This window comes from Rhabdaerophilum calidifontis, assembly GCF_008641065.1.
GTDB lineage: Bacteria > Pseudomonadota > Alphaproteobacteria > Rhizobiales > Beijerinckiaceae > Rhabdaerophilum > Rhabdaerophilum calidifontis.
Genome location: NZ_VTRS01000002.1, coordinates 1 through 55,975 on the forward strand (window position 1 = coordinate 1; position 55,975 = coordinate 55,975).

The following is a 55,975-nucleotide window of genomic DNA, read 5'->3' on the forward strand; positions in this document are numbered from 1 at the left end:
GGCTCCGCCGCCGCAGGCCGCGCCGCGCCCGGCCCCGCCGCCGCAGGCCGCGCCGCGCCCGGCGCAGCCCGCCTGCACGCCCGAACTCAAGGCTCAGGGCAAGTGCCGCTGAGGGCAAGTGCCGCTGATCACAGCCTCGGCAGGCCGCTGTTGCAGAAAGGGCCGGGTTTTGCACCCGGCCCGTGCGGTTATCCGGGATGGTCCCTGCCGTCAGCGTTCGAGACGCGCGATCAGGCTCGACGTATCCCAGCGGTTGCCGCCCATTTTCTGCACTTCGGAATAGAACTGGTCGACAAGCGCGGTCACCGGCAGATGCGCGCCGTTCCGGCGCGCCTCGGCGAGGCAGATATCGAGGTCCTTGCGCATCCAGTCCACGGCGAAGCCGAAATCGAACCTGCCAGCATTCATCGTCTTGCCGCGGTTTTCCATCTGCCAGGAGCCGGCCGCGCCCTTGGAGATCACGTCGAGCACCGTCTCGATGTCGAGCCCGGCGCGCTTGCCGAAATGGATCGCCTCCGCGAGCCCCTGCACGAGGCCGGCGATGCAGATCTGGTTCATCATCTTGGCGAGCTGGCCGGAGCCGGAGGGGCCGATCCGCCGGCAGGCGCGGGCGAAGGCCATGATCACCGGCTCGGCCCGCGCATAGGGCGCGGGATCGCCGCCGCACATCACGGTCAGCACACCGTTCTCCGCTCCGGCCTGGCCGCCCGAGACCGGGGCGTCGATGAAGGCGAAGCCGCGCCGGGCCGCCTCTTCCGCCAGTTCGCGCGCCACCTCGGCGCTCGCGGTCGTGTTGTCGATGAAGACGCTGCCCGCCTTCATCGTGTGGAACGCGCCGTCGGGGCCGATGGTGACGGCGCGCAGGTCGTCGTCGTTGCCGACGCAGGCGAACACGAAATCCTTGCCCCGCGCGGCCTCCTGCGGCGTGGCCGCGAAGCTGCCGCCATGCTGCCCCGCCCAGCGCTCGGCCTTCGCCGCCGTCCGGTTATAGACGGTGACGGCATGGCCGCCCTTGTTCTTCAGATGCCCGGCCATGGGGTAGCCCATCACGCCGAGCCCGAGAAATGCGACATCCGCCATGGGAAACTCCTGATTGAGAAGGGTCAGCGCAGCGCGAGATGGCGGGTGAGCCGGGCCTCGAACAGATCCCAGAGCCGCCGGATGATCTCGACAAGAGCGAGATAGATCAGCGCCGCCACGAGGTAAATGGAGAGGTCGAAACTGCGCGCGAAGGCAAGGCGCGTTGCGCCCATCAGGTCGAACAGCGTCACGAGCGAGGCCAGCGCGCTGGCCTTGATCATCACGATCAGCTCGTTGCCGAGCGGCCGCAAGGCCACGATCATCGCCTGCGGCAGCTCGACCTTGAGGAACGTGGCGCGGGCATGCAGGCCGAGCGCCCGCGCCGCTTCCGCCTGCCCCGCCGGCAGCGACAGCAGCGCGCCGCGGAAGATCTCGGCCTGATAGGCTGCGGTGTTCAGCGTGAAGGCGAGAAGGCAGCAATAGAGCGGCTCGCGGAAGAACCACCACAGCCCGACATCCTGCCAGAACGGCCGCATGGCGCCGAGGCCGTAATAGATCAGGAAGAGCTGCACGAGCAGCGGCGTGCCGCGGAAGAAGGTCGTGTAGCCGGCGACGAGGAGGCGGGTGACGCGGCCGCCGCGCAGGCGCAGAAGCGCGAGCCCCAGCCCGAAGAACAGGCCGAGGCCGAACGAGATCGCGACAAGCTGGAGCGTCAGCCCCAGCCCGTCCGCCATGCGGCAGCCATAGCGTTCGAGCACGTCGAGGCCGATGGCGTGGCCGGGCCATGCGCACCAGCTCATCGCAGCGCCCCCCGCGGGCGATGGCCGCGATGGGTGCGCGCCTCAAGCCGGTCGAGCCCCCAGGCCGAGAGCACGGAGAAGGAGAGATAGATCAAGGCCGCCGCGCCGAAGAACAGGAAGGGCTCCTTGGTCACGACATTGGCGCGGGTGGCGATGAACATCGTATCCTGCAGGGTGATGACCGAGACGAGCGAGGTCTCCTTGAGCAGCACCATCCAGTTGTTGCCGAGGCCGGGCAGCGCCACGCGCAGCAATTGCGGCAGCACCACCAGCCGGAAGGCCTGGAACCGCGTCAGCCCCAGGGCCGCCGCCGCCTCGCGCTGGCCTTTCTGGATGGCGTTGAGCGCCCCCAGCCAGACCTCGGCCGAGAAGGCCGCGAGCACCACGCCGAGCGCCACCATACCGGCGATGAACGGCGAGAATTCCACCGATCCCGGCAGTCCTGTCCAGGACCAGAATTGCTGGACGAGGATCTGCATGCCGAAATAGATGACATAGAGCGTCAGGAGTTCCGGCACGCCGCGGAACACAGTGGTATAGAGCGTGGCGACCCCGCGCAGCAGCGGGTTGCGCGCGCGCTTGGCGAGCGCCACGAGCAGCCCGAGCGTGAGGCCGAACGGCAGCGTCGCGAGCGCGATCGAGATCGTCACGCCCGCGCCGGCGAGCAATTCGTCACCCCAGCCGTCGGGTCCGAAGGAAAGAAGGGCGAGATAGCGCTCCAACAGGCGGCGCTCCGGCGGGGCCATGGCGGGGATGCCGCCATGGCGGTGAAGGGGAGGGGCGGGCTTACTGGATCGCCTTCTTGCCGAGCCATTTCATGGCGTGCTTGTCGAGCGAGCCATCGGCCTTCGATTCCGCGATCGCCTTGTTGAGCATCGCCTTGAGCGCCTGGTCCTCCTTGCGGATCGCCATGCCGACGCCGGGGCCGTGGATCTGCGGATCGCGCTTCACCTCGGCGACGACCTTGCAGCAATCCTTGCCCTTGTCCTTCAGGAAGCTTTCGAGCGCCTCCATGTCGGCGATGATGTAATCGAGGCGGCCGTTGAGAAGGTCGAGATTGGCTTCCTCCTGCGTCGGATAGGGGCGCAGGGTCGAATTCTTGTAATAGGCTTCGAGGTAGTTCATGTGGATCGTCGAGCCCTGCGCGCCGAGCGTCTTTCCCTTGAGCGCGGCGGGCGAGATGTCGGTCGAGGTCACGGATTTGTTGGCGATCATCGCGATCGGCGTCGAGGTATAGACATCCGAGAAATCGACGCGCTTCTGCCGCTCCGGCGTCGCGTTCATGCCGGCGACGATCACGTCGTATTTCTTCGACAGCAGCGCCGGGATGATGCCGTCCCAATCCTGCACGACCCAGGTGCATTTGACCTTCATTCGGGCGCAGAGATCGTTCATGTAATCGATCTCGAAGCCCTCAAGCTCCTTCTTGGCATTGAGGTTGTTGTAGGGCGGGTAGGCGCCCTCGGTGCCGATGCGGATTTCCTTGATCTCCTGGGCGGAAGCGATGGCGACCATTGCCAGCGAGAAGGCCGAAGCCGCGAGCACGCGCAACGTTTTCATGGATTGATCTCCCTAATCCTCTGCCGTGCGGCGGTGATTTCCTTGGTCTCGCCGCGGGCCGGGGCTCAATCTGCCAAGGCTTTTCCGGCTTTGGCAATGCGCTTTGCCGGCCTGCAGCGTTTTTTTGCCGGCGGCGCCGATGGCGCTGCCATGCGTGGCGGCAGGGGCGGCACGAATCCGGGCAGGCTGCATTGACCGCGGGCGGCGGGCGCTCATATCACGTCCGGGGCGCGGCGAGAGGTGCCGCGCCCGTTTCGCGAGGTTCAGCCCGATGTCGGACAGGAATGCCATTCTCGCCGCCCTGCGGCAGGTGCGGATGCCAGGCGGCGAGGGGGATCTCGCCAGCTCCGGCGCACTCTCCGAGATCGTGATCCATCAGGGCAAGGCCTATTTCTCGATCTCGGTTCCGGCGGCGGAGGTCGCTCATTCCGAGCCGCTGCGCAAGGCGGCCGAGGCGGCGGCGCGTGCGGTGCCGGGCATTTCCGCCGCCATCGTCACGCTCACCGCCGAGAAGGCCCCGGCCCGGCCGGCCGCATCCCCGCCGCGCGCGGCGGCGCCGGGCGGGGCGGGTGCGGTGAAGCTCCAGGTCGAGGGCGTGCGGCATATCATCGCCGTGGCGAGCGGCAAGGGGGGCGTCGGCAAATCGACCACCGCGGCCAATCTCGCGCTGGCGCTCCAGGCGAAGGGGCTGCGGGTCGGCGTGCTCGACGCCGATATCTACGGCCCCTCGATGCCTAAACTGTTCGCGATCCGCGGCAAGCCGACGCTTGCCGGCGGTCGGGTGCTCAATCCGATGGATGGCTACGGGCTCAAGGTGATGTCGATCGGCTTCCTCGTCGAGGAGGAGGCGGCGATGATCTGGCGCGGGCCGATGGTGCAATCCGCCATCCAGCAGATGCTGCGCGAGGTCGCCTGGGGCGAACTCGACGTGCTCGTCGTCGACATGCCGCCCGGCACCGGCGACGCCCAGCTCACCATGGCGCAGCACGTGCCCCTCGCCGGGGCGGTGATCGTCTCGACGCCGCAGGATCTCGCGCTGATCGACGCGCGCCGGGGCGTCGCGATGTTCCGCAAGGTCGAGGTGCCGATCCTCGGCATCGTCGAGAACATGAGCTATTTCATCGCGCCGGATACTGGCAAGCGCTACGATATCTTCGGCCATGGCGGCGCCCGCGCCGAGGCGGAGCGGATCGGCGTGCCCTTCCTCGGCGAGGTGCCGCTGGCGATGGAGATCCGCGAACGCTCGGATTCCGGCCTGCCGGTCGTCGTCACCGAACCGGACGGCCCGCATGCCCGCGCCTATGCCGAGATCGCGGCGCGCGTCTGGGCGGTGCTGGAGGGCGGCGCGACCCGTCGCGCCGCGCCGCGCATCGTCATCGAGTAGGCTCGGCCTGGCTCCGGTCGCGCATGGAGGCGAGGGCGGCCGCGCGGCAGCCTTGCGAGAGTTCCGCGGCATTGGCGCGCAGGCAGGCGGCGATCCGCCCGCCGCCGGGCCTCACATCCGGGCAGAAACGCGCGACATCGCCCCGGCAGGCCTGCGCGAGGGCCATGGTGCCGGGATTGGCACCCGGCGCCGGCTGCGCGAAGACGCCGGTTGCGGCCACCAGCATCCCGACGCCGACACTGAGCGCGAGCGCGCGCGCGAGGCGCATGGTCATGGCGTGCCCCTCCCTCATTGCCAGGTCACCGAGCCGGTGCGGGTGACGCTGCGGCCCTGCGGGCCGGTCGTCACCCGCGTGCCCTGCCATTGGCCGGGCGCTGTCCGGGTTGCTGCGCCGGTGCGCGTGGCATTGCGGCCGCCGGGACCGGTCACGACGGCGCTGCGGCTGCAATGCCCGGCAGCGCAGGCGCCGGCTGCCGAATAGGTTGTGACACCGCCGCGCGGGCCGGTCACCGAGCCGGAGCGATTCCAGCTCCGCGCCTCGGCGGCCGTTGTCAGGATGAGAAGGCATGCCGCGAGGCTGGCGCCGAGGGCCGGTGCGAGGCGCTGGGAAGAACGACAGGAAGAATGGCGGGCAGGTTGCATCTGGGGGCTCCCGATCGGGGTTGGTCCGTGATGGATGCGGCCGGGTCGATGCCCGGACCGGCTGCAATGTCGCGGGCGCGACCTTGCCCCTGGCTTGCGCGCGCATGAGCGTTTCGTAAGGTCCATGCGGCGCGCAACGAAATGCGCCCGAGCCCTGCGTTTTGTGCATTCATGCTGTGCGAGAACCGCAAGCGTCGGCGCGGTTCCATTGATGGAAATCAGTTGCCAAAGCCCGGCCGATCCCTACAAATGCGGGCCGGGTTCTGGAATGCACGCTCTCGTGGCATCTTGAATCCCCGCGTTGAAAAGAGGGAGAAAACGCATGAAGCGTCGTCAGTTTCTGACCGCTGCCGGGGCTGGTCTCGCAGCTACCGCCGTCGCCAAGCCAGCCATCGCGCAGAGCGCGCCGGAGCTGAAATGGCGTCTGACCTCGAGCTTCCCGAAGTCGCTCGACACGATCTACGGCGCGGCCGACACGATCGCCAAGTATGTGTCGGAAATGACCGACAACAAGTTCCAGATCCAGGCCTTCGCGGCCGGTGAAATCGTCCCGGGCCTCCAGGCCGCCGATGCGGTCACCAACGGCACGGTCGAGGCCTGCCACACCGCTTCCTATTACTATGTCGGCAAGGATCCGACCTTCGCCTTCGGCACCGCGGTTCCCTTCGGCCTCAATGCCCGCCAGCAGAACGCCTGGTTCCATCAGGGCGGCGGCAACGACCTGCTGAACGAGTTCTATGGCGGCTACAACATCCACGCCATCGTCGCCGGCAATACCGGCTGCCAGATGGGCGGCTGGTTCCGCAAGGAGATCAAGACCCCGGCGGACGTCAACGGCCTGAAGATGCGCATCGGCGGCTTCGCCGGCCGCGTTCTTCAGAAGCTCGGCGGCGTGCCGCAGCAGATCGCCGGCGGTGACATCTACCCGGCGCTCGAGAAGGGCACGATCGACGCGGCGGAATGGGTCGGTCCGTTCGACGACCAGAAGCTCGGCTTCAACAAGGTCGCGCCGTTCTACTATTATCCCGGCTGGTGGGAAGGCGGCGCCGCGCTGCATTTCATGGTCAACAAGGCCAAGTGGGACGCGCTGCCGAAGAATTACAAGTCGATCCTCACCGCCGCCTGCGCCTATGCCGATACCGAGATGATGGCGAAATACGACGCCCGCAACCCGGGCGCGCTGAAGCAGCTCGTCGCAGCCGGCACCCAGCTTCGCCCCTACCCGCAGGAGGTCCTCGAAGCCTGCTTCAAGGCGGCGAACGAGCTCTATGCCGAGACCGCGGCGCAGAACGCGAAGTTCAAGAAGGTGCACGACGCCATGACGGCGTTCCGCAACGACGAATACCTCTGGTGGCAGGTCGCGGAATACACCTTCGACAATTTCATGATCCGCGCCCGCGCCCGCGGCTGAGCCCCGGCTCCGCGCGACAGCATCGAGCCCGGCCCTCGCGGCCGGGCTTTTTCGTCTCCCGTCCCGGCCGGACACGAAAGGCGCTTGCGCCGCCCCGCCATTCTGCTCTGATCGGGGCCGGAGCCGCGCCCAACAGCGGCCCGTGAGGGAGAGAGAAACCATGAAGCGCAGGGATTTCCTGGCCGCCGTTCCGGCTGCCGCCGCCGGCACGACCATCGCGATGCCGGCCATCGCCCAGAGCATGCCCGAGATCAAGTGGCGCCTGACTTCGAGCTTTCCGAAATCGCTCGATACGCTCTACGGCGTCTCGGAGGTCTTCGCGCGCCATGTCGCGGAGATGACCGACAACCGGTTCCAGATCCAGTGTTTCGCGCCGGGCGAGATCGTGCCGGCGCTTCAGGCGGCGGATGCGGTGACGAACGGCACGCTGGAAATGTGCCACACCGCCGCCTATTACTTCGTCGGCAAGGATCCCGCCTTCGCCTTCGGCACCGCGATTCCCTTCGGTCTCAACGCCCGCCAGCAGAGCGCCTGGTTCACCAATGGCGACGGGCAGAAGCTGTTCAACGATTTCGTCGCCAAATACAACATCCACTCGATCATGTGCGGCAATACCGGCGCGCAGATGGGCGGCTGGTTCCGCAAGGAGATCAAGTCGCTGGAGGACATGAAGGGCCTGAAGTTCCGCATCGGCGGCTTCGCCGGCCGCGTGGTGCAGCGCGTCGGCGGCGTGCCGCAGCAGATCGCGGGCGGCGACATCTACCCGGCGCTCGAGAAGGGCACGATCGACGGTGCCGAATGGGTCGGGCCCCATGACGACGAGAAGCTCGGCTTCGCGAAGGTGGCGCCGTTCTATTACTATCCCGGCTGGTGGGAAGGCGGCGCCGCGCTCTGCGTCATGGTTAACCGCGAGAAATGGACCGGCCTGCCGAAAGCCTATCAGGCGATCATCAACGCTGCCGCGCATGAGGCGGGCAATTGGTGCATGGGCCGCTACGATACCCAGAACCCGCTGGCGCTGAAGCGGCTGGTCGCGGCCGGCACCCAGCTCCGGCCGTTCCCGGCCGATGTCATGGAGGCGTGCTGGAAGGCCGCGCATGAGATCTATGCCGAGGAATCGGCAAGGAACCCGCATTTCAAGGCTTTGTGGGAATCGCAATCCGCCTTCCGCGGCGACAGCTATCTGTGGTGGCAGGTCGCGGAACTGACCTACGATACGTTCCAGATCCGCCAGCGCGCCCGGGGTTGAACGCACGGCGGAAATCGACGCCCGGATCAGGAAAGCCCGGCCATGATGGCCGGGCTTTCGTTTTGGGCTGGCGCGGATCAGGCACCGATGCAACCCGGGTGTTATTGCGGCTTGGGAGCCTCGAGACCGGGGGGCGGTCCCGGCGGGGGCGTGAGCCCCGGCAGCCCGCCGCCGCCGCCCGGCGGCGCAAGGCCCGGCAGGCCGCCCCCCGGCCCGTCCAGTCCGGGGATCGAGAGGTTCTTGAGCTGCTGCTCGATCGCCTTCGGATCGGCCTGCACCTGCGTGCCTTTGTAATGCATCACCATCTGCGGGAAGAGGATGACCAAGGCCACCATGATGCACTGGATGACCACGAACGGCACCGCGCCCCAATAGATCTGCGCGGTGGTGATCGGCGCCATCTCGCGGCCGGTGACCTTGTCGAGATACGGTGCCTTCGGCGCGACGGAGCGCAGATAGAACAGCGCGAAGCCGAAGGGGGGATGCATGAAGCTCGTCTGCATGTTGACGCCGAGGATGACACCGAACCAGATGAGGTCGATCCCGAGCTTCTCCGCCGCCGGCCCCAGCAGCGGCACGACGATGAAGGCAAGCTCGAAGAAATCGAGGAAGAAGGCGAGCAGGAATACCATCACGTTCACGACGATCAGGAAGCCGGCCTGCCCGCCGGGCAGCGAGATCAGCAGTTCCTCGACCCAGAGATGGCCGTTGACGCCGTAGAAGGTGAGCGAGAAGACGCGCGCGCCGACCAGAATGAACACGACGAAGGCCGAGAGCTTGGCGGTCGAATCGAGCGCCTGCGACACCAGGCTCATCGTCAGCCGCCGCTTGGCGAGGGCGATGATCATCGCGCCCGTGGCGCCCATCGCACCGCCTTCCGTCGGGGTCGCGAGGCCGATGAAGATCGTGCCGAGCACCAGGAAGATCAGCCCCAGCGGCGGCATCAGAACCATGATCACCTCGGTCGTCAGCCGCGAGAGCAGGTTGAGACGCAGCAGCTTGTTGGCGAGCGCGATGATGTAGCAGATGACCATGGCCGCGAAGGCGGAGAGGATCGCCTCCGAGCCCTTCTGCACATGGCCGACCGCCCATTTCTCGAGGAGGAACGTCAGAACCGCAGCGAAGACCAGCATCACGAACAGCGAGGCGACGCCGCCGCCGAGCGTGCGCGCCTCGGTCGGCAGTGCCGGCACATAGCTCGGGCGCAGAACCGAGACGAGGAAGATATAGCCTGCATAGAGCGCGGACAGAACGAGGCCGGGAATGAAGGCGCCCTCATACATGTCGCCGACCGAGCGGCCGAGCTGATCCGCCATCACGATCAGCACGAGGCTGGGCGGGATGATCTGCGCGAGCGTGCCCGAGGCGGCGATGACACCGGAGGCGACGCGGCGGTCATAGCCGTAGCGCAGCATGATCGGCAGCGAGATCAGCCCCATCGAGATCACCGAGGCCGCGACCACGCCGGTCGTCGCCGCGAGCAGCGCCCCGACGAACACCACCGCATAGGCGAGGCCGCCGCGAATCGGGCCGAAAAGCTGGCCGATCGTGTCGAGCAGGTCCTCGGCCATGCCCGAACGTTCGAGGATCAGCCCCATGAAGGTGAAGAAGGGGATCGCGAGCAGCACGTCGTTGTTCATCGTGCCGTAGACGCGCTCCGGCAGCGCCTGGAGGAAGTTCGGCACGAACAGCCCCATCTCGATGCCGATCACGGCGAAGAGCAGGCCGTTGGCAGCCAGCGCGAAGGCGACCGGGTAGCCGAGCAGCAGCAGCACCACCAGCATGAAGAACATGACCGGCGCCATGTAATGCTCGAGCCAGCCGAGGAAGCCGGGCTTGATCGGTTGCGGCGTCGCCGCGAGCACCGGATCGGCCCCGGCGATCAGGATGAGCGCGACCAGCGCGAGAAGGGCACCCGCAAGGAGGCCGCCCTGAACTTTGGAAAAGCGAGCGAACATGATCGAACCTCGAAACCGGGCGGGAACTTACGGGCGCTGGAGCGTTTCGGCCTGGACCTGCTGGAGCAGGCGCTCGGCCTCGGCCTCTGCCGCCCCGTGATGCCCCACATGGGCATGCGGGTCTTCGATCAGCCCCTTCATGATGGCGATGCGCTTGATCAATTCGGAGAATGCCTGCGCGATCAGCAGCACGAAACCGGCCGGGACGAGGAATTTCGCTGGCCATTGCACGAGCCCGCCGGCATTCATCGAGGATTCGTTCAATTCGAGGGAGCGCATGAAGAACGGCCAGCCGTGATAGATCATGATCCAGCAAAACGGCATCAGGAAGAAGATATGGCCGAAAATGTCGATCCCGTCGCGGATCGGCTTGCGCATCCCGCCGGTAACGATGTCGATGCGGATATGCTCGTTCTTCAGGAATGTGTAGGCCGCGCCGAGCATGAAGACGGCGCCGAACAGATACCATTGCAGTTCAAGCCAGGCGTTCGACGACGTGTTGAACAGTTTCCGGATCAGAGCATTGGCGGTCGAGACCAAAACCGCGGCCAGGATCAGCCACTTGATCAGGCTGCCGATGCGCTGGTTCACGGCGTCGATCGCGCCGCTAAGCTTCAGGAGATTCTGCACGCTGCCCTCCCTCCGGGCTTTTCTCACGACTTTATCGTCCGTCCTTCTGACGGGACGTTCCATTCTTGCTTCACGCGAGCCGAAGCCGCTTTGGCATGTTGCCCGAGGCCCGACAATATTCCAAGCCATCCCGGACGTGCATGATAGCCATGCCGATGCGGGATGGCTCTTTCCCGCACCGGCACGCAATCTGTCTGGAATGCGCCGAAAATCAAATCTTTATTTCAACTGTCCGCGGATTCTCTCGCGATGCAGCGTGTAAAGCCCGCTCGCCACGATCAGCGCGATGCCGCCGAGCGCCACCGGCGCGGGCCAATCCCCGAACACCAGGATGCCGAGCAGGACCGCCCAGACGATCACCACATAGCGGAACGGCGAGACGACCGACAATTCGACATCCCGGCAGGCCTCGATCACGGCGTAATTCCCCGCGAGCACGAAGGCTGCCGCAGCCGCGAGGATCAGCACCGGTTCCCAGGCGAGCGCGTGCCAGGCTCCGCCACCCGCCATCAGCGCAAGCCCGGCCGCGAGCGTGCCGAGCGTGCTCGTCACCGCAACGATGACACTGGGGATATCCGTGGGCACCCGCCGGGTCATCAGGTCGCGCAGGGCGACGCCCAGCACCGAGACGAGCGCCAGCCCGAGGGCGAGCGGCGGCGCGGCGTTGCCGCCTGGCCGCACCACCAGCAGCATGCCGAGAAAACCGACCGCCACCGCACTCCAGCGCCGCCAGCCCACGGCTTCCCCGAACAGCACCATCGACAACGCGGTGATCAGCAGCGGCGCCGCCAGCAGGATGGCGGTGATGTCGGCAAGCGGCATCATGCCGAGCGCGGTGATGAAGCTTGCCGCAACAACCGCCTCGATCAGGCCCCGTGTCGCGAGATCGGGGCGGAGGATGGCCTGGATGCGGCCGAGTTGCCCCGCCAGCGCCACCCAGCCGAAGAGCAGGACCAGCGCGAACACGCCGCGGACCACGATGATCTGCCCGGTATCCCAATGCTGTCGGACCAGCTTCACTAGCGTGTCGTTGATGACGAAGAACCCCATCGCCGCCATCATCGCGATGATGCCGCGCAAGTTCTTCTGGTTTTGGGATGGCTGGGACATGCGGCTCGGAAGGCCGCGAATCCGGCCTTGACGAGCTTAGCGTCAATCCGGTGCGGCGCACCAGCCTGCAAACATATTCGGAAAGACGAATTCGGCTGGCTTCCCCTCAAATTGATGCAACCATTAATAGTCCGTTAGCCAGAAAATGTCTTAATCCGTGCAGTATCGGGGTAATTATTGATGAAAAACAATCTCAGAGCGCTGTTCAGAGGCAGGGCCGCGCCGGCAGCGGCCCCTGCATCGCCGGAGCTGGGGGCGCCGGTCGAGGCGCCGGCGGCCGTTCCGGCCCAGGTGGATCTTGCCGAGACCCTGTCGATGTTCGAGCGCGACGTGACGCGCATCGTCGGCGGCCTCGCCGCGGAAATCCTCTCCGCGCGCGAGAAATCGCGGCTTGCGGTCGAGCATCTCGGCGGTGTGAAGGACGCGATCCGGACATTGGTCGAGACGAGTTCGATGATCGATACCGAGATCTCGGGCATCGCCAGTTCGGCCGACGAACTCACCGCTTCCGCCGATGCCATCGCCAGCACGGTCTCGCAGGTCCAGGACCGGTCGAGCGCCACGCTCAGCACCGCAGCAGCATCCGAAGCGGCGATGGAAGGGCTCGGCGCAGCAGTCAGCGAGATCGGCGGGCTGCTCAATGCCATTGCCGAGGTGGCCTCGCGCACCAATCTCCTCGCGCTCAACGCCACGATCGAGGCCGCGCGCGCGGGCGAGGCGGGGCGCGGCTTCGCGGTCGTGGCCGGGGAGGTCAAGGCGCTCTCCGTGACCACGGCCAGGACGGTGTCGGTGATCCGCGAGAAGATGGAGGCGCTCCAGCGCGCCAGCGACGATTCCATCGGCAATATGCGGCGCATCCGCGGCGAGATCGGCGCGTTGACCCCGATCTGCGACGAGATCGCGCAATCCGTCGAAACCCAGCGCGCGACGATCGGAGAACTGGCGCATCGCATGCAGGTCGCGCAGGGCGCGGTTTCGGAGGTCGCGGCCAACGTCAAGACCGTCAATGGCATGGCGGAGGATGCCGGCGCCGTTTCCGCCGAGGCGGAGGAGGTCAGCGCCCATGCCGCCAGCGAGGCGGGGGAGCTTGCGCGGCGGATGAATACCGTGCTGCGGACCATCCCGGCGGCCGATCGCCGCCGTGCCATCCGCTACCCGATCGATCTCGCCATGCGGGTCAGGGCCGGCGGGGAAACCATCGCCTGCCACACCTTCGACATCAGCGAGGGCGGCCTGCTGATCCGCAGCGCGCCGGGGATCCGGGAGAAACTCGCCATCGGGGGCCGTTTCGAAGCCGAGATCGCGCGCGTGGGCACGGTGCGGCTCCACGTGCTCCAGCATTCCGATCTCGGCGTGCATTGCGCGTTCGAGACCCTCGATTCCGCAATCCGCGCGGCGCTTCTCGCCACGATCGAGGGGTTCCGCGTCGCCAATCTGCCGCTGATCGAGCGCGCGCAAGGGTTTGCCGCCGAGATCGCCCGGGCGATCGAGGCCGAGATCGCGGCGGGCCGGCTTGATGAGGCGCAGGTCTTCGACGAGGATTACCGGCCGGTCCCCGAAACCGATCCGGTGCAGCTCACCACCCGTTATCTCCAACGATTCGAGGCGATCATCCCGCCCATCATCGCGCGGACCCTGCCGCTCGATCCCAAGATGGCGTTCTGCGTCGCGGTGGACCGCAACGGCTATATCCCGGTGCATGTGCCGAAGGTCAGCCAGCCGCAACGCAAGGGCGACCGCGCCTGGAACCACGCCAATTGCCGCAACCGGCGCATCTTCGACGATCGCGCGGGGCTGCTCGCGGCGCGGCTGACGACGCCCTTCCTGATCCAGAGCTATTATCGGGATCTCGGCGGCACGCGCGTCGCGATGAAGGAGATCGACGCGCCGATCACCATTCGCGGCCGCCATTGGGGCGGCGTGCGCATGGCCTATTCGATCTGAGGTTTCAGCCGCCGGTGACGCTCATGTGCCGGCCGAGCGCCGGCGCCCGCGTCGCGCGGTCGATCACGAAATCATGGCCGCGCGGCTTGCGGGCGATGGCGCGGTCGATTGCGGCGATCAGCGGCCCATCGCTCTCGGAGGCGCGCAGCGGCCGGCGGAGATCGGCTGCGTCCTCCTGGCCGAGACACATGAACAGCGTGCCCGTACAGGTCAGGCGCACGCGATTGCAGCTCTCGCAAAAATTGTGCGTCAGCGGCGTGATGAAGCCGATCCGCCCCCCGGTCTCGCGCGCGGTGACATAACGCGCCGGGCCGCCGGTGCGGTGCTCGCTCGCCTCGAGCGTGAAGGTCTCGGCGAGCCGCGCGCGGACGAGGCTGAGCGGCAGGTATTGATCGATGCGCGCCTGCTCGATCTCGCCGAGCGGCATCACCTCGATGAAGGTGATGTCCATGCCGCGCCCATGCGCCCAGCGGATCATCGGCACGAGTTCGTCCTCGTTGACGCCCTTGAGCGCCACCGCGTTGATCTTGACGGCGATCCCCGCCGCCTGTGCGGCGTCGATCCCCGCGAGCACCTTGTCGAGGGCGCCCCAGCGGGTGATGGCGCGGAATTTCCCGGCATCAAGCGTGTCGAGCGAGACATTGATGCGCCGCACGCCGCAGGATGCGAGATCGGCGGCGAAACGCGAAAGTTGCGAGCCGTTGGTGGTGAGTGTCAATTCCTCGAGCGCGCCGGTCTCGAGATGGCGCGAAAGGCCGCGGAAGAGCGTCAGGATGTCGCGGCGCACCAGCGGCTCGCCGCCGGTGATGCGCAGCTTGCGCACGCCGCGGCGAATGAAGGCCGAGCAGAGCCTGTCGAGTTCCTCGAGCGTGAGCAGATCCGCCTTCGGCAGGAAGCTCATGTTCTCGCTCATGCAATAGACGCAGCGGAAATCGCAGCGATCCGTCACCGAAACGCGGAGATAGCTGATCGCGCGGCCGAACGGATCGATCATCGGATCGGCGGGCAGAGCCATGATCATGACACTCGCTCTTGCGCCCCTTTGGGCTTGTTCTAAAGAAATCTGCGGAAGTCGGCTGAAAAAGCAAGGGGCTGGATCAAGGCGCAGGTCTCGGGCTTGCGGCTGAGCGGGTGCGCCCCATTCTCCGGCAGGATGGCGCCGCCGCGCCGAAGGAGTATCCGAATGTCCGGTTCCGAGCCCTGGCCCACCGAAATCCGCCTCGCCAAGGATCGCCGCAGCCTCGCCTTGACCTTTTCGGACGGGCTGTCGGCCGCACTTTCTGCCGAAATGCTGCGGGTCATGAGCCCTTCGGCGGAGGTGCAGGGCCACAGCCCGGCCGAGCGCAAGACCGTGCCGGGCAAGCGCGAGGTGATGATCCTCGCGGTCGAGCCGGTGGGAAACTACGCGATCCGGCTGCGCTTCGATGACATGCACGACACCGGCCTCTATGGCTGGCCGCTGCTCTATCGCTTTGCGCGGGAGCGGGACGCGTTGTTCGACGCCTATCTCGCCGAACTGGAGGCCAAGGGGCTGAGCCGCGACCGCATCCGCCGCGGGTGAGGTCGGTCCGGCAGGGCCGGACATCAGAAAGCCGGCCCGGGGCCGGCTTTGCAGGAAACACCGAGGAGGCAGGAAGCGTCAGCGCATCACGACGACGCGGGTGCCGATCTTCACGCGCTCGTAGAGATCGACGACATCCTCGTTCAGCATGCGGATGCAGCCCGAGGACACCGCCTGGCCGATCGTCTCCGGCTCGTTCGAGCCGTGGATGCGATAGAGCGTCTTGCCGAGATACATCGCGCGGGCGCCGAGCGGGTTGCCCTCGCCGCCGGGCATGAAGCGCGGCAGGTCGGGGCGGCGCTTGAGCATCTGCGCCGGCGGCGTCCAGGACGGCCATTCCGCCTTGCGGGTCACGGTCTGGGTGCCGGCCCAGGCAAAGCCCGGCCGGCCGACGCCGACGCCGTATTTGATCGCGCGCTTGTTCGGCAGCACGAAGTAGAGCCGCTTCTCGTTGGTGTCGACGACGATCGTGCCCGGCGCGAACTTGCCGGTGTAATCCACCTCCTCGCGCGGGATCGGTGTCGCGTAGACCCGGCCGTCGACCGTGGGCAGCGGCTGCCGCGTCACCGGGTCGATCACCTCATAGGCGGCAGCGGAGGACAAAGCTGCAAACCCTGCCACGACCACAGCGGCGAACGTCTTGAACGGACGCATCATCGAACCTCGTATGTTGCGAATCAGGCGCGAGCATTGTCGCGAAAAAGTCTTGATTGTTCCTATGCCTGCTCGCCCGAGGGCTTGGCAAGTGCGCCGCCGCACACAATCTCGTGCGCGCGCCGAGGCCGGTGCGGAGGCCGATTTCTGTTGCCGGTCCGCAACAGAGCCGATCGGCTCATCGCCTGTCGAACCGTATCCGCACGACAAGCGTCATCGTCAGCGCCGCGTAGAAAGTCTGCCCCCCCCCCGGCTTATTCCGATAGGAGGATCCGGCCCTGCGTGAACGGGCAGGGGCCGCGGCAGGCCTCGCCCGGCGCTGCGGCGAGGCCGCAGAGCCGATCGGCGGCAAGGCAATAGCTCTCGGCCAGCGCCATGATCGCCTGGCGCTCCGCCGCCGCCCGGCCCGCGATCAGCGGGGCGAGTGCGTGGATCACGAGCCATTCCTCGTCGCGCGTGCGCCAGAGCGCCCCGGTCGGGTGCCAGCGGAAGGGCGCCTCGGGTCCCCGCGCCAGCGTGCCGACGAGATCGTACAGCAGGCCGAAGACGCGATAGGCCTCCTCGAGCGGCAGCCGCGCGCGCAGCGCGGCGAGCGCCCGATCGGCCTGCTCGATGCTGCCCGTCATCCGCAATCCGGCGAGGCGGCGGCACTGGTCGAGCAGGATATCGGCGCCGATCTCGGAGCCGGCCGCGCGAGGCGGCGGCATCTCGTGGTGGATCATCTCGTGACGGCTCATGGATGCTCTCCTGACGGTTCAAGGCCGTGGGCAGAACAGGAATAATAAATCGAGGCGAAAGTAACTTTCAATATATTTGACAGAGAGACATAATAATAGAAATAGAATTATTCCATATCGGACCTTGCTGTGCCTGCTTTGTCTCGCCTGGTCGCTGCCCTCCGGATCCGCGCGACGCATTGTGCCGGAAGCGGCCGGCCTGGCATGCGCCGCCGGATCCCCGGAGGGCGGATTCCGCGCCTTGACGGCCGGGGGCGGATTGGCCTATCGGAGGGGTTCCGGGCGCGTAGCTCAGCGGGAGAGCATTCGCTTCACACGCGAAGGGTCACAGGTTCAATCCCTGTCGCGCCCACCACTCACTCCGGGACATTGTTTTTCTGAGCGGCCGGGCTTTTCCAGGGCACGCGTTGCAGCAACCTGCGCCGCTTTCGGTATCCCCGCCATGCTCCGTCGCAGGTATCCTCAGGCGGCGCGGATGGAATCGAGGAAGCCCGAGATGGCGCCCCGGAGGGCCTCGCCCTCCTGTCCGAGATGACGTGCGGACAAGAGCACCTCCGAGACCAGCGACGCGGAATTGCCGATCGCCACGCTGACATGCGAGATGTTCTTCGACACCTCGATCGTGCCGCGGGCCGCCTCGTCGACATTCCCGGCGATCATGCCGGTCGTCTCCATCTGCCGGCCGATCGCATCGCCGATCGTCTCGGAGAGCGCCGCGACCTCGCCGATCGTCCGCGCGATGGCCCGTATCGCCTCGATCGCGCCGGTGCTCGCGGCCTGGATCGCCGAAATCTGACCGGCGATCTCCTCGGTCGCACGGCCGGTCTGGGCGGCGAGTGCCTTCACCTCCTGGGCGACGACGGCGAAGCCGCGTCCCGCCTCGCCCGCCCGTGCCGCCTCGATCGTGGCGTTGAGCGCGAGCAGGTTGGTCTGGCCGGCGATATCGCTGATGACCTTGGCGACGGAACTGATCGATTCGGCCGCGCTGCCGAGCGCCTCGACATTGGCGTTCGTGCGCTGCGCGGCCTCTGCCGCCGCGCGCATGCGCTCGCTCGCCGAGGCGACCTGCGCCCCGACCGCGTTCATCGCCGTGGCGAGATCGCCGGTCGCCGAGGCGACCATGCGGACATTCTCGGTTGCTTCCTCGGATGCTGCGGCCACCGCTGTCGCCTGGCCGGTCGCATCGCCGGCCTCGCGGCTCATCGCCTCGGCTGCGCGCTGGAGCGCATCGACCGAGCTGGTGACGGTCTCGACCACGCGACCGACCTTGCCTTCGAACTCCTCGGCGAGCGTTGCCATGCTGGCCTTGCGCCGCATCTCGGCCTCGGCGCGCAGCCGCTCCTGTTCGGCGCGCAGCCGCTCCGTCTCGGCGAGGCTCGAACGGAAGGCCTGGACCGTTCCGGTCAGGCGGCCGACCTCGTCCTGCCGGTGCGTCTGCGGGACGGCGACATCGTGGTCGCCGTTCATGAGCGCCGTCATCACATCGCTGAGTCGGCTTATTGGAGTGACGATCCGGCGCTGCAGCACGATCCCGGCGCCGATCAGCGCCAGCGCGATGATGGTGCCGGTCGAGATGATCTTGACAAGCGCTTCCATCGCCGTGGCTTCCATCCGCTGGGTCACGTGCTGGATGCGCGCGTTCATGACCTTGAGCATGGCATCGGCGGTATCGGCGAAAGCCGTGATCGCGCCGGCCTGTTGCGCGGCGAGCGTGGCGCGCGCCTCGGCGCTTCCCGTGGCGGCGCCGTCGAGGCTTGCGGCGAGGGCGGCCCGGAACGCCGCCAGCCGCGCTTCGGTCGTCGCAATCGCGGCCCGGACATCCTGCGGGAACCCCACCGACATCTCCGCGAGCTTCTTCCATTCCTGCTCGGCCTTCGCGCGGGCGGCGATCGCCGCGCGGGTCTTCGCGAGATCGGACGGATCGGTCAACGCGCCGATGGCATCGAAATGGTTGCGCCATTGGGCGCCGAGCAGGTCATAGGCATAGTTCGGCGGCACCGCCGCCTCCCAGACTGCGTCCCGGGTATCGTTGAGGAGGCGGTTGGTCATGTCGAGCGCCATCCAGCCCGCGACCGCGCACATGCCGAGCACCAGCCCGAACGCGATGATCATGTCGACGGCGAAGGAACGTTGTCTGGAGAAGATCTTCATGGGAGCGTACCGATTCCGGCTTTATCCATCCGGTATCGCAGCGCCGCGTTAAGCCTTCGTTCTTTCCGGGCGATTTCGCATGGCAGCCGGGATCATTGCAGCCGGACCGTCACCCGGTCGCTCTGCCCGGCCGCGTCGATCACCGCGATCTGCGTGAAGCCGGCGCCGTCCGGCGTCAGGGCCAATTCGCGCCGGCTGATCCGCCCGGAAACCGGCACGCCGTTGACGAGATAGGTAAAGGGCGGCGCGCCGCCATGGATCTTCACCACCAGCCAGGGCCGGCCCTCGGCCTCGCTGGCGCCCAGGTCGATTGCCGCGCCGTCGGGCGGGAAGGCGATCTGCAGCCCCGGCCGCTGCAGCGCCGCCGCGTTCTTGGGCAGATCCTGCCGGATATGCCGGAGCGGGGGCGGCAATTCGGCATGGCGAGCGACGAGCGCCTCGGGCGGCCGCGGGGCGATCCCCGGCTCGCTGCCGATCCGCGCGAAGGCATCGAACAGGATCGGCGCCGCGACGCGCCGGCCGATCAGCCCCGGGACCGCGCCGTTATCCGCCTGCCCGACCCAGATCCCGATCGTGTGTCGGCGGTCGAACCCGATCGCCCAGGCATCGCGATAGCCGTAGGAGGTGCCGGTCTTGAAGGCGATGCGGCCCGGCGCGCCGTTCTCCGGGGGCGGCGCGCCGAGCAGGATATCCGCGACATACCAGGCCGGAACGCGGCCGACGAGGCGGCGCGCCGGTTCCGTCCGACCGGGACTCGTGGCAAGCGGCACCGCCTCGCCGCCGCGCGCGAGCCCGGCATAGAGCGCGACGAGATCGGCAAGCGTGATGCCCAGGCCGCCGAGGCCGATCGCGAGCCCCGGCTGCGATTGCTCGGGAACGGCGATCGTCGCGCCGGATTCGCGCAGCCGCGTCAGGAATTTCTGCGGTCCGAGCGCCGAGAGCAGCTCCACCGCCGGCAGGTTCAGCGACATCTGGAGCGCGGTGCGCGCGCTGGCCATGCCATGGAACGTATCGTCGAAATTCTCCGGCGCATACCCGCCGAACCGATGCGGCCGGTCCTCCAGCATCGTCTCGGGATGGGCGATGCCGTTCTCGAAGGCGAGCGCATAGATGAAGGGTTTCAGCGCCGAGCCGGGCGAGCGGATCGCCTCGGTGAGATCGATTCCGCCCCGGCGATGCTGGGAGAAGTAATCCGCGCCGCCGATCGCGGCGCGGATCTGCCCGGTTGCGTGCTCGACGACGATGATCGCGACCGAGAGCGCCGGCCCCAGCGCCTCTGCGCGCTCGCGGGCGAGCCGTTCGAGCGCGCTCTGCCAGTCGCGGTCGAGCGTTGTGACGATCCGTCGCGCGGCCGGGTCGGCCATGGCGAGCCGCTCGGCGCGATGCGCGGCGAGATGCGGGAAGGGGCGTCGCGCCGCCGGAACCGGCTCCGCCGCGGCGCGGGCCAGTTCCGCCTCGGGCAGGGCGTGGAAGGCGCGCATCCTGTCAAGCACGCGCTGCCGCGCCGCGGCCGCGCGGTCCGGTGCCCGGTCCGGCCGCCGCGCCTCCGGGGCCTGGGGGATCGCTACCAGCAGCGCCGCTTCGGCGGTCGAGAGCCGCGCCGGCTCCTTGCCGAAATAAGCGAGGCTCGCCGCCCGCGTCCCTTCGAGATTGCCGCCCATCGGCGCGAGCGAGAGATAGAGGTCGAGGATGCCGGTCTTGCCGAGCCGCCGTTCGAGTTCGCGCGCCCGCGCCATCTGCCGCAGCTTGGCGGGCAGGCTGCGGTCGGCGCGCGGCTCGGCGAGGCGCGCGGCCTGCATCGACAGCGTCGAACCGCCCGAAACCACCCGGCCGTGCCGGAGCATCTGCCAGCCGGCGCGCAGGAGCGCCGCGGGGTCGATGCCGGGATGGGCGTGGAACCGCCGATCCTCGAAGGCGATCAGCATGTCGAGATAGCGCGGATCGACCTCCGCTGCGCGCACCGGCATGCGCCAGCGCCCGTCCGCCATCACGAAGGGGCGCAGCAGCTGGCCCTTGCGGTCGAGCACCACGGTCGAGCGTTCGGCCAGCGCGCCGAGATCGAGCGGCGACAGCAGCCGGGACCAGGCTTCGAGCGCGAGCACCGGCAGCGCCGCGAGCGCCGCCGCGAGGCCGAGCCCGCGCGCGAGCCGCCGCCCGATCATCGCCTTGGTGCCGCTCCGGCCGGTGCGGCGGGCGCGATGTCGAGCGTGCCGAAGGCCGTGCGGCCAAAGCGCTCGGGGCGATACATGTCCTCGGCGAGCGCGGCCGGATGCACATAGCGCCCCGGCGTGACGGCGCGGACGAGATAGCCGATCCGGACCGGCTTCTTCTCCTGCCCGCTGCGCTCGAAGGCGGCGACGAAGCGATCGTCGCGCGCTTCGGTGTGCTCGGCGGGGGTCACCTCGCCGAGGAAGGCGAAGGCATCCGCCGAGGTTTCGGTGAGCCGCGGATTCTCGATCTCGAGCCCGGCGGGCAGGGGATCGACCACGAGCAGTCGCGCCCCGCGCGGCCGGGCCGAGCCCACTTCCAGCACCACGACATAGCGTTCGTTCTGGCGCAGGGCGTCGGGCGCCACGATCTCGCCCGTGAGGCTGTGGATCGTCCGCGTCACCGAATAGCCCTCGTCGAGCGCCGGTTCCGGCGCCGTCGGGATGCCGGAAACGGAGAGGATCACCCGCGCATCCGCCGGACCGTCATTGCGGATCGTGAGCGGCTTCCGGTCGAGCGCTGCCTGCGGCAGGTTGCGGTAGAAGGCGCCGCGATGCTCCTGACCGTCGATGGTGACGCGGAAATTCTCGGCCTCCTTCGCCAGCGCCTGGGCGGCCATCACCATCCAGGTCTGCTCCTGGGTCGAGGTATAGCGGGCGCGCCCGCGCATCTCGTCGAGAATGGCGGCGACACGCTGGATGCGGGCCGGCGCCGCGTTCGTCTCGGCGAACAGGGCGAGGATGCCGGCGGAATCGCGCAGCTTCGAGCCGTAATCCGGCCGGAAGACGTCCTCGTCCCGCCCGGCGGCCAGGGTGTTCTGGGCGGCATTGTAGGCGGTTTCGGCCCGGGCGCGATCGCCGAGCAGGGCGAGCGCCGCGCCGAGCTGGGCCTTGGCCAGCGGCGAGGCGAAATCGCCGAGCTTGTTGTCGGCGAGGTAGCGCAGATCGCCCATCACCGGCCGGCCGTTGCGCGCGAGCACATAGATCGCATAGGCGAGGCCCGAGGCTTCCTCGGCACGCACATCGCTCGTGTTCACCACCTGGTTGCGCAGCCGGTCGAGCGCGAGCTGGAAGGCGACCTGCGGCACCGGGATGTTGCGCTCACGCGCGCGGGTGAGGAAATCCGCCACGAAGGCATCGAGCCAGAGATCGCCGCCGCCGATGCCCCAGAGCCCGAACCCGCCATTGGCGCCCTGCCGCGCGAGCACGCGCTCGATCGCCGTTGCGATCCGGGTCTCGGCGGCATCGTCGAGCGCGAGATGCTCCATCGAGGCAAGCCGGTTGACATAGAGCAGCGGCATCGCCCGGCTCACCGTCTGCTCGGTGCAGCCATAGGGGTAGCGGTCGAGCGCGGCGAGCAGCGCCGGCACGTCGAGCGCCGCGAAGGGCGAGACCGTGACCGCCACCGCGCCGGAATTCGGCACGAAATCGGCGACGAGATCGTTCGAGACCGCGAGGCTCTGGCCGGGGGGAAGGGGACGCACGATGCGGTTCACCGTGCTCGGCGCCGAGGATTTGACCGCGATGCGCAGGGTCTGCGCCAGGGTCTCGCCGCCACCCCGCAATGTCAGCGCCAGTTCGGCCATGCCGAGCCCGGTCGCCGTCACCGGCAGGGTGACCTGCGCCTTGCGGCCCTTCTCGAGCCGCAGCCGCCGCAATTCGGGATCGAGCGCCACCGAGACCGGGCCTTTCATGTCGAGATCGAGCGCGTAATCGCCGCTCGCTCCCTCGACATTGTTGATCTCGACATGGAAGCGCGCGCGGTCACCGAGCGCAAGGAAGCGCGGCGCCGTCGCCTGCACGACGATCGGATCGCGGATCACGACATCGGCGCTCGCCTCGCCGGTCTTGTCCTTCGTCCAGGCGACGCCCATCACCCGGACCGCCCCGTTGAAGGCGGGAATGTCGAACGAGATCCGCGCCTTGCCGTCCGCCCCCACCTTGACCACGCCGGAATAGCGCGCGAGCGGCTCCTGCGTCGGGCGTTCGCCCTTCGCCTCCGGCGCCGCGTCGCCGCCGGAGCGGATCGCGCCGCGCGCGCCCTGCATGCCGTCGATGAGATAGCCGTAGAGATCGCGCAGATCGCCGGAGAGCTGGCGCTGGCCAAAGAAGTGCCGCGTCGCATCCGGCGCGGCGTAGCGGGTGAGGTTGAGGATGCCGATATCGACCGCCGCGACCGTGACGAAGGCCTCCTCGCCGGGGGCGAGATTGGCGAGCTTCACGTCGAGATCGAGCGTGCCGCGCGGCCGGATCTGCGCCGGCGCGCCGAGATCGAGCGCCACGCGACGGGCTTCGCGGCCGATGCCGAACCAGGCAAGGCCGAGCGCGCGCCCCGGCATGCGCTTCGCCGCGACATCGAGCGGCCGATGCGCCAGCGCGACGAGATAGGCGCCGGCGCCCCAATCCGCCCCGACCTTGAGCGGCACGGTCCTGCCGCCCTCGGGCAGGTCCACGGTTTCGAGATGCACGACGCGGTCGGAGATCACGGCGAGCGTCGCCTTGCCGGCGAAGCGCGGCGCGAGGCGCACCTGCATCGTCTCGCCCTCGGCATAGGCCGGCTTGTCAAGCGCCACGTCGAGCACGTCCGGCGTGTCGGCCTTGGCCTCGGCCACGTAGCCGATCGTGAAATCATGCGCGGTCTCGCTGTCCTGCGAACGCAGTTCGAGCCGGTAGCTGCCCCAGCCGACGCGGGCGGCGATCTCGGCCGGCGCGGTCTCACTGGTCGCGATCTCGCCATCGGCGACGCGGCGCGAGGTCTTGATCGCCTCATAGGCCCAGCGCCCGTCCTTGAAGAACCATTGATAATTCCGGCTGATGCGGGAGAGCTGCCATTTGACGCCGGCGCGCGCCACGCGCTTGCCCTCGCCCGTCGCCATGATGACGGCGAAGCGCGCCGTGCCGCCCTCGCCGATCTCGCCCTCCGCGAAGAGCGGCTTCACCCCGATCACCACCCCCTTCGGCAGGATCGGCAGGACGAGCGCGCGGTTGACGGCGCGGCCGCCGGTTTCGGCGGCGGAAAGGATGAACTCCGCCTCCAGCGGCAGGGTCGTCGCCGGTTCGCTGAGGGGAATGGAGAGCAGCGCCTTGCCCTTCTCGTCGGTCTCCGCGGCCTCGATCTCGGCCTTGACCGGCTCGACCGGCTCGTCCGAGAGCCCGATCGTGTAGCCGTCGAGACCGGGGATCGCGCTGCGCGCCGCGCGCCGCACCGTCACCTCGCCGGTGATGGCGAGTTCGGCACCCGGCGCGCCGTAGAGATAGCGCACCTCGGCGTCGATCTCGGCATTGGCGCCGGAGCGGATCGCCGGCGCTTTAGGTTTCAGGGTCAGTTCGAGCCTCTCGGGGACGTAATCCTCGACGAGAAAGCTCGCCTCGCCGATCGCCGGCCGCTTCGGATCGGAGAAGGCCGCAACCCGCCAGGTGCCCACCGGCGCCGAGGCGACGAGCGGCACCGAGAGCGCCCGCCCGCCCGCGCCCTGGTCCTGCACCACCTGCCGGCGGTATTCCATGCCGTCCGGCCGCTTGACGACCAGCGTCAGCGGCAGGCCCGAGACGGCGACGCCCTTCGCATCGCGCAGCAGGGTTGTCAGATGCACGGTTTCGCCGGGGCGGTAGACGCCGCGTTCGGCATAGACATAGGCATCGAGCCCCTTCGGCGCGATCCGTCCGGAAACGCCGCGATCGGTAAGGTCGAACGCGCTCTGCTGGAGATCGAGGAAGCCGTAATCGTCCTTGCGCTGCGCGGTGACGAGCCCCGGCGCCATCCCGCCCTCGCCGCGCGCGAGTCCGGCATCGAATTTCGCATGGCCCTTGGCATCGGTCCGGACGGTGCCGAGCACCTCATTGTTGCGGGCGAGGAGCCGGATCTCGGCATCGGCCACCGGCGCCGCATCCGCCAGCGACCGGACGAGGACATGCACCCCGTCCTGCCCCGAGAACGCGGTGAGCCCGAGATCAGAGACCGTGAACCATTGCGTGGCGAGCCCGGCCGTGTCGCCGTCCTCCGGTTCGCCGTCGCTGGGGGCGGCCTTCGCCGTGAAATCGCCGGCCTGCGCCGCGATCAGGTAGAGTCCCGGCTCCAGCTTGCCCGTCGCCTCCGTCACGGGGAAGGCGGTCACGACATCCTTGTTGAGTTCGCTCTTGACCTCCATCACCCCCTGCCAGACCTGCTGGCCGGATTGGCTGACGATCTCGGCCACCTGGTCGGGGCGCATCTGGCCGAGGAAATCCGGCCCGCGCACGGCGTTGATCAGGTTGCGGTCGCCGATCCTGAGCACGCGGATGCCGATCCTGTCGGTATTGACCGAGACCAGCGGCACGCCCTGCTGGCCGGTGCGCGGCAGCACATAGGTGCGGCCCGAGGCGCGCACGGAGGGTGAGCGGTCACGGACATAGATCTCGTAATCCGCGTTTTTCAGCAGCGATTCGCCGGGAATCGCCGAGGGAATCCCCTGCCGGAGGACGATGGCGTAGCGCTCGCCATGGCGCAGCCCGTCGACGCAGATCTGCGCATCCTCGGCGGTGACGCCGAAATCGCCCTTGCCGGATACCGCGACATAGGGCGCGAAATCGACCCGGCCCCGCGCCAGCGCCTCGGAGAAGCGGAAACAGGCCCGCGGCGAGGCGGAATCGGCATCGACCTCGAACCCGGTGAGACGGAAGCCGCGCTTCTCGCGCAAGGCCTCGTAGGCGGCGCGCAGCGTCTGGTCCTCGCGCGCCTCGAGGCCGATCCGGTAGGCGGTCAGCGCCGGGCGCCACATCTCCCGCCATTCGAAGATCTGCGCGAGCAGGCCGAGCGATTGCCCTTCCTCGTCGCGGCTGCGCGCCCGCTGATAGGCGAGATAGGCGGCGGCCACCGCGCGCTCCTGCATGTCGTAGCGCTCGCGCCAGTCGCGGGGCACGATGCCGCGCGCGGCCCGTGCCATCAGCCGCCAGGCGGCGCCGTTCTGCGGCGCCGCGATCACGGCCTGGTTGGCGAGCGGCAGCGCCGCCCGCGCGTCGTTGCGCGCCAGCGCCGCCTCGCCGGCGGCGACCAGCCGGCCGATCTCGGCACCCTGCGGCAGCGTCACCTCGCGCTTGAGCCGATCCTCGATCTGCGCGCCGGACAGCGCGAGATCATCGCGCTGGAACGGTTTCTGCGGGCTCTGCGCCACCGCGCCCCCGGCCATGAGGGCGAGCGCGGCGGCAAGCACGAACGCCGGACCGCGCCCGCGCCGCCCTGCCGGCCCCGGATAAGCGGATGCACCGGAACCGATCGAGAAAAGCCCGAAAAGGCCGCGCATGATGCATCCTCCCTCTTTCCGTGCCGGAAGCGACACCCTAACACCCCCCGGGCGCACCGCAATGTGCGCCGCCGCACGGAATTCCGCGCCCGATCCTGTTGCCTCGCTGCGCCCGCGCATGCGAGCGTCGCGCGGCGGTCATCAAACATGCCGACGATGACGCTGTGACGGCAGAAGGGCGGATCACGCGGGGAGGGCGGAACCATGCGGCTCGGAAATACGCAGCTCGAGACCCTGCGGCGTGGGATCACGCAATTCCTGGCGCCGATCGCGGCGCCCGCGGCCTATGCGCTGCTCGGCGGCGCGCTGCTCGCCGGCGCGCCGCCCGCCGCGGCCCAGGGCGCACCGCCCGCGCCCGCCGCGACGCGCCCGGCCGATCCGCTCTTCGCGGCGGCGGAGAAGGCGTTCCTCGCGCTCGATATCGAGGCGCGCCGCGCGATCCAGCGCGATCTTGTCTGGGCCGGCGGCTTCTCCGGTTCCGCGACCGGCGATTTCGGACCGCTGACCTTTGCCGCGCTGAAGCGCTTCGAGGCCGAGGCGAAGCTGAAGGCGGACGGCATCCTCGCCCCGCCGGAGCGTGCCGCGCTCCAGAAGGCAGCCGACCAGGCGCGCGCGGCCCTGCGGTTCAAAATCGTGAGCGACCCGGCCTCCGGCATCCGGCTGGGCCTGCCGCAGATCGTGTTCACGAAATCCGCGCCGAACGGTTCCGGCGGCACCCGTTTCCAGGACCGGGACGAGAAGGTCACGCTGGAGACCATAATCTACCGGCCGGAGGACACGCTGCCGGACCTGTTCGCGAAGGGGGTCGCCGATCGTCCCGGCCGCCGGATCACCTACAAACTGCTCAGGCCGGATTTCTTCGTCATTTCCGGCGAGACGGCCGGGGGCAAGTTCTATCGGCGCGTCGACAGCGACGGCAAGGCGATGCGCGGGCTGTCCATCGGCTACGACAAGGCGCTCGCGCCGGCCTTCGACCGCATGGTGATCGCCATCGCCGCGAGCTTCGAGCCCTTCCCCAAGGCCGGCGGCGCGCGGCCGGCCCCCGCGCCGGGCCCGGCTCCGGTGGCTGCCGTGACGCGCCAGCGCCGCGCGACCGGGCTCGTGATCGCGCCGGAGACGATCGTTACCGCCGAGGCGGCGCTCAAGGGCTGCGCCGAGATCGTCGCCCTCGGGCCGAAGGGCGAGCGCATCCCGGCCCGGATCGCGCGGGGCGCGGGGCCCGGCCTCGTGCTGCTGGCCGCGAAGGCCGGCGCGCCGCTCAAGGCCGGGCTCGCGCCGCCGCAGCCCGGCGCCGCGACGCTGCTCCAGCGCGAGGCCGACGGCGCGCTCGCCGCGAGCGCGGCGATTCTCGCCGAGGGCAGGGCGGAAGCTTCGCTCCAGGACGGCGGCGCCGGCGCGCCGCTCTTCGACCGCGAGGGCCGCCTCGTCGCGGTGATCGCCGCCGAGCCGGTGACGAAATACCGGGTCGCCGGCATCGTGCCGGCGCAGTTTTACGCCTTCGTCCCGGCGCCGGATATCGCCGCGGCCGCCGGGCTCGCGCCGGCCGGCGCCTCCGCCCCGGCGCCGCTTTCCGGCGCCGCGATCGCCGAGGCGGCGCGCGCCTCCCTCGTCGGGCTGCTCTGCGCCTCGGACCGCTGATCAGGCGCCGAGATCGGCGATCGCCGCCGGTAGAGCGTCGAAATGCCCGATCAGGCGATCGGGGGCGAGTTCCGCCATCGGAACGTCGCTGTAGCCGAAGGTGACGCCGATCACCGGCAGCCCGGCGGCGCGGGCGGTGTCGATATCGGTGCGCGAATCCCCGATCAGGATGGCACGCGCGGGGTCGCCGCCGGCTTGGCGCACCGTTTCCGTGAGATGGCGCGGGTCCGGCTTGCAGAACGGGAAGGTCTCGCGGCCGGCGAGCGCGGCGAAGCGCGGCAGGATCCCGAGCGCCTCGACCAGCGCCCGCGCATGCGGCTCCGGCTTGTTGGTGCAGATCGCGAACCGGTGCCCGGCCGCGGCGAGCGTATCGAGCGCGGCCTCGACGCCGGGGAAGAGATGCGAGCGCACCGCGATGTTCTCGAGATAATGGTCGAGCAGCGCCGCGAAGATCCGGTCGAGATCGGCCGTCGCGAGCGGCCGGCCGGCGGCACGGAATCCGCGCTCGATCAGCGCCCGCGCGCCGGCGCCGACAAGGCTGCGTGCCGCCGCCAGCGGCAGCGGTTCGAGCCCTTCGCGCAGGAGGAAATGGTTGAGCGCGGCCATGATGTCCGGCGCGGTTTCGGCAAGGGTGCCGTCGAGATCGAAGACCAGGGTTGCGGGCATGCCGGATTTCCGTTTCGCGTGGCGCCACAGGCTGCCTACACTGGCCGGGTCGATTCGCGCAAAGCCGATCGGAGAGGTGCCGCATGCGAGGAAAACCGCACCATGCGCGGGGGGAAAGGCGGTCGCCGGCCCGCATTCTTGCGCTTCTTGCGCTGCCGGGCATCGCCCTCCCGGCGCTGGCGGAGAATTACGCCTTCGCTCCGGCGCCGCAGCAGGATCTCAACCGCATCTACCGCGTCGATCGCGCCAACGGCGAGGTGATCGCCTGCCAGTTCGCGGTGAAGGATGATTCCCCCATCGGCCTCACCCTGTGCTATCCGGCCGGCGAGGGCGCCCGCGCCGGCGAGGCGGGGGATTATGCGCTGATTCCGTCGAGCCACCGGCAGGAGGCGGGGATCTTCCGCGTCAACCGGCGCAACGGGGCGGTCTCGGTCTGCTATGTGCGCGAGGATCAGGAGGTCGTCTGCACCCCGCCGACGCGGTGAGGCGGCGGGGGCGACCACGGAGAGGGCGATGAGCGAGGATTTGAAGCGCCGCGCGGCGGAGGCGGCGGCCGCGGCGGAATTGCGGTCGGGCATGCTGCTCGGGCTCGGCACCGGCTCGACGGCGCGGCATTTCGTCGACATCGTCGGCGCCCGCATCCGCGCCGGCGAGACCTATCGCTGCGTGCCGACCTCGGAGGCGACGCGCGCCCAGGCCGAGGCGCTCGCCATCCCGCTGACGACCCTCGACGATATCGAGGAGATCGACCTCACGGTCGACGGTGCGGACGCGTTCGACCCGGCGCTGAACCTCGTCAAGGGCGGCGGCGGTGCGCTGCTGCGCGAGAAGATGGTTGCAGCCGCCTCGAAACGCATGGTCGTGATCGCCGATGCCTCGAAGGCGGTGGCGCAACTCGGCGCCTTCCCGCTTCCGGTCGAGATCGTGCGCTTTGCCCATGGCGCGACGGCGCGCGCCGTGCGGCGCGCCTTCGCGGCCGCCGGCATCGCCTGCGAGCCGCGCCTGCGCCGCGGCGCGACCGGCGAGCCCTCGCTGACCGATAACGGCAATTTCATTCTCGATTGCGTCAATCCCGGCATCCCGGATCCGCCGGCGCTGGCGCTCCGGCTCGGCGCGATTCCGGGCGTGGTGGAGCACGGCCTGTTCATCGGCCTTTGTTCCGCCGTTTATCTGGCGCGAGAGGAAGGGGTTGCCGTCATCGAGCGGAAGTCCTAACTGGCGCTTCCGGCGCCTGCGGCGCGTCTTGCGGCATTCCGCCATCAGAGGGTGAAGCCATGTCGAACCTTTTCCGGCCGGTCGCGGCCTCCGCGCGCGCGCTCCTCGCCGCGCTTGCCATCGCGGCCGCCCCGCTTGCGGCTTTCGCGCAGCAATCCGCGATCACCACGCAGTTCGAGAAGAGCCATGTCGAGATCGCCGGGGCGGTGCTGCGCGCCTCGGGCCTGACGCAGGTGTTCCAGAATTCCCAGCCCGATGTCGTCGGCGGCATCCGCGTCAACATCACCCGCCAGCGCCCCGAACTCGCCCGCGACATCGAGGAGGCGCTCAAGGTCGTGCAGGCCGAGACCGCGAAGCTCTCCAATGACGGCGTGACCGCCGCCGCGCGCTTTCTCGCCGCGCGGCTCACCGAGGCGGAACTGAAGGAGATCAACACTTTCCTCATGTCCCCCGCCGGCAAGAAATATGTCGAGACCCTGCCGGTCTTCATGGAGGAATTCACGCCCTTCCTCGAGGCGTGGAACCAGGAGGTCCAGGGCAAGCTGGTCAAGCTCTTCCAGGACGAGATGGCCAAGCGCGGCCACAAGCTCTGACGCGCGACCGCTCCGGCGCCGTCCGGGGATGTTCTGTGCCTCTTCCGTCCCGGAACGGCCGCCGCAGGGCCTGTCCGGCCGGGCATCCGCTCCAGAGACCTGCGGCTACCGGCGAGGCGGATCATGGCGGATACGGACGCAACCTTTGATGTCGATCTCTTCGTGATCGGCGGCGGCTCGGGTGGCGTGCGCGCGGCCCGCATCGCTGCCGGCCATGGCGCGCGCGTGATGCTCGCGGAGGAATTCCGCCTCGGCGGCACCTGCGTCATCCGCGGCTGCGTGCCGAAGAAGCTTTATGTTCTGGCCGCGCGTTTCGCGCGCGATTTCGCCGATGCGCGCGGCTTCGGCTGGGCGCCTGTCGAGCCCCGCCATGATTGGGGGCGTCTCGTCGCCGCCAAGGAGGCCGAGATCACCCGCCTCGAAGGGCTTTATCGCCAGGGGCAGGAGGGGGCGGGGGTCGAGGTCGTGGCCTCGCGCGCCGTGCTCGAAGGCCCGCATGCGGTGCGGCTTCTCGCCGATGGCCGGCTGGTCCGCGCGCGCAACATCCTGATCGCCACGGGCGGCCGGCCCAATCTCGACAGGGCCCTGCCGGGGATCGAGCACGCCGTCACCTCCGACACGGTGTTCGACCTGCCCGAGTTCCCGCAGCGGATCGTCATCGTGGGCGGCGGCTATATCGCGCTGGAATTCGCCGGCATCTTCCGTCTGCTCGGCGCCGAGGTCACGGTGCTCTACCGTGGATCCCAGGTTCTGCGCGGCTTCGACCAGGACCTGCGCGACGGGCTCGAGGCGGCCTATTGCCGGGCCGGGATCCGCTTCGTGCTCGACGATGTCTTCACCCGGATCGAGAAGGACGCGACCGGGCTGGTCGGCCATACCCGGAACGGGCTGGCGCTGCCGGCCGACCAGATCCTGTTCGCGATCGGCCGTTCGCCGAACACGGCTGGACTCGGGCTGGAGGCGGCGGGGGTCGCGCTGCGCGACGGCGGCGCCATCGCCGTCGATGCCGACAGCCGCACCAATCTCCCGCATGTCTTCGCGGTCGGCGACGTGACCGACCGCGTCGCGCTGACGCCGGTCGCGATCCGCGAAGGGCACGCGGTGGCGGATCTCCTGTTCGGGGCGAAGGCCGGGATCCGGCCGTGGCGGGTCGATCACGCCCTCATCCCCACCGCGGTGTTCACGACGCCGGAACTGGGCACGGTCGGGCTGACGGAGGCCGAGGCGCGCGCCCGCCACCGGATCGTCGATATCTATCGCACCGGGTTCCGGGCCATGCGGGCGACGCTCTCCGGCGCCGAGGATCGGGTGATGATGAAGCTCGTCGTCGATGGCGAGACGGACAGGGTGCTCGGCGTGCATGTTCTCGGCGAGGGCGCCGGCGAGATGATCCAGCTTCTCGGCATCCCCCTGCGCATGGGCGCGACAAAGGCCGATTTCGATGCCACGATGGCCGTGCACCCCACGGCCGCCGAGGAACTGGTCACGATGCGCACGCGCACCGCCCGGCACATGAGGGATGATTGATGCTGATCACCTATCTGACCACCATCCGCTTCGAGTTCGGCGCGGTCGCCGGCCTGCCGGAGGATCTCGCGGCGCTCGGCATCGTCAACCCGCTGCTGGTGACCGATCGCGGCGTGGTCGCCGCCGGGATCGCGGCGCGGATCGCGGCGCTGATGCCGAAGGGCGCGGCGACGCCGGTTTTCGACGACGTGCCCTCGAACCCGACGGAGGAGGCGGCCGAGGCTGCCGCGGCGCGCTACATCGCCGCGGGATGCGACGGGATCGTGGCGCTTGGCGGCGGCTCGCCGATGGATCTCGCGAAATCGGCCGCCCTGCTCGCGACGCATGGCGGCACCTTGCGCGATTACGCCTTCATCCTCGGCGGCGCGGGCCGGATCGGCCCGGTTGCCCCGGTGATCGCCATCCCCACCACGGCCGGCACCGGCTCGGAGGTTGGGCGCGGCGCGGTGATGAGCTTCCGCGACGGCCGCAAGCTGACGGTCATCTCGCCGCATCTCATCCCCCGGCGCGCGATCTGCGATCCGGAACTCACGCTTGCCCTGCCGCCGGGCCTCACCGCCGCGACCGGGATGGACGCGCTGACGCACGGTATCGAGTGCTTCACCTCCAATCTCGAGAATCCGCCGGCCGGAGCGATCGCGCTCGAAGGCGCGCGGCTCGCGGCGCGGGCCATCGAACGAGCGGTGGCGGACGGATCGGACCGCGGCGCGCGTTCGGACATGATGATGGCCTCGATGATGGGCGCCATGGCGTTCCAGAAGGGGCTCGGCGCGGTGCACGCGCTCTCCCACACGCTCGGCGGGCTGAAGGAGGTCCATCTCCATCACGGCACGCTCAACGCCGTGCTGCTGCCCGCGGTGCTGCGGTTCAACGCGCCGGCGCGGGTGGCAGAATACGCGCGCCTGGCGGATGCGATGGCGGTGCCGGCGGGCGAGACGCTCGACCGGTTCATCGAGGGGCTCAATGCGCGGCTCAGCCTGCCGGCCTCGCTCTCGGCGATGGGGGTGAAGCGCGACTGGCTCGACCGGGTGGCCGAGCTTTCCCTCGAAGACCATTGCACCAGGACCAATGCCGTCACCCCGAGCGCGCGGGATTACCGTGCGATCCTCGACGCAGCGTTCTGAGCCCCGCGCGGCGGTCTCCGGCACTCCTGCGCCGCGTAATCCGGCTCCGCAGCGAGGCGCCGGGGCGAGGCCGGCCCGGCCGAGGGCGCGGGAAGGCTCGCCATGGCGATCGGCCGGGTGTAAGGAGCACGTTCCGGCGCGGAGGGAGGCGCCGGCGTGCGGCCGCATGGTGCAGCCGCCATTCGAGGATGAAGCCATGACCAAGATCGGAACCGCCCACGCATCGAAGCCCTGGAACCCGGGCTCGTGGCGCTCGTTTCCGATCGCCCAGGTGCCCGATTATCCGGACGGGGCGCTGCTCGGGGCGACGGAGGCGCAGCTCGCGACCTTTCCGCCGCTGGTTTTCGCGGGCGAGGCGCGCAAGCTCAAGCGGGCCTTGGGCAAGGTGGCGGCGGGCGAGGCGTTCCTGCTCCAGGGCGGGGATTGCGCCGAGAGCTTCGCCGAGCATTCGGCGGACCATATCCGCGATTTCTTCCGCGTCTTCCTTCAGATGTCGGTGGTGCTCACCTTCGCCGGCCGCTCGCCGGTGGTGAAGGTCGGCCGCGTCGCCGGGCAATTCGCCAAGCCGCGGTCCTCGCCGGTCGAGAAGGTGGGGGATGTCGAATTGCCGAGCTATCGCGGCGACATCATCAACGGCACCGATTTCACCCCCGAGGCGCGCGTGCCCGATCCGCGCCGCCAGATCGAGGCCTATCGCCAGTCCGCGGCGACGCTGAACCTCATCCGCGCCTTCGCGACCGGCGGCTACGCCAATCTCGACAACGCCCATCGCTGGATGCTCGGCTTCGTGAAGGACAGCCCGCAGAGCGGGCGCTATCACGAGCTGGCCAACCGCATCACCGAGGCGCTCGACTTCATGCGCGCGATCGGCATCGACCCGGAGACGCATCCCGAGATGCGGATCACGGATTTCTACACCAGCCACGAGGCCCTGCTGCTCGGCTACGAACAGGCGCTGACCCGCGTCGATTCCACCTCCGGGGATTGGTATGCTACGTCGGGCCACATGCTCTGGATCGGCGACCGCACGCGCCAGCCGGACCATGCCCATGTCGAGTTCTTCCGCGGCATCAAGAACCCGGTCGGGCTGAAATGCGGGCCCTCCCTGACGCCGGACGGGCTCCTCGGGCTGATCGATGCGCTCAACCCCGAGAACGAGCCCGGCCGGCTGACGCTGATCTGCCGCTTCGGCGCCGACAAGATCGCCGATCACCTGCCCGGCCTGATCCGCGCGGTGGCGCGGGAGGGGCGATCGGTCGTCTGGTCCTGCGATCCGATGCACGGCAACACGGTCTCGATGGCCGGATACAAGACCCGGCCGTTCGACCGCATCCTCTCCGAGGTGCGGGATTTCTTCCGCATCCACGAGGCGGAGGGCAGCTATGCCGGCGGGATCCATCTCGAAATGACCGGCAAGGATGTCACCGAATGCACCGGCGGCGCCAAGGCGGTCACGGCCGAGTCACTGGCGACCCGCTACGACACCGCCTGCGACCCGCGGCTCAACGCCGAGCAGGCGATCGAGATGGCCTTCCTCGTCGCCGATCTGCTCAAGCACGAGAAGGCGGCGCGGGGGCCCGCGGTGCCGGCGGCGGCGGAATGATGCGCATGCGCGCCGCGGCATGTTAACCAATCCGTGACAATCCGCGGCTTTGCGCAAGGAATTCGTTAGGAATTGTCGGCAGGCTCCGGGGAGATTTTCCCGGAGTCCCGCCATGTGTCTCTTCCGTGCTGTTCTGATCCTGTCCGCCGCTCTTGCCCTCGCGCCGGCCGCAGAGGCCGCGCAGGGGCGCAATGCCGCGCTGCTTGGCGGCCTTGCCGTCGGCGCCGCCGGCGCCGCGATCCTGCTCAACAACCGCCCCGCGCGCGGCGCCGGTCGTCGAGGAGGAGGTCTATGTCCGCCCCGCGCCGCGCTATGTGCCGACCTGCCGGATGGAGCGCCGCCGCGTCTGGATCGACAGCGAGAGCTACACCTATCGCCGCGTCGAGGTCTGCGAATAACGTCAGCGCGCATAGCCGCGCCGGATCGCCTCGTCGCGGATGCAATCGTCCTAGGCGCGGCTGGTCATCGCGATTCCGGCCCGGCGGCAGGCCGCCTCGAGCACGCGGATCGCGGCTTCGACCTCGGCCGGGCTCATCTCCTCGATGGTCTTGCCCGAAGGCTCCGGCGTGCAGCCCGCCAGGATCAAGAGGGCGAGTGCCGCGCGGCGCCGGATCGCATGCTGTCTCATCGCCTCTCCTCCATCCCGTCCGCGTCGGCCCCGCCGCACCCAAGATGAATGCCAGCCAACAGGACGGTTCAGCTTCACGCCATCTTCTCTGTTATAGTTTCCGGATCCTGAAGCGTCAGGGCAGGCGCCCCGCTTCCCGACAGGAGATGGGATGATGGCGATCTCGACCGAATTCGGCAGGAAATCCGCCGCAATCGCCCTTGCCGGGCTGGTTCTCGGCGCCGGGCTGACCATGAATGCCGCCGATGCCGAGGCGCGGGGCGGCCGCAAGGGCGCCGCGATCGCGGCCGGAATCATCGGCGCGGTGGCGGCCGGGGCGCTGATCGCCGGCGCCGCGAACGCGCATTCCGCGCCGGCCTACTACTATACCCAGCCGAGCTACGCCTACGAGCCGCCGAGCTATGCCTATCGCGCGCCGGCGCCGGTCTATGTGCCCGAGGCGGTGCCGGTCTATCACGGGGGCGGACACGGCTATTACGGGCACGGCTATTACGAGCATCCCCACCGGCATTATCACCCGCGCCGCCATCGCTCCTACAGCGAGACGAGCTTCCATTATGTCGGGCCGGTCTGCCGCATCCGCAAGCAGCGCTATTACGACGGCTGGGGCTGGCGGGTGGAGCGCGTCCAGGTCTGCCGCTGAGGAACCCGGATCCCGCCGCCGGGGCGCAACGCTCCGGCGGGCGGCTTCAGAATTTCACGCCGCCGGCGACGCGGGCGGTGTTGATCGAGACCTGCGGCCGCTCGCTTCCGGCCTCGAAGCGGAGATATTGCCATTCCGCGCGCAGGAAGGTGTTCGGCAGGAACTGCATGTCGAGGCCGGCGCCGATCACGCCGCCATAGCTGATGCCGCGCCGGCCCGCCTGGCTTGAGAACGTCCCCGAGGCCGGCGCGGTCGAGGTCCAGCTGCCGCTGAGCGAGACGCGGCCGTCGATATTGCCGAAGGCGACGCCGGCGGTGAGATAGGGCATGAAGGCGCCCATCGCATAGCCGGCGCGGCCGCGCAGCGTCCCCCAATCGCGCAGGCGCACCTGGCCATCCGTCGTCGTGCTGACATTAAAGGTGGCGCCGCTCGTCACGGTGCCCGAACCGGAGGTCACGCTGCCGGGACGGATATTCGCATATGTGTAATCGGCCTCGACGCCGAGCACGGCCGCATCCCATTGCCAGTTGACGCCGACGAACCCGCCATAGCTTGCGCCCTGCTTGTTCGCCTCGCGCAGCCCGAGCATGTTCGTCACGGTATTGGTGAGCGCCGAGGGCGGATTCGCGGCCGAGACGAGCCCCGCGCGCAGGTTGCTCGGATCGCTCTGCCCGGAGGTGATGCCGAGATGCGCGCCGGCATAGATCCCGGCCCAATCCGGTGCCACGGCGCGTGGCGCCACCTCGCCGCCATAGGAACCGCGCAGGTAATCCGCCGCCAGCGCGCGGCCGCCGGGCAGCAGCGCCGCGAGCGTCAGCGCCAGCGCGATCCCGCCGGCCGGAAGGGAGCGATCTGCCGCCATGAACCCGACTCCGAGGCCCCGAAGGGCGAATTCCGAACGAAGGAAGTGTAAAAAAGTAACCTTACCCCCCGGTTAAGCGGCGGCCGGCAGCCGCTGGCCCATTCTGGCACGGGTTGACCGCGATGATCCACGCTTATACTAAAAATGAGCAAAAGATGGCGCCGCCGCCCGCGCCGGGTTAGGGATCGCCGCTTCCGCATTCAGGGCCCGCCATGACCGATCCTCTTCTTCTCGCACTCGCGCAGCTCAACCCGGTGATGGGGGATATCGCCGGCAATCTCGCGCGGATCCGCGCCGCCCGCGCCGAGGCGGCCGGGCAGGGGGCGGCGATCGTGATGTTCCCGGAGCTGTTCCTCACCGGCTATCCGCCGGAGGACCTCGTCACCAAGCCGGCGCTGGAGGAGACCTGCCGCGCGGCGCTCGACGAACTCGCCCGCGAGACGGCGGATGGCGGGCCGGCGGTGCTGGTGGGGCTGCCCTGGCGCGAGGGCGGCAAGCTCTACAACGCCGTCGCGGCGCTCGATGGCGGCCGCATTCTGGGGGTGCGCTTCAAGGTCGACCTGCCGAATTACGGGGTCTTCGACGAGAAGCGCGTCTTCGCGCCCGGCCCGATGCCGGGGCCCGTTTCGCTGCGCGGCATCCGCATCGGGCTGCCGATCTGCGAGGATATCTGGGGCGAGGAGGTGGTCGAATGCCTCGTCGAGACCGGCGCCGAGATCCTGCTCGTGCCGAACGGCTCGCCCTATGAGCGCGACAAGACCGATACCCGCCTCAATCTTGCGGTGGCGCGTGTGGTCGAAAGCCGGCTGCCGCTGGTCTATCTCAACCAGGTCGGCGGCCAGGACGAGCTTGTCTTCGACGGCGCCTCCTTCGGCCTCAACCCGGATGGGGCGATGGCCTTCCAGATGCCGGCCTTCAGCGAGGAGATCCGGCTCGTGAGCCTCGTCCGCGCCGCCGGCGCGTGGCGGATCGCGCCCGGCGAGGCGGCACCGATTCTCGAAGGGCCGCCGGCCGATTACCAGGCCTGCATGCTGGGCCTGCGCGATTACGTCGGGAAGAACGGCTTCCCCGGCGTGGTGCTGGGGCTTTCGGGGGGGATCGATTCGGCGCTCTGCGCGGCGCTCGCGGTCGATGCGCTCGGTCCCGACCGGGTCCATGCCGTGATGCTGCCCTATCGCTTCACCTCGGAGGATTCGCTCAAGGATGCGCGCGATTGCGCGGCGGCGCTCGGCATCCGCTACGATGTGCTGCCGATCGCGGCGGCGGTGGAGGGGCTCGAATCCTGCCTCGCGCCGCTCTTCGCCGGCCGGGCGCGCGATGTGACGGAGGAGAACATCCAGTCCCGCGCACGCGGAACGATCCTGATGTCGATCTCGAACAAGTTCGGCGCCATGGTCGTCACCACCGGCAACAAGAGCGAGATGTCGGTCGGCTACGCGACGCTTTACGGCGACATGAACGGCGGGTTCAACCCGATCAAGGACCTCTACAAGACCGAGGTCTTCCGCATCGCCGAACTGCGCAACCGCTGGAAGCCCGACGGCGCGCTCGGGCCCGACGGGCCCGTCATCCCCGCCAATATCCTCGTCAAGCCGCCGACCGCGGAGTTGCGCGACAACCAGACGGATCAGGATTCGCTGCCGCCCTACGCCGTGCTCGACGATATCCTCGCCTGCCTGGTGGAGCGGGAGATGCATGTCAGCGCCGTCATCGCGCGCGGGCATGACGCCGCGACGGTGGCACGCATCGAGCATCTGCTGGCCATCGCGGAATACAAGCGCCGGCAATCGGCGCCGGGGGTGAAGGTGACGTCGCGCAATTTCGGTCGTGACCGTCGCTACCCCGTCACCAACCGCTTTCGCGACCGGCTCGACGCGCCCTATACGCCCGATCCGGCGCTGGCGCCCGAGGCCGCCGCCGGGCTCGGCGATGCCTATGACGGCTGAACGCCGCCGCGCTCAGGGCTCGCTCGGCGCCGAAAGGCGCGAGCGCGCCGGCCCGAACAGGCAGGCAAGCGCGAGGATCAGGCCGGAGATCGTGGCGATCATCCCGCTGGCGCTCACCGCATGCGGCGATCCGATCCAGCCGGGCCCGTAGCCCGCGAGCACATAGCCGAGGATCGCCGCCAGGGCCGCGAAGACCATGCTCCAGCCGAGCTGCCGTTCGAGGCTGTTGGTCATCAGCCGCGCCGCGGCCGGCGGGCAGATGAACATCGCGATGACGATGATCGAGCCGACGGCGTCGAACGCCGCGACCGCCGCGATTGCCGCGACCACGACCAGGCCGAAGCCGAGCAGCCGCACCGGGATGCCCTGGCTCCGCGCGAAGCCCTCGTCGAAGGTCGCGATCTTGAGCGGGCGCCAGAACAGCGCCGTCAGCGCCAGCACCAGCGCCGCCGCCATGCCCATGCGAAGGAGTTCGGGCGGCAGATCCGCGAGCGCCGCGCGGTCGCCGAGCGAAGCCCATCCATCGGCCGCGAGCCAGACAAGGCTCTCGAGATTGCCGTAGAGCGCGTGCTCGACATCGAGATGCACGGCGCTCGTATCGCTCTGTTCGAGCAGCAGCACGCCGCCGGCGAACATCGCCGTGAACGTGACCCCCATGGCGGCGCCCGGCTCCACCCGGCCGATGCGGCGGATCAGTTCGATGATCACCACCGCCACCACGGCCGCGCCGGCCGCGCCGAGCATCATCGGCCAGGTCGAGACCCGGCCGGTGATCAGGAATGCCGCGACGATGCCCGGCAGCACGACATGGCTGATCGCATCGCCCATCAGCGCCTGCCGGCGCAACACGAGGAAATTGCCCGGCACCGCGCAGGCCATCGCGGCCAGCGTGCCGATCAGCAGCGGAACCAGGCTGAGCTGGACGAATTCGGCGCTCATCATCCTCTCACACGCTTCTCGGCACGCCGAGGCGCTGGTCGATCACCCGGATCTCGTCCGGTGTCAGCACGGTCTCGATCGGTTCGAGGCCGACGAGGCGGCCGGCAATCGCCTCTTCGTGGTGCATCCGCCGCGCGATCTCGTAGCGCCGCGCGTCGATCAGCGCCTTCGCCGCCTGGGCGCGGCCGGCCTCGGTGACGACGCCGTCGGCGCGGATCAGTCCGGCGCGGCGCAGGATGCGCAAGGTCAGCGGCTCGATCACCGGCTCGCCATGCGCCAGCGCCAGCAGGCCCTGGCGGCGATGCACCGCGATCTGGAAGCGGCGATGGCGCAGCGCGCGGGCGAGAATGCCGCGCGCCGGCGCCATCAGCAGCGAGATGACGAATAGGGCAAAGCAGGTCAGCACCACCATCGGCCCGGTCGGCAGCTTCGGCGCCGAGGCCGAGAGCGCCACGCCGACATAGCCCGAGAGACCGCCGATCGCTGCGGCGATGGCGGCGACATGGCCGCTGCGCTCGGTCCAGAACCGCGCCGCCACCGCCGGAATGATGAGCAGCGCCACAATGAGAACCAAACCGACGATCTTGAGCCCGATCACGGTAATGGCCATCACCAGCCCCATCATCGCAAGATCGACGGTCCGGACAGGCACCCCGGCCGTCGCCGCATAGCCGGGATCGAAGGCGACCATGGTCATCGGCCGCCGCAGTACGAGGATCGCCGCCGCGGCCAGCGCCCCGCCGAATGCGATCAGCAACGCTTCGGAATAGAGCATGCCCGCGGTCGAGCCGAGCAGGAAGCCCTGCAATCCCGCCTGTTTGCCGGTCGGCAGGTTCTGGATCACCGTCAGCAGCACGACCCCGAAGCCGAAGAACACGCTGAGCACCGCGCCGATCGCCGCGTCCTCCGCGAGGCGGGTGCGGCGGGTGATCCATTCGACCAGCACCAGCCCGAGCCCGGCCGTTGCGGCGGAGCCGAGCATCAGCCCGGCAAGGTTGCGGCCATCGCCGCCGAGCGCGGTCATCGCGATGAAGGCGAGGCAGATGCCGGGCAGGGTCGCGTGCGACACCGCGTCGCTGACCAGCGCGCGCTTGCGCAGCACGAGAAAGGTGCCGGTGGCGCCGGCCGAGGCGCCGAGCACCGCGGCGCCGATGGCGACCAGCGCGGCGTTGTAGCCGTTCCGGAGCAGCAGGGCGTCGATCAGCGCGGTCATGAGCGGAGGGGGGCCGGGCAAGGCGCATCCGGGCGCGGAACATCGCCGAGACCGAGATCCCGGATCTGCGCCGCCAGGAGGCGGCCGCCATAGGTTGCCTGCAGATTGGCGGCGGTGAAGGTCGTCGCCACCGGCCCTTCCGCGATGCGGCTGACATTGATCATGAACACATGGTCGAAATAGGCGGAGACCGTGCTGAGATCGTGATGGACGCAGACGATCGTCCGCCCCGCGTCGCGCAGTGCCGTCAGCACGCCGATGATCGCCGCTTCCGTGGCGGCGTCGACGCCCGCGAAAGGCTCGTCGAGCAGATAGAGATCGGCATCCTGCGCCAGCGCCCGCGCAAGGAAGACGCGTTGCTGCTGCCCCCCGGACAATTGCCCGATCTGCCGCCCGGCGAAGGCGGCCATGTGGACCCGTTCCAGGCAATCGCGCACGCGCTCGCGATCACGCGGGCGCATCCAGCCGAGCAGTCCGAGTTCGCGATAAAGCCCCATCGCCACCACATCCTGCACCCGTGCCGGGAAATCCCAGTCCACCGAGGCGCGCTGCGGCACATAGGCGATGCGCCGGCCCATCTCGCCGATCGGCCGGCCGAAGACCGTGACCGTGCCGGACAACGCCGGCACGATCCCGAGCGCCGCCTTGAGCAGCGTCGATTTCCCGGCGCCGTTCGGGCCGATGATCGCCGTCATGCTGCCGGGGGTGATGCTCATATCGACGGAGAACACCGCCGGCTTCTCGCCATAGGCGATCGTCATGCCGCGGATCGCGAGCGGCCCGGGGGCGGTTTCGGCATCAGGCGCTGCGCTTCGGGTGATCCCATCCGAGGCCGCGAGGGTCGGAGCCTGCCGTGCTGCCATGATCCCGCTCCCTATTTCGCTGCCAGCCTCTGCGTCATGCCCCGGGCTGGCGCCTCGCCGCCCAGCGCACGGGCGATCACCGTCACGTTGTGGTCGATCATGCCGATATACGTGCCTTCATAGGTCCCGGTCTCGCCCATCGCGTCGGAGAACAATTCGCCGCCGATGGCCACGGTGTGCCCGCGCGCGGCTGCGCCCTCGATCAGCGCCCGGACATTGCGGTCGGAGACGGAGGATTCGATGAAGATCGCGCCGATCTTCCGCGCCACCAGCAGGTCCACCAGTTCGCGGATTCGCGTGAGCCCGGCTTCGCTCTCGGTCGAGATGCCTTGGATACCCTCGACCTGGAAGCCATAGGCGGCGCCGAAATAATTGAACGCGTCATGCGCGGTGACCAGCACCCGCCGCGCCTCCGGCACCGAGCCGAGGACCATCCGCGAATAGGTTGCGAGCGCGGCGATCATCTGGAGATGCGCCGCGGCATTGGCCTCGAATGCCGCGCGCGCCGCTGGCCGCGCCGCGATCATCGCGTCGCGCACCGCCGCCGCCACCTCCGCCCAGAGATCGGGGTTCATCCAGACATGCGGGTCGAACTTGTCCTTGTATTCGTCATGCGCGATGAGCCGCGCCGGTGCGATCCGCTCCGCCACCGCGACCACCCGCCGCCGCTTGGCAAGATCACGGAAGAAGTCCTCCATCTGCGCCTCGAGATAGAGCCCGTGCCAGAGCACGAGATCGGCGCGGGCCATGGCCGCGATATCGCTGCGCGTCTGCCGATAGGCATGCGGATCGACGCCCGGCCCCATCAGTGCCCTGACCTCGACCGCCTCGCCGCCGACCTGGCGCGCCGCATCGGCGATCATGCCGGTGGTCGCGACCACGGTGAGCTTCGCCGTCTGCGCGCGGGCCGAAGGGGCCGAGAGCGCGGCGGGCAGGGCCAGCCCGGCGGCGAGTAGGGAACGTCGGGTGACGGGCACGGAATCCTCCTGGTTGATCCTTTTCATGCTTATGCAAATCATTTGCATCTGTCAATCGAGTTCGGAACAATTGGCAGGAAGAGCGCGGCGCGGGGCGATCCGGGACGAGAGCCCGGATGAGAGGCCAGACGCGAGCGGCGGGGGCGGCAATGCCCGCGGCGGGCGGGCAGATTCGGCGCGCCGGAAAGCGGCAGCCGGCGGCCTGGCTGCGCGAAAAGCCTTGCCCCGGCGGATATTCGGTGTGAAGAGGGGCGAAAGCTCGAATCCCTGCCATGCCCCCCGTTTATCGTTTCGCGCCTTCGCCCACGGGCCTCATCCATATCGGCAATGCGCGCACCGCGCTCTGGAACGCGCTGCTGGCGCGGCAGCGCGGCGGAACCTTCATCCTGCGGTTCGACGATACCGATCGCGAGCGCTCACGGGCCGAATATGCCGAGGCGATCTGCGCCGATCTCGCCTGGCTCGGCATTGCGCCGGACCGGATCGAGCGCCAATCCGCGCGGGTGGCGCGCTATGCCGAGGTTCTGGCCTCCCTGCGGGCAGCCGGCCGGGTCTATCCGGCCTATGAGACGGCCGAGGAATTGGAGCGCAAGCGCCGGCGCCAGCAGGCGCGGGGCCAGCCGCCGGTCTATGACCGGGCGGCGCTCGCGCTCTCCGAATCCGCGCGCGCGGCGCTGGAGGCCGAGGGGCGGCGCCCGCATTGGCGCTTCCGCCTCTCGGGCCTGACGGTCCGCTGGCAGGACCGCGTGCGCGGCGAATGCCATATCGAGACTGGCGCGCTTTCCGATCCGGTTCTGGTGCGGGAAGACGGCACGGTGCTCTACACCTTCGCCTCGGTCGTCGACGATATCGACATGGGCGTGACGGATATCCTGCGTGGCGAGGATCACGTCGCCAACACCGCCGTGCAGATCGAATTGTTCGCAGCGCTCGGTGCCGCGCCGCCGCGTTTCGCGCATCACAACCTGATCGCGGCGGCGGATGGCAGCGAGATGTCGAAGCGCACCGGCGCGCTTTCGCTGCAATCCTTCCGCGAGACCGGCGCCGATCCGCTTGCGGTGGCGATCGTCGCCACCCTCACCGGCACGTCCGAGCCGGTGCGCCCGCTCGCCGGGCTCGACGCGCTGGCCGAGCTGCTCGACGAGGCGAAATTCTCGCGCGCACTGACCAAGTTCGACCCGGCGGAGATTCGTGATCTGTCGGCGCGGCTGCTTCATGCCCGGCCCTTCACCGACCTGGCCGGCGATCTCGCCGCGCTCGGCATCGCGGGGCCGCTGGCGGAGCCGTTCTGGGCGGCGATCCACGGCAATGTCACCCGACTCGCCGAGGCACGGGAATGGTGGGAGATCCTGACCGGCAACCAGCATTTCGGGGCGGGCGACGAGGACACGGATTTCCTTGCCGCGGCGGCGGATTGCCTGCCGGAGGCGCCCTTCGATTCCGGAACCTGGCCGGCCTGGACGCAGGCGCTTCAGGCCCGCACCGGCCGCAAGGGGCGGGCGCTGTTCATGCCGCTGCGCCTGGCGCTGACCGGGCGCGAGCATGGCCCCGAACTCAGGGCCGTGCTTCCCCTCTTAGGTCGATCGCGCGTTCTTTCCCGGTTAGCTCCGGCGCCACGTTCCTGACCTGCCGGCGCGTGCCGTCGGCGCCGATTTTCTGCTCGCGGACGCCGCCCTGCCCGGAGACGATCCGCTGGTTGACGACGCGCGGGCCGATGCCCGAGGAGGCGGTGCCGCCGGTCGGCAGGGCGCTCTCGGGCAGGCTCGGCGGCGGCTCCTCAGCGGTTTTGGATTCTGCGGTTTTGGATTCTGCGGTTTTGGATTCGGCGGGTTTGGCTTCAGCGGGCGCGGGAGCGATCGCGCCCTTGCGATCACGTGGCGTCCGGCGCTCGGCGGCGGCCTGCAGGCCCTTCGGCCGTGACATTGCCGCCGCCTGCTCCTGCGTCACGACGATATCGCCCTTGCGCGCCTCGACCAGATCCTCGGTTCCGGCGAGGGCGCTGGCCCAGGTCTGGCCCGGCTGCTTGCAGAAGCAGGCCGGATCGTGAGCGCTCTGGTATTTCTTGGCGGTGGGAAGCGACATGTAGGGTGTGCCGTCCCGTGTCGCCGCGCGTTCGACATCGCCGCCGAGCGGCATGTAGAAGACCTGCGTCTCGGCGCCGGGGCAGAGCGAGGCGCAGACCTGTGCATATTCGTCGCGCGCGCCGATCCCCTCGAAATTGACCGGGAAGAAGAAGCCGTCGCAGGTGCGCACGCAGATCGCGAGCCGCCCGCCGAGGCGCTCGCGCGGGCGTTCCTCATCGAGATCGATGTCGCGGCCGTCGCGCGGCGGGGCATCGCCGAACAGCCGATCGAACAGGCCCGGATCGCTGGGCGCCGCGTAGATCACGCCGCGCTGTTCGGGGCGTCCGTTGCAGCCGTAGCGGTCGAGCGCGGCGAGGAGCTGGGCGCGGCGGCTCCCGCCGCCCTCCATCTGGCCGATCTGCGCGGCGAGTTGCGCCGCCTGCGCCCGCAGCGGCGCGCAGACCGGAGGCGGATTGTTGAAGAACAGGAATCCGCGCCGCTCGCAATCGTTCTGCTGGATCGCGTAGCGGACGCGCGCAAGCTCGGTGCGCAGCCGCTGCGAATCGCGCGTGACACCGCCGCCGAGGCCGGCGAGTTCGGCGCGGATCTGGGTGCAGGCGGGGGATTGCGCGATCGCCTGTCCGGCCTGGAGCAGCAAGGCCAGCAGGACGCCCAACCGCGCCGCCGCGCCACCCCGCCGGCTGGCCGCCACCGCGGGGGAAGGCCGGGCCGGGTCTCGCGTTGGGGTCGGAACCAAGGAGGAGGTCGGAACCAAGGAGCCACCGCGCGCTGGAACCGGAACCGGAGCCGGATCGGACGAATCGTCGAAGTGAGACAACCCTCTCTATGCGCGCGGATTATGATGCGGGCAAGGCGCCGGGGCCGGATTCGCGGCGTTTCGGCGGCGGGACGCGGCGGTTCCGGGGCGCCGGTGCTCAGCGCGCCGCGTCGCCATCGCGCCATGCCGCCCCGTCGACCTCGGCGAGCAGCCGGTCGATGAGGCTTTCGAGCTGGGCGCGCTCGCCGGCATCGAGGCCGGCGCAGATACGCTCGGAAAAGGCCCGCGCCATGGGCACGATCTCGAAATAGACCTGCCGGCCGGGCTCCGTCAGCGCGAGGAAGGCCTCGCGCAGATCGGCGCGGTTGGCGCGGCGCTGCACGAACGTGCGCCGTTCGAGCGCGGCGACGGCGCGGCTCACGGTGGTCTTGTGCATGCGGCTGTGGCGGCCGACATCGCGCGCCGTGATCACCCCGAACTGGCCGAGGGTCGCAAGCACGCGCCATTCCGGGATCGAGATCCCGAAGCGCTCGCCATAGCTCCGCGCCAGCGTGTGGCTGACCTCGGCGGCGAGCACGTTGAGGCGGTAGGGCAGGAAGCTCTCGAGCCGCAACGGCTCGATGGCCTCCGCGGCCTCCGGCGCGGTTCCGCGCGGTGTTGTCTTCATATTGCCATGCATGAGATTGGATGAAACCATTGTTCAGACGAGATTATCTGGCGGGAACAGGAATTTGTCCAGCAGTAAGATGCATGCCGGGTTGCCTGTCGCAAGAAGAGGAAGGGAGATGGCCGGGGATCAGCTGCGCACGCGGGTCCGGATCATCAGCGAATCATAGGCATATTCGCCGATCTGCCACCAGGAATATTGCTCGCCGAGATAATCGTTCAGGGAATCGAGCGCGCGCTTGAATTGCGGGTTCTGCGCCGCGATCTCGGCATAATAGGCTTTCGCCGCCTCGTAGGCCGCCTCCATCACCTGCGGCGGGAAGCCGCGCAATTCGGTGCCGCGGCCGATCAGCCGCTTGAGGGCGGGGGCGTTCACCGCATCGTATTTGGCGAGCATCCAGTTATTGGCGGCCTCGGCGGCCTGTCGCAGAACGGCCTGGTAATGCTTGGGCAGCCGGTTCCATTGCTCGAGATTGACGCAGGCATGGAGCATCGCCCCGCCTTCCCAGAAGCCGGGAAAGTAATAATACTTGGCGACCTTGGCGAAGCCGAGCTTCTCGTCGTCATAGGGGCCGACGAATTCCACCGCGTCGATCGTGCCGCGCTCAAGCGCCGGGTAGATGTCGGCCGGCGCGATCTGCTGCGGCACCACGCCGAGCCGCGCGAGGATATTGCCGCCGGTGCCGCCGATGCGGAATTTGAGACCCTGGAGGTCGTCGAGCGATTTCAGCTCCTTGCGGAACCAGCCGCCCATCTGTGTGCCGGAATTGCCTGCCGCGAAGGAGATGATGTTGAACTTCGCCAGCGTCTCGTTGACGATTTCGGCGCCACCGCCGAAATGCCACCAGGAATGCTGTAGCCGCGCATTGGGGCCGAAGGGCAGCCCGGTGCCGAAGCCGAGCACGGGATCCTTGCCGATGTAGAAATAGGTCGGCGTGTGGCAGCATTCGAGCGCGCCGGACGAGACGGCGTCGAGCGCCTGGAGACCCGGCACGATCTCGCCCGCCGCGAAGGCCTGAATCTGGAAGCGGTTGTCGGTTGCCTCGGCGACGTATTTCGCGAAGACCTGCGCGGTGCCGAAGATCGTATCGAGCGATTTCGGGAAGGAGGAGGTCATCCGCCACTTCACATCCGGCGTGCCCTGCGCGAGCGCCGGCCGCGCGAGCCCGGTTGCCGCCGTGCCCGCGCCCAACCCTGACAGCAACAAGTCGCGCCGACGCATCGTCCCGATCTCCTATCCTGCGCAGATGGTTCCGCGCGAAACTTTTTCCTTGTCTCGCCCCCGCGGCCTTTGCGAGAATTGCACAACACGCGGGAAGCGTCACCCGGCTTTGCATGAAATTTGCGACAGATTGACTGCAGAACACCGGCGGCGGCAGAGCGGATGCAGGGAGAATTCTGGGCATGAAACTGGCTTCGCTCAAAGCGGGGCGCGATGGCCGCCTCGTCGTCGTCTCGCGGGATCTGACCCGGGCGACCGACGCGCAGGCCATCGCCCCGACGCTTCAGGCCGCACTCGACGATTGGGAGCGCGTTGCCGGGCCGCTCGCCGATCTTGCCGAGAGCCTGGCGCATGGCGCGGCGCCGAGCTTCCGCTTCCACGAGCATGAATGCGCCGCGCCGCTGCCGCGCGCTTTTCAGTGGCTCGATGGCTCGGCCTATGTGAACCATGTCGAACTGGTGCGGAAGGCGCGCGGCGCGGAGCTGCCTTCGCGCTTCCGGACCGATCCGCTGATGTATCAGGGCACGTCGGATTCCAATCTCGGCCCGCGCGATCCCGTTCCGGTCGCGAGCGAGGAATTCGGCATCGATTGCGAGGCGGAAATCGTCGTCGTCACCGGCGCGATGCCGCTGGGTGCCGATGCGGCGGCGGCCCGCGCCGCGATCCGGCTGGTCGGGCTCGTCAACGATGTCTCGCTGCGCAACCTGATCCCGGACGAACTCGCCAAGGGCTTCGGCTTCCTGAACTCGAAACCGCCTTCCGCCTTCTCGCCCGTCTTCGTGACCCCGGACGAACTCGGCGATGCCTGGGACGGCGGCAGGCTGCATCTGCCGCTGCTCACCGCGATCAACGGCCGGATGCTCGGCTGCCCGGAAGCCGGCGAGGAGATGACCTTCGATTTCGGCGCCCTGATCGCCCATGCCGCGCGCACGCGGCCGCTCGGTCCCGGCACGATCATCGGCTCGGGCACGGTCTCGAACCGCGATCCCGACGGCTCGCCCGGCAGGCCGGTGGCGGAGGGCGGGCGCGGCTATTCCTGCATCGCCGAGCAGCGGATGGTCGAGACCATCCGCTACGGCGCAGCGCGGACGCCGTTCCTGAAATTCGGCGATGTCGTGCGCATCGAGATGAAGGACCGCAAGGGACACACGATCTTCGGCGCGATCGAAAACCGCATCGAGCCGGCGGGCATGTGAGGGGATAATGAACGGACCGGCTTTCGCGTCGCAGGCGGATCTCGCCGAGAAGACGATCACCTTCGCCGAGATCGGCCCCGGGCTCTATGCCTTCACCGCCGAGGGCGATCCCAATACCGGCGTGGTCGTCGGCGACGAGGGCGTGCTGATCGTCGACGCGCAGGCGACCCCCGCCATGGCCGAGGCGGTGATCGCGCGCGTGCGGAGCGTGACGGACAAGCCGATCACCCATGTCGTGCTCTCGCATTACCACGCAGTGCGCGTGCTCGGCGCCTCGGCCTATCGTGATGCGAAGGCGATCCTCGCCTCGGATGCGACGCGAGACCTCATCGTCGAGCGCGGCCTCCAGGACATGGATTCCGAGATCGGCCGCTTTCCCCGGCTGTTCCGCGGCAAGGAGACGATCCCCGGCCTCACCTGGCCGACGATCACGTTCGAGCGCGAGATGTCGGTTTGGCTCGGCAGGCGCGAGGTCCGGCTCAAGCATCTCGGGCGCGGTCATACGGCCGGTGACACGATCGCCTTCGTGCCCGATGCGGGGGTGATGTTCTCGGGCGATCTCGTGGAATACCGATCCGCCTGCTATTGCGGCGACGCGCATTTCGCCGATTGGCCGGAGACGCTCAAACGGCTCGCGGCGCATGATCCGGTGGCGCTGGTGCCGGGGCGGGGTGATGCGCTGGTCGGCCGGGACAAGGTTGCCGCCGCCATCGCCGGCACGACCGACTTTCTTGAAACGCTCTACGGCACGGTGCAGCGCGCGGTTGCGGCCGGCAAGACGCTGAAGGCCGCCTTCGCCGATGTCCGCGCCGCGATGGACGGGCCGTTCGGCGCCTATGCGATCTACGAGCATTGCCTGCCCTTCAACGTCTCGCGCGCCTATGACGAGGCGCGCGGCATCGACCATCCCGTCATCTGGACCGCCGAGCGGGATCGCGAGATGTGGGCGCGGTTGCAGGGATGAGGGTGCCGGAGCCGCGGCGGAGGATCGGGCAGGGGAGTTGCCGGTCATGAATGCGCCTTATGCCGTTTTCTCCTATGTGAAATCGCCGGATCAGGCCCGCGCCGCGCCCGCGCATCATCCGGTCGTGGTGGTGGGCGCCGGGCCGGTAGGGCTTTCCCTCGCGATCGACCTCGCGCAGCGCGGGCAGCGGGTGGTGCTGCTCGACGATTCGGACCGCATCGGCGAGGGCAGCCGCGCCATCTGCTTCGCCAAGAAGACGCTCGAAATCTTCGACCGGCTCGGCATTGCCGGGCCGCTGGTGGCGGAGGGCGTGTCCTGGAGCCGGGGGCGCGTCTTCCAGGGCGAGGGCGAACTCTATGCGTTCGACCTGCTGCCGGAGGAGGGCCACAAGATGCCGGCCTTCATCAACATCCAGCAATTCGTGGTCGAGAAGGCGCTGGTGGATCGCGCGGCGGCGCTCGACAATCTCGATCTGCGCTGGAATAACCGGGTCGTCGCCCTGGATCCGGGCGGCGCGGGGGCGCGGCTGACGATCGAGACGCCCGACGGCCCCTACCGGATCGAGGCGGATTACGTCGTCGCCTGCGACGGCGCCCGCTCACCGCTGCGGGCCATGCTGGGGCTCGATTTCGCCGGCGAGGTCTTCGAGGAGCAGTTCCTGATCGCCGATGTGCGGATGCGGGCGGATTTTCCCACCGAACGCTGGTTCTGGTTCGATCCGCCCTTCCATCCCGGCGGCTCCGCCCTGCTCCATCGCCAGCCGGACGATATCTGGCGGATCGACCTGCAACTCCCCGCCACAGCCGATGCCGAGGCGGAGAAGCGGCCGGAGAATGTCCGCCCCCGGCTGCGCGCCATGCTCGGGCATGACGATTTCAGCCTCGAATGGGTGTCGATCTACCGGTTCCGCTGCCTGCGGCTCGCGGCGTTCCTGCATGGACGGGTGATCTTCGCGGGGGATGCCGCGCATCAGGTTTCGCCCTTCGGCGCGCGCGGCGCCAATTCCGGCATCCAGGACGCCGAGAACCTCGCCTGGAAGCTCGCCGCGATCCTCGACGGCGACAGCCCGGAAAGCTTGCTCTTCACCTATGACATCGAGCGCGGCCAGGCCGCGGACGAGAACATCGCCCATTCGACGCGCTCGACCGATTTCATCGCGCCGCAATCCGCGGCCGAGCGCGTGCTGCGCGACGCGGCGCTGGCGCTCGCCCGCAACCATGCCTTCGCCAAGCGCATGGTGAATTCGGGGCGGCTCTCGACCCCCTCTTCCTATCGCGAATCGCCGCTCTCGACCCCGGATGACGCGCCCTGGGCGGGTGGCCCGGCGCCCGGCGCGCCGATCCCCGATGCCCGGCTCGGCGCGGGCCATCTCTCGGAACGGCTCGGCGCGGATTTCACGCTGCTCGCCGGCGATGACGCCACCGCGCGGCTCGCTCCGCCCGGTGTGGCGGTGCTGGCGGCCGGGGAGGGCGGCGTCGGCGATCCGGCCGGCGATCTCGCGCGGCGCTTCGCGCTGGCGCCGGGCACCGCCTATCTCATCCGGCCGGACGCGCATGTCGCGGCGCGGTTCGCCGCGGCGGACAAGGCCGCGATCCGCGCCGCCCTGCGCCGTGCGCGCGGCAAGGCTGGCCTGGGGCCCTGCGATGACGGGGCGGTGTGAAGGAGGGACGGATGCGTGAGGATGCAGGCGCGGCGGCGGGCGGAGGTCTTGTGGCCGAATCGCGGCTTTCCGATCCCGACCGCGCCTTCCGCCTGCTGATCGAAGCGCGGCGCGGCCTCTCCCCCGAGGCGGCGGCGGCGCTGGATGCGCGCCTGGTGCTGCTGCTGGCGAACCATATCGGCGACGAGGCGGTTCTGCGCGAGGCGATTGCCGCCGCCCGTGCGGCCATGATCCCATGAGCGGAACTGAGTCGCGCACGCCCTATGTCGCCATGTCGCTTGTCGGGATCACCGGTCTTGTATCGGGGCTCATCGTGGCGCTTGGCGCCCTGGCCCTCCTCATCGCGAATTCTTCACGCTCGTTCTGGGAGCCGCTGATCTGGGGGACGTTTCTGTTCGAGGTCACGCTGGCGGTGGTGCCGCTGTTCCTGTTCCGCACCGGGCGAGCGCGGCTTTTCGCGCGGGCCTTCGCCATCGGCGCCGCGCCGGGCTTGCTGATCGCGCTCACGCTGGTTGTGGCGGCCTACACATAGCGCCGATCCGCGATCGCACGAGAACCGCGGCGAGAGCCGTCTTCCTTCCGTCGCTCCGGAACATTATCTCAGGGCGTATCGGATCATCGAAGAGGTCACCCATGTTTCGTGCTGCTGTTGCATCTGCGCTGCTTGCTGCGGCGGCGTTCGGGCTGGGGGCTGGCTCGGCTTCGGCCCAATCGCCGGACCTGATCTTCAAGAAATCGACCGTCTTCCGCTTCCTCACGCCGGACGACAAGCTCGCGACCTACGCGATCGACGATCCCGACATCGAGGGGGTCGCCTGCCATTACACCGTGCCCGAGAAAGGCGGCGTCGCCGGCGGTCTCGGGCTCGCCGAGGAGGTGTCCGATATCTCGCTCGCCTGCCGGCAGGTCGGGCCGGTGAAGTTCCGCGCCAAGGTCGAGCAGGGCGAGGTGATGTTCCGGCAATCGCGTTCGCTGCTCTTCAAGCGCATGCAGATCGTGCGCGGCTGCGACGTGAAGCGCAACGTGCTGGTCTATCTCGTCTATTCCGACAAGCTGATCGAGGGCAGCCCGAAGAATTCCACCTCCACCGTCCCGATCATGCCCTGGGGCGGGCAGGAGCCGGTCCAGTGCCGGGATTGGCTGAAATGAGGGCGGGTGCGACGGCGCGGCCGTCCCGGGTGCGCGTCAGTTCCGGCACGAGATCAGGAAGCTCTCGACGGGCTTGCCCTGGCTGGTTCCGGCCGAGCCGGTGATCTCGTCGCGGTCGAGCTGGCGATAGGCGCTGGCGGCCTTGAAGCCCTTGGCCTCGCACCAGGCATCGGCCACGATCCGCCCGCAATCCGAGCGGCGGGCGAGGCATTCCTGCGTGCCGTAGCCGTCCGAGCCGGCGACGATGAAGTCCTGCTGCTTGGCGCGCGCGACGGTTTCGTTCCCCGAGGCGGCGATGATGATCGCGGCCGCGACCGCGGCGACGATGGCGGCGAGAATGCTGATGCGCAGGCGCATGGCAGGCCCCTTGAAGCGACGCGGTTGAACGGAACCGCCCGATCCTCGGTTCAAAGCGTTAAGGTCTGGTTGACGGAATGCCGGTGCGGAACCGCACAGGCCGCGATGCCAGAGGCTTGCCAGCGAAAGGCGCGGCAACCCTTTCGCCCGCCTTCCGGCGGCCGGGCCGCGCGGACCGCCCGCTTGACGCGCGATTGCGGCTGAAGCAAGAAGGTTTCATGCAAAGGAACGGTCGCCCCGCGATTGCGATTGTGATTTGTGGCTAGCGCGCAACGCTCGCTGGCCCGCCTCTCGTTCACCCTCCAAGGTCAAACCCGAGAAGCGCCCCCGGCGAGCGGCGGCGCCTCGAACGGGGGTGCAGGATGACGGCGGTGAGGCTCTACAACACGCTGACGCGGCGGAAGGATACGCTCGAACCGCTCGCGCTCAACCCCGCGACCGGCAAGCCCCTGGTGCGCATGTATGTGTGCGGCCCCACGGTCTATGATTTCGCGCATATCGGCAATGCGCGGCCGGTGATCGTGTTCGACGTGCTGTTCCGCCTGCTGCGGCACGTCTACGGGCCGGAGAACGTCGTCTATACCCGCAACATCACGGATGTGGACGACAAGATCAACGCGCGCGCCGCCGAGAAATACCCGGACCTGCCGGCCAATGCCGCGATCCGCCGCCTGACCGAGGAGACCAACGCGCAGTTCCAGGCGGATGTGACGGCGCTCGGCTGCCTCGAACCCACGCATCAGCCGCGCGCGACCGAGCATATCGAGGGCATGAAGGCGCTCTGCGAGCGGCTGGTGGCCAGGGGGTTCGCCTATGTCGCGCAGGGCCATGTGCTGTTCTCGCCCGAGGCGATGAACGAACACGCCGGCAGGCTGCCGCGCTACGGCGCCCTGGCGAACCGGAGCCTCGACGAGATGATCGCCGGCGCCCGCGTCGATGTCGCGCCCTACAAGCGCGGGCCGACCGATTTCGTGCTCTGGAAGCCCTCGGGTGCGGACGAGCCGGGCTGGGAGAGCCCTTGCGGCATCGCGGGCTCCGGCCGGCCGGGCTGGCATATCGAATGCTCGGCTATGTCGATGGCCAAGCTCCTCGAACCTTTCGGCGGCGGGCTCTCCTGCGACGATCCGCTCAGGAACACGTTCGACATCCATGCCGGCGGCATCGATCTCGTCTTCCCCCATCACGAGAACGAGATCGCGCAATCCTGCTGCGCCTTCGGCACGGAGCGGATGGCGAATATCTGGATGCATAACGGGTTCCTGCAGGTCGAAGGGCAGAAGATGTCCAAGAGCCTCGGGAATTTCGTGACGATCAACGAATTGCTCGGCACGACGAAATTCGGCGGCCGCAAATGGCCCGGCGATGCCCTGCGATTCGCGATGCTGAAGACGCAGTATCGCCAGCCGATCGACTGGACCATGCGCGGCCTCGACGAGGTGGATCGCGAACTCGACGGGCTCTCGGCAGCTTGCGGGGGCACGACGGTCGCCCCTGCGCCTGTGCCGCATCCCTCCGTCATCGAGCCGCTGCTCGACGATCTCAACACGCCGGGCATGGTTGCGGCGCTGCACGGCCTGCGCAAGGCCGGCGCGGTTGCTGCCCTCGGGGAATCTCTCGCCTGGCTCGGCATTCCACCGCGCGGGCGTGCGGTGTTGCCCTCCGGGCTCGACGCGGCCGGGATCGAGCGTCGCATTGCCGCTCGCCTCGCCGCCCGCGCCGCGAAGAACTGGGCCGAGAGCGACCGGATCCGCGACGAACTTGCCGCGATGGGCATCGCGCTCAAGGACGGCAAGGACGAGGCCGGAAACCCGGTCACCACCTGGGAGGTGAAGCGATGAGCCCGTCCTCTCCCGCCCGCGAGCGCCTCTACCTGTTCGACACCACGCTGCGCGACGGGGCGCAGACCACCGGCGTCGATTTCTCCCTCGCCGACAAGGTGAGGATCGCCGGCATGCTCGACCGGCTGGGGGTCGATTTCATCGAGGGCGGCTATCCCGGCGCGAATCCGGTCGATACGCGCTTCTTCGAGAAACCGCCGGAGATGCGCGCCTGCTTCACCGCCTTCGGCATGACGAAGCGGGCCGGCATCTCGGCCGCCAACGATCCCGGCCTTGCCGCCCTGCTTCAGGCCGGGGGGCGGGCGATCTGTTTCGTCGCGAAAAGCTGGGATTTCCACGTCGAGACCGCGTTGGGCTGCACGCTCGACGAGAATCTCGACGCCATCCGCGATTCGGTGCGGGCCGCCCGCGGCGCCGGCAAGCGCGCGCTTGTCGATTGCGAGCATTTCTTCGACGGCTACAAGGCCAACCGGGCCTATGCGCTTGCCTGCGCACGCGCCGCGCACCAGGCGGGGGCGGAATGGGTGGTGCTCTGCGACACCAATGGCGGCACGCTGCCGCACGAGGTCGAGCGGATCGTCGCCGACATGCTCGCCGAAATTCCGGGCATCCGGCTCGGCATCCACGCGCATGACGATACCGGGCAGGCGGTGGCGAATTCGCTCGCCGCCGTGCGCGCCGGCGCGCGGCAGATCCAGGGCACGCTGAACGGCCTCGGCGAGCGCTGCGGCAATGCCAATCTCGTGACGCTGATCCCGACGCTGAAACTCAAGCCGGAATTTGCCGGGCGCTTCGAGACCGGCGTCAGCGATGCGGCGCTGGCCGGCCTCTCGGCGCTGTCGCGCGCCTTCGACGAACTGCTGAACCGGGTGCCGAACCGGCAGGCCCCTTATGTCGGCGCATCGGCCTTCGCCACCAAGGCCGGGATCCACGCCTCGGCGCTCATCAAGGATCCCAAGACCTACGAGCATGTCGAGCCGGAGCGGGTGGGCAACCGGCGGCAGGTTCTGGTCTCGACCCAGGCCGGGCGCTCCAACGTGCTCGCGGAGCTGGAACGGCTCGGCGTTGCCGTGGAGAAGAACGACCCGCGCCTCGCGCGCCTTCTCGAGGAGGTCAAGGAGAAGGAGGCGCAGGGCTATTCCTACGAGGGCGCGGATGCGAGCTTCTATCTTCTCGCCCAGCGCCTGCTCGGCCGCGTGCCGGAATTCTTCACGGTCGAGCGGTTCAAGGTCAATGTCGAGCGCCGCTTCAACGCGCGCGGCGATCTCGTCAGCTTCTCGGAGGCGATCGTCAAGGTGCGGGTCGGGGATCGGACGCTGATTTCGGCCGCAGAGGGCGATGGCCCGGT

The 55,975-nt window shown here is 68.9% G+C and carries 50 protein-coding genes and 1 tRNA gene (1 of these 51 cut by a window edge); 25 read left to right on the forward strand and 26 right to left on the reverse strand.

Translation table 11 applies throughout. The features are described from left to right. Positions 1-210: 210 nt before the first annotated feature. The 4 genes from FWJ24_RS04715 to FWJ24_RS04730 form a co-directional block, all read right to left on the reverse strand. Positions 211-1,080 (reverse strand): NAD(P)-dependent oxidoreductase, encoded by an 870-nt coding sequence (locus FWJ24_RS04715; protein ID WP_150286668.1) that lies wholly within the window; start codon positions 1,078-1,080, stop codon positions 211-213. A gap of 23 nt (positions 1,081-1,103) precedes the next feature. Further along, positions 1,104-1,820, reverse strand: coding sequence for an ABC transporter permease (locus FWJ24_RS04720; RefSeq protein WP_150286669.1), 717 nt, complete (start codon positions 1,818-1,820; stop codon positions 1,104-1,106). After that, a complete protein-coding gene (locus tag FWJ24_RS04725; RefSeq protein ID WP_150286670.1) occupies positions 1,817-2,542 on the reverse strand; it encodes an ABC transporter permease in 726 nt (241 codons plus the stop codon). Before FWJ24_RS04725 ends, FWJ24_RS04720 begins: the two co-directional genes overlap by 4 nt. A 64-nt stretch (positions 2,543-2,606) precedes the next feature. After that, positions 2,607-3,380 carry a transporter substrate-binding domain-containing protein gene (locus tag FWJ24_RS04730; RefSeq protein ID WP_150286671.1) on the reverse strand — a complete coding sequence of 258 codons (774 nt, stop codon included), beginning with the start codon at positions 3,378-3,380 and terminating at the stop codon, positions 2,607-2,609. Positions 3,381-3,651: 271 nt separating this feature from the next. On the opposite strand from FWJ24_RS04730, the gene FWJ24_RS04735 reads away from it, so the two are divergent. Beyond that, on the forward strand, positions 3,652-4,764 hold the full coding sequence (locus tag FWJ24_RS04735) for an Mrp/NBP35 family ATP-binding protein (protein ID WP_150286672.1): 1,113 nt from the start codon (positions 3,652-3,654) through the stop codon (positions 4,762-4,764). Here the strand turns inward: FWJ24_RS04735 and FWJ24_RS04740 are convergent. Both FWJ24_RS04740 and FWJ24_RS04745 read right to left on the reverse strand, forming a co-directional pair. After that, entirely contained in the window at positions 4,754-5,038 is a 285-nt protein-coding gene (locus FWJ24_RS04740; RefSeq protein WP_246155543.1) for a cysteine rich repeat-containing protein, read from the reverse strand. The two genes, FWJ24_RS04735 and FWJ24_RS04740, sit on opposite strands and share 11 nt — an antisense overlap. A 14-nt stretch (positions 5,039-5,052) precedes the next feature. After that, the gene (locus tag FWJ24_RS04745) at positions 5,053-5,406 is read right to left on the reverse strand and encodes a hypothetical protein (RefSeq protein WP_246155544.1); all 354 of its coding nucleotides are present in this window, start codon (positions 5,404-5,406) and stop codon (positions 5,053-5,055) included. Positions 5,407-5,728: 322 nt separating this feature from the next. Here FWJ24_RS04745 and FWJ24_RS04750 point away from each other — a divergent pair, with 322 nt between their 5' ends. Together FWJ24_RS04750 and FWJ24_RS04755 are read left to right on the forward strand one after the other, a co-directional pair. Then, a complete protein-coding gene (locus tag FWJ24_RS04750) occupies positions 5,729-6,817 on the forward strand; it encodes a TRAP transporter substrate-binding protein (RefSeq protein ID WP_150286673.1) in 1,089 nt (362 codons plus the stop codon). Positions 6,818-6,977: 160 nt separating this feature from the next. Beyond that, positions 6,978-8,066, forward strand: coding sequence for a TRAP transporter substrate-binding protein (locus FWJ24_RS04755; RefSeq protein ID WP_150286674.1), 1,089 nt, complete (start codon positions 6,978-6,980; stop codon positions 8,064-8,066). Between the two features lie 101 nt (positions 8,067-8,167). Here FWJ24_RS04755 and FWJ24_RS04760 read toward each other — a convergent pair whose 3' ends face one another. The 3 genes from FWJ24_RS04760 to FWJ24_RS04770 all read right to left on the reverse strand — a co-directional run bounded on the left by FWJ24_RS04760 (position 8,168) and on the right by FWJ24_RS04770 (position 11,764). Continuing rightward, entirely contained in the window at positions 8,168-9,871 is a 1,704-nt protein-coding gene (locus FWJ24_RS04760; protein WP_150286965.1) for a TRAP transporter large permease, read from the reverse strand. A gap of 180 nt (positions 9,872-10,051) precedes the next feature. Further along, positions 10,052-10,654, reverse strand: a complete 603-nt coding sequence (locus FWJ24_RS04765; protein ID WP_150286675.1) for a TRAP transporter small permease subunit — start codon at positions 10,652-10,654, stop codon at positions 10,052-10,054. 219 nt (positions 10,655-10,873) lie between these two features. Beyond that, complete coding sequence (locus FWJ24_RS04770; RefSeq protein ID WP_150286676.1) at positions 10,874-11,764, reverse strand: DMT family transporter; 891 nt, start codon at positions 11,762-11,764, stop codon at positions 10,874-10,876. A 180-nt stretch (positions 11,765-11,944) separates the two neighbouring features. Between FWJ24_RS04770 and FWJ24_RS04775 the strand changes: the two genes are divergently transcribed. Then, a complete protein-coding gene (locus tag FWJ24_RS04775) occupies positions 11,945-13,708 on the forward strand; it encodes a methyl-accepting chemotaxis protein (protein ID WP_150286677.1) in 1,764 nt (587 codons plus the stop codon). 4 nt (positions 13,709-13,712) lie between these two features. Here FWJ24_RS04775 and moaA read toward each other — a convergent pair whose 3' ends face one another. Further along, complete coding sequence (moaA, locus tag FWJ24_RS04780; protein WP_150286678.1) at positions 13,713-14,729, reverse strand: GTP 3',8-cyclase MoaA; 1,017 nt, start codon at positions 14,727-14,729, stop codon at positions 13,713-13,715. A gap of 162 nt (positions 14,730-14,891) precedes the next feature. Here moaA and FWJ24_RS04785 point away from each other — a divergent pair, with 162 nt between their 5' ends. After that, a complete protein-coding gene (locus tag FWJ24_RS04785; protein ID WP_150286679.1) occupies positions 14,892-15,269 on the forward strand; it encodes a gamma-butyrobetaine hydroxylase family protein in 378 nt (125 codons plus the stop codon). 78 nt (positions 15,270-15,347) lie between these two features. Here FWJ24_RS04785 and FWJ24_RS04790 read toward each other — a convergent pair whose 3' ends face one another. Further along, positions 15,348-15,926 (reverse strand): L,D-transpeptidase, encoded by a 579-nt coding sequence (locus tag FWJ24_RS04790; protein ID WP_150286680.1) that lies wholly within the window; start codon positions 15,924-15,926, stop codon positions 15,348-15,350. 251 nt (positions 15,927-16,177) lie between these two features. Further along, entirely contained in the window at positions 16,178-16,660 is a 483-nt protein-coding gene (locus tag FWJ24_RS04795) for a hypothetical protein (RefSeq protein WP_150286681.1), read from the reverse strand. A 280-nt stretch (positions 16,661-16,940) separates the two neighbouring features. On the opposite strand from FWJ24_RS04795, the gene FWJ24_RS04800 reads away from it, so the two are divergent. Further along, positions 16,941-17,015: transfer RNA gene (locus FWJ24_RS04800), tRNA-Val, on the forward strand. 107 nt (positions 17,016-17,122) lie between these two features. Here the strand turns inward: FWJ24_RS04800 and FWJ24_RS04805 are convergent. From FWJ24_RS04805 to FWJ24_RS04815, 3 genes are all read right to left on the reverse strand, one after another. Beyond that, entirely contained in the window at positions 17,123-18,811 is a 1,689-nt protein-coding gene (locus FWJ24_RS04805) for a methyl-accepting chemotaxis protein (protein ID WP_150286682.1), read from the reverse strand. A 92-nt stretch (positions 18,812-18,903) separates the two neighbouring features. Next, on the reverse strand, positions 18,904-20,973 hold the full coding sequence (pbpC, locus tag FWJ24_RS04810; protein ID WP_150286683.1) for a penicillin-binding protein 1C: 2,070 nt from the start codon (positions 20,971-20,973) through the stop codon (positions 18,904-18,906). Continuing rightward, positions 20,970-26,297: an alpha-2-macroglobulin gene (locus tag FWJ24_RS04815; RefSeq protein ID WP_150286684.1), complete on the reverse strand. Its 5,328-nt coding sequence runs from the start codon at positions 26,295-26,297 to the stop codon at positions 20,970-20,972. The genes pbpC and FWJ24_RS04815 overlap by 4 nt, the downstream gene beginning before the upstream one ends. A 204-nt stretch (positions 26,298-26,501) precedes the next feature. Here FWJ24_RS04815 and FWJ24_RS04820 point away from each other — a divergent pair, with 204 nt between their 5' ends. After that, positions 26,502-27,935, forward strand: a complete 1,434-nt coding sequence (locus FWJ24_RS04820) for a peptidoglycan-binding domain-containing protein (RefSeq protein WP_150286685.1) — start codon at positions 26,502-26,504, stop codon at positions 27,933-27,935. On the opposite strand, the gene gph is transcribed toward FWJ24_RS04820, so the two are convergent. Beyond that, positions 27,936-28,601 (reverse strand): phosphoglycolate phosphatase, encoded by a 666-nt coding sequence (gene gph, locus FWJ24_RS04825; protein WP_150286686.1) that lies wholly within the window; start codon positions 28,599-28,601, stop codon positions 27,936-27,938. Positions 28,602-28,684: 83 nt separating this feature from the next. Here gph and FWJ24_RS04830 point away from each other — a divergent pair, with 83 nt between their 5' ends. The 7 genes from FWJ24_RS04830 (at position 28,685) to FWJ24_RS04860 (ending at position 35,061) form a co-directional block, all read left to right on the forward strand. Further along, the gene (locus FWJ24_RS04830; protein ID WP_150286687.1) at positions 28,685-29,086 is read left to right on the forward strand and encodes a hypothetical protein; all 402 of its coding nucleotides are present in this window, start codon (positions 28,685-28,687) and stop codon (positions 29,084-29,086) included. A 28-nt stretch (positions 29,087-29,114) separates the two neighbouring features. After that, positions 29,115-29,816 (forward strand): ribose-5-phosphate isomerase RpiA, encoded by a 702-nt coding sequence (gene rpiA, locus FWJ24_RS04835; RefSeq protein ID WP_150286688.1) that lies wholly within the window; start codon positions 29,115-29,117, stop codon positions 29,814-29,816. 59 nt (positions 29,817-29,875) lie between these two features. Continuing rightward, the gene (locus FWJ24_RS04840) at positions 29,876-30,409 is read left to right on the forward strand and encodes a DUF2059 domain-containing protein (RefSeq protein WP_150286689.1); all 534 of its coding nucleotides are present in this window, start codon (positions 29,876-29,878) and stop codon (positions 30,407-30,409) included. Between the two features lie 123 nt (positions 30,410-30,532). Then, positions 30,533-31,936: a glutathione-disulfide reductase gene (gorA, locus tag FWJ24_RS04845; RefSeq protein WP_150286690.1), complete on the forward strand. Its 1,404-nt coding sequence runs from the start codon at positions 30,533-30,535 to the stop codon at positions 31,934-31,936. Further along, positions 31,936-33,060: an iron-containing alcohol dehydrogenase gene (locus FWJ24_RS04850; protein ID WP_342788597.1), complete on the forward strand. Its 1,125-nt coding sequence runs from the start codon at positions 31,936-31,938 to the stop codon at positions 33,058-33,060. Before gorA ends, FWJ24_RS04850 begins: the two co-directional genes overlap by 1 nt. Positions 33,061-33,256: 196 nt before the next feature. Then, complete coding sequence (locus FWJ24_RS04855; protein WP_150286692.1) at positions 33,257-34,663, forward strand: class II 3-deoxy-7-phosphoheptulonate synthase; 1,407 nt, start codon at positions 33,257-33,259, stop codon at positions 34,661-34,663. A 191-nt stretch (positions 34,664-34,854) separates the two neighbouring features. Continuing rightward, the gene (locus tag FWJ24_RS04860; protein WP_246155545.1) at positions 34,855-35,061 is read left to right on the forward strand and encodes a hypothetical protein; all 207 of its coding nucleotides are present in this window, start codon (positions 34,855-34,857) and stop codon (positions 35,059-35,061) included. Between the two features lie 50 nt (positions 35,062-35,111). Here the strand turns inward: FWJ24_RS04860 and FWJ24_RS04865 are convergent, their stop codons facing one another. Next, a complete protein-coding gene (locus tag FWJ24_RS04865) occupies positions 35,112-35,291 on the reverse strand; it encodes a hypothetical protein (RefSeq protein ID WP_150286693.1) in 180 nt (59 codons plus the stop codon). Between the two features lie 154 nt (positions 35,292-35,445). On the opposite strand from FWJ24_RS04865, the gene FWJ24_RS04870 reads away from it, so the two are divergent. Next, positions 35,446-35,934: a hypothetical protein gene (locus FWJ24_RS04870; RefSeq protein ID WP_246155546.1), complete on the forward strand. Its 489-nt coding sequence runs from the start codon at positions 35,446-35,448 to the stop codon at positions 35,932-35,934. 46 nt (positions 35,935-35,980) lie between these two features. On the opposite strand, the gene FWJ24_RS04875 is transcribed toward FWJ24_RS04870, so the two are convergent. Then, positions 35,981-36,796: an outer membrane protein gene (locus tag FWJ24_RS04875; protein ID WP_150286694.1), complete on the reverse strand. Its 816-nt coding sequence runs from the start codon at positions 36,794-36,796 to the stop codon at positions 35,981-35,983. A 212-nt stretch (positions 36,797-37,008) separates the two neighbouring features. On the opposite strand from FWJ24_RS04875, the gene FWJ24_RS04880 reads away from it, so the two are divergent. Continuing rightward, the gene (locus FWJ24_RS04880) at positions 37,009-38,742 is read left to right on the forward strand and encodes an NAD+ synthase (RefSeq protein WP_150286695.1); all 1,734 of its coding nucleotides are present in this window, start codon (positions 37,009-37,011) and stop codon (positions 38,740-38,742) included. A gap of 12 nt (positions 38,743-38,754) precedes the next feature. Here FWJ24_RS04880 and FWJ24_RS04885 read toward each other — a convergent pair whose 3' ends face one another. The 4 genes from FWJ24_RS04885 to FWJ24_RS04900 are packed head-to-tail and all read right to left on the reverse strand — an operon-like array spanning position 38,755 to position 42,734. Then, on the reverse strand, positions 38,755-39,681 hold the full coding sequence (locus FWJ24_RS04885; RefSeq protein ID WP_150286696.1) for a metal ABC transporter permease: 927 nt from the start codon (positions 39,679-39,681) through the stop codon (positions 38,755-38,757). A gap of 7 nt (positions 39,682-39,688) precedes the next feature. Then, complete coding sequence (locus FWJ24_RS04890; protein ID WP_246155547.1) at positions 39,689-40,915, reverse strand: metal ABC transporter permease; 1,227 nt, start codon at positions 40,913-40,915, stop codon at positions 39,689-39,691. After that, the gene (locus FWJ24_RS04895; RefSeq protein WP_150286697.1) at positions 40,891-41,757 is read right to left on the reverse strand and encodes a metal ABC transporter ATP-binding protein; all 867 of its coding nucleotides are present in this window, start codon (positions 41,755-41,757) and stop codon (positions 40,891-40,893) included. Before FWJ24_RS04895 ends, FWJ24_RS04890 begins: the two co-directional genes overlap by 25 nt. Before the next feature lie 11 nt (positions 41,758-41,768). Continuing rightward, positions 41,769-42,734: a metal ABC transporter solute-binding protein, Zn/Mn family gene (locus tag FWJ24_RS04900; RefSeq protein ID WP_246155548.1), complete on the reverse strand. Its 966-nt coding sequence runs from the start codon at positions 42,732-42,734 to the stop codon at positions 41,769-41,771. A 272-nt stretch (positions 42,735-43,006) separates the two neighbouring features. Between FWJ24_RS04900 and FWJ24_RS04905 the strand changes: the two genes are divergently transcribed. Next, the gene (locus FWJ24_RS04905; protein ID WP_150286699.1) at positions 43,007-44,359 is read left to right on the forward strand and encodes a glutamate--tRNA ligase; all 1,353 of its coding nucleotides are present in this window, start codon (positions 43,007-43,009) and stop codon (positions 44,357-44,359) included. Here the strand turns inward: FWJ24_RS04905 and FWJ24_RS04910 are convergent. The 3 genes from FWJ24_RS04910 to FWJ24_RS04920 form a co-directional block, all read right to left on the reverse strand. After that, positions 44,289-45,473, reverse strand: coding sequence for a DUF2865 domain-containing protein (locus FWJ24_RS04910; RefSeq protein ID WP_150286700.1), 1,185 nt, complete (start codon positions 45,471-45,473; stop codon positions 44,289-44,291). The genes FWJ24_RS04905 and FWJ24_RS04910 overlap by 71 nt on opposite strands. Before the next feature lie 259 nt (positions 45,474-45,732). Further along, positions 45,733-46,242 (reverse strand): MarR family winged helix-turn-helix transcriptional regulator, encoded by a 510-nt coding sequence (locus FWJ24_RS04915; protein WP_150286701.1) that lies wholly within the window; start codon positions 46,240-46,242, stop codon positions 45,733-45,735. A gap of 129 nt (positions 46,243-46,371) precedes the next feature. Beyond that, entirely contained in the window at positions 46,372-47,463 is a 1,092-nt protein-coding gene (locus FWJ24_RS04920; RefSeq protein WP_150286702.1) for a TRAP transporter substrate-binding protein, read from the reverse strand. Between the two features lie 182 nt (positions 47,464-47,645). Between FWJ24_RS04920 and FWJ24_RS04925 the strand changes: the two genes are divergently transcribed. The 6 genes from FWJ24_RS04925 (at position 47,646) to FWJ24_RS04950 (ending at position 52,432) form a co-directional block, all read left to right on the forward strand. Beyond that, positions 47,646-48,659, forward strand: a complete 1,014-nt coding sequence (locus tag FWJ24_RS04925) for a fumarylacetoacetate hydrolase family protein (RefSeq protein WP_150286703.1) — start codon at positions 47,646-47,648, stop codon at positions 48,657-48,659. A 7-nt stretch (positions 48,660-48,666) separates the two neighbouring features. Then, entirely contained in the window at positions 48,667-49,623 is a 957-nt protein-coding gene (locus FWJ24_RS04930) for an MBL fold metallo-hydrolase (RefSeq protein WP_150286704.1), read from the forward strand. Positions 49,624-49,669: 46 nt separating this feature from the next. Then, positions 49,670-51,283, forward strand: coding sequence for an FAD-dependent oxidoreductase (locus FWJ24_RS04935; RefSeq protein ID WP_150286705.1), 1,614 nt, complete (start codon positions 49,670-49,672; stop codon positions 51,281-51,283). An 11-nt stretch (positions 51,284-51,294) separates the two neighbouring features. After that, positions 51,295-51,522 (forward strand): DUF2783 domain-containing protein, encoded by a 228-nt coding sequence (locus FWJ24_RS04940; RefSeq protein ID WP_150286706.1) that lies wholly within the window; start codon positions 51,295-51,297, stop codon positions 51,520-51,522. Continuing rightward, complete coding sequence (locus tag FWJ24_RS04945; protein ID WP_150286707.1) at positions 51,519-51,815, forward strand: hypothetical protein; 297 nt, start codon at positions 51,519-51,521, stop codon at positions 51,813-51,815. Before FWJ24_RS04940 ends, FWJ24_RS04945 begins: the two co-directional genes overlap by 4 nt. Before the next feature lie 101 nt (positions 51,816-51,916). Beyond that, entirely contained in the window at positions 51,917-52,432 is a 516-nt protein-coding gene (locus tag FWJ24_RS04950) for a CreA family protein (protein WP_150286708.1), read from the forward strand. 36 nt (positions 52,433-52,468) lie between these two features. On the opposite strand, the gene FWJ24_RS04955 is transcribed toward FWJ24_RS04950, so the two are convergent. Beyond that, on the reverse strand, positions 52,469-52,789 hold the full coding sequence (locus tag FWJ24_RS04955) for a hypothetical protein (protein ID WP_150286709.1): 321 nt from the start codon (positions 52,787-52,789) through the stop codon (positions 52,469-52,471). Positions 52,790-53,151: 362 nt separating this feature from the next. On the opposite strand from FWJ24_RS04955, the gene cysS reads away from it, so the two are divergent. Both cysS and cimA read left to right on the forward strand, forming a co-directional pair. After that, a complete protein-coding gene (cysS, locus tag FWJ24_RS04960; protein ID WP_150286710.1) occupies positions 53,152-54,627 on the forward strand; it encodes a cysteine--tRNA ligase in 1,476 nt (491 codons plus the stop codon). After that, on the forward strand, positions 54,624-55,975 hold the 5' portion of the coding sequence (gene cimA, locus FWJ24_RS04965; protein ID WP_150286711.1) for a citramalate synthase. Its footprint extends 262 nt past the window's final position; 1,352 of the gene's 1,614 nt are visible here — the first part of the coding sequence; the start codon lies at positions 54,624-54,626; the stop codon falls past the right edge of the window. The genes cysS and cimA overlap by 4 nt, the downstream gene beginning before the upstream one ends.

What these genes read in the sequence shown, in the direction of transcription:
- FWJ24_RS04750 (WP_150286673.1), top strand. Translation starts at nt 5,729, where the DNA reads ATGAAGCGTCGTCAGTTTCTGACCGCTGCCGGGGCTGGTCTCGCAGCT.
- FWJ24_RS04755 (WP_150286674.1), top strand. Translation starts at nt 6,978, where the DNA reads ATGAAGCGCAGGGATTTCCTGGCCGCCGTTCCGGCTGCCGCCGCCGGC.
- FWJ24_RS04950 (WP_150286708.1), top strand. Translation starts at nt 51,917, where the DNA reads ATGTTTCGTGCTGCTGTTGCATCTGCGCTGCTTGCTGCGGCGGCGTTC.
- FWJ24_RS04785 (WP_150286679.1), top strand. Translation starts at nt 14,892, where the DNA reads ATGTCCGGTTCCGAGCCCTGGCCCACCGAAATCCGCCTCGCCAAGGAT.
- pbpC (WP_150286683.1), bottom strand. Translation starts at nt 20,973, where the DNA reads ATGATCGGGCGGCGGCTCGCGCGCGGGCTCGGCCTCGCGGCGGCGCTC.
- FWJ24_RS04920 (WP_150286702.1), bottom strand. Translation starts at nt 47,463, where the DNA reads ATGCGTCGGCGCGACTTGTTGCTGTCAGGGTTGGGCGCGGGCACGGCG.
- FWJ24_RS04850 (WP_342788597.1), top strand. Translation starts at nt 31,936, where the DNA reads ATGCTGATCACCTATCTGACCACCATCCGCTTCGAGTTCGGCGCGGTC.
- FWJ24_RS04735 (WP_150286672.1), top strand. Translation starts at nt 3,652, where the DNA reads ATGTCGGACAGGAATGCCATTCTCGCCGCCCTGCGGCAGGTGCGGATG.
- FWJ24_RS04935 (WP_150286705.1), top strand. Translation starts at nt 49,670, where the DNA reads ATGAATGCGCCTTATGCCGTTTTCTCCTATGTGAAATCGCCGGATCAG.
- FWJ24_RS04875 (WP_150286694.1), bottom strand. Translation starts at nt 36,796, where the DNA reads ATGGCGGCAGATCGCTCCCTTCCGGCCGGCGGGATCGCGCTGGCGCTG.
- gph (WP_150286686.1), bottom strand. Translation starts at nt 28,601, where the DNA reads ATGCCCGCAACCCTGGTCTTCGATCTCGACGGCACCCTTGCCGAAACC.
- FWJ24_RS04805 (WP_150286682.1), bottom strand. Translation starts at nt 18,811, where the DNA reads ATGAAGATCTTCTCCAGACAACGTTCCTTCGCCGTCGACATGATCATC.
- FWJ24_RS04790 (WP_150286680.1), bottom strand. Translation starts at nt 15,926, where the DNA reads ATGATGCGTCCGTTCAAGACGTTCGCCGCTGTGGTCGTGGCAGGGTTT.
- FWJ24_RS04880 (WP_150286695.1), top strand. Translation starts at nt 37,009, where the DNA reads ATGACCGATCCTCTTCTTCTCGCACTCGCGCAGCTCAACCCGGTGATG.
- FWJ24_RS04775 (WP_150286677.1), top strand. Translation starts at nt 11,945, where the DNA reads ATGAAAAACAATCTCAGAGCGCTGTTCAGAGGCAGGGCCGCGCCGGCA.
- moaA (WP_150286678.1), bottom strand. Translation starts at nt 14,729, where the DNA reads ATGATCATGGCTCTGCCCGCCGATCCGATGATCGATCCGTTCGGCCGC.
- FWJ24_RS04870 (WP_246155546.1), top strand. Translation starts at nt 35,446, where the DNA reads ATGGCGATCTCGACCGAATTCGGCAGGAAATCCGCCGCAATCGCCCTT.
- gorA (WP_150286690.1), top strand. Translation starts at nt 30,533, where the DNA reads ATGGCGGATACGGACGCAACCTTTGATGTCGATCTCTTCGTGATCGGC.
- FWJ24_RS04795 (WP_150286681.1), bottom strand. Translation starts at nt 16,660, where the DNA reads ATGAGCCGTCACGAGATGATCCACCACGAGATGCCGCCGCCTCGCGCG.
- FWJ24_RS04925 (WP_150286703.1), top strand. Translation starts at nt 47,646, where the DNA reads ATGAAACTGGCTTCGCTCAAAGCGGGGCGCGATGGCCGCCTCGTCGTC.
- FWJ24_RS04820 (WP_150286685.1), top strand. Translation starts at nt 26,502, where the DNA reads ATGCGGCTCGGAAATACGCAGCTCGAGACCCTGCGGCGTGGGATCACG.
- FWJ24_RS04840 (WP_150286689.1), top strand. Translation starts at nt 29,876, where the DNA reads ATGTCGAACCTTTTCCGGCCGGTCGCGGCCTCCGCGCGCGCGCTCCTC.
- cysS (WP_150286710.1), top strand. Translation starts at nt 53,152, where the DNA reads ATGACGGCGGTGAGGCTCTACAACACGCTGACGCGGCGGAAGGATACG.
- FWJ24_RS04955 (WP_150286709.1), bottom strand. Translation starts at nt 52,789, where the DNA reads ATGCGCCTGCGCATCAGCATTCTCGCCGCCATCGTCGCCGCGGTCGCG.
- rpiA (WP_150286688.1), top strand. Translation starts at nt 29,115, where the DNA reads ATGAGCGAGGATTTGAAGCGCCGCGCGGCGGAGGCGGCGGCCGCGGCG.
- FWJ24_RS04930 (WP_150286704.1), top strand. Translation starts at nt 48,667, where the DNA reads ATGAACGGACCGGCTTTCGCGTCGCAGGCGGATCTCGCCGAGAAGACG.
- FWJ24_RS04770 (WP_150286676.1), bottom strand. Translation starts at nt 11,764, where the DNA reads ATGTCCCAGCCATCCCAAAACCAGAAGAACTTGCGCGGCATCATCGCG.
- FWJ24_RS04730 (WP_150286671.1), bottom strand. Translation starts at nt 3,380, where the DNA reads ATGAAAACGTTGCGCGTGCTCGCGGCTTCGGCCTTCTCGCTGGCAATG.
- FWJ24_RS04895 (WP_150286697.1), bottom strand. Translation starts at nt 41,757, where the DNA reads ATGGCAGCACGGCAGGCTCCGACCCTCGCGGCCTCGGATGGGATCACC.
- FWJ24_RS04815 (WP_150286684.1), bottom strand. Translation starts at nt 26,297, where the DNA reads ATGCGCGGCCTTTTCGGGCTTTTCTCGATCGGTTCCGGTGCATCCGCT.
- FWJ24_RS04865 (WP_150286693.1), bottom strand. Translation starts at nt 35,291, where the DNA reads ATGAGACAGCATGCGATCCGGCGCCGCGCGGCACTCGCCCTCTTGATC.
- FWJ24_RS04715 (WP_150286668.1), bottom strand. Translation starts at nt 1,080, where the DNA reads ATGGCGGATGTCGCATTTCTCGGGCTCGGCGTGATGGGCTACCCCATG.
- FWJ24_RS04760 (WP_150286965.1), bottom strand. Translation starts at nt 9,871, where the DNA reads ATGGCGCCGGTCATGTTCTTCATGCTGGTGGTGCTGCTGCTGCTCGGC.
- FWJ24_RS04720 (WP_150286669.1), bottom strand. Translation starts at nt 1,820, where the DNA reads ATGAGCTGGTGCGCATGGCCCGGCCACGCCATCGGCCTCGACGTGCTC.
- FWJ24_RS04740 (WP_246155543.1), bottom strand. Translation starts at nt 5,038, where the DNA reads ATGACCATGCGCCTCGCGCGCGCGCTCGCGCTCAGTGTCGGCGTCGGG.
- FWJ24_RS04945 (WP_150286707.1), top strand. Translation starts at nt 51,519, where the DNA reads ATGAGCGGAACTGAGTCGCGCACGCCCTATGTCGCCATGTCGCTTGTC.
- FWJ24_RS04745 (WP_246155544.1), bottom strand. Translation starts at nt 5,406, where the DNA reads ATGCAACCTGCCCGCCATTCTTCCTGTCGTTCTTCCCAGCGCCTCGCA.
- FWJ24_RS04940 (WP_150286706.1), top strand. Translation starts at nt 51,295, where the DNA reads ATGCGTGAGGATGCAGGCGCGGCGGCGGGCGGAGGTCTTGTGGCCGAA.
- FWJ24_RS04915 (WP_150286701.1), bottom strand. Translation starts at nt 46,242, where the DNA reads ATGAAGACAACACCGCGCGGAACCGCGCCGGAGGCCGCGGAGGCCATC.
- FWJ24_RS04885 (WP_150286696.1), bottom strand. Translation starts at nt 39,681, where the DNA reads ATGAGCGCCGAATTCGTCCAGCTCAGCCTGGTTCCGCTGCTGATCGGC.
- FWJ24_RS04905 (WP_150286699.1), top strand. Translation starts at nt 43,007, where the DNA reads ATGCCCCCCGTTTATCGTTTCGCGCCTTCGCCCACGGGCCTCATCCAT.
- FWJ24_RS04855 (WP_150286692.1), top strand. Translation starts at nt 33,257, where the DNA reads ATGACCAAGATCGGAACCGCCCACGCATCGAAGCCCTGGAACCCGGGC.
- FWJ24_RS04860 (WP_246155545.1), top strand. Translation starts at nt 34,855, where the DNA reads ATGCCGCGCTGCTTGGCGGCCTTGCCGTCGGCGCCGCCGGCGCCGCGA.
- FWJ24_RS04830 (WP_150286687.1), top strand. Translation starts at nt 28,685, where the DNA reads ATGCGAGGAAAACCGCACCATGCGCGGGGGGAAAGGCGGTCGCCGGCC.